General features: G+C 45.8%; 48 protein-coding genes, 1 other RNA gene and 3 pseudogenes (1 of these 52 running past the window's edge). 18 read left to right on the top strand and 34 right to left on the bottom strand.

Annotated features, from left to right (window positions below):
* Nucleotides 1-100 carry the start of a hypothetical protein gene (locus YWE_RS0112825; RefSeq protein ID WP_029094903.1) on the bottom strand. Its footprint begins 356 nt before the window's first position, so only the first 100 of its 456 coding nucleotides appear in the window; its start codon is at nucleotides 98-100; its stop codon lies off the left edge, out of view.
* 224 nt (nucleotides 101-324) lie between these two features.
* Between YWE_RS0112825 and YWE_RS0112820 the strand changes: the two genes are divergently transcribed.
* Nucleotides 325-549: a DUF2594 family protein gene (locus YWE_RS0112820; RefSeq protein WP_029094902.1), complete on the top strand. Its 225-nt coding sequence runs from the start codon at nucleotides 325-327 to the stop codon at nucleotides 547-549.
* A 128-nt stretch (nucleotides 550-677) separates the two neighbouring features.
* On the opposite strand, the gene YWE_RS0112815 is transcribed toward YWE_RS0112820, so the two are convergent.
* From YWE_RS0112815 to dps, 4 genes are all read right to left on the bottom strand, one after another.
* Nucleotides 678-1646 carry a TerC family protein gene (locus YWE_RS0112815; protein WP_029094901.1) on the bottom strand — a complete coding sequence of 323 codons (969 nt, stop codon included), beginning with the start codon at nucleotides 1644-1646 and terminating at the stop codon, nucleotides 678-680.
* Nucleotides 1647-2080: 434 nt separating this feature from the next.
* The gene (locus YWE_RS0112810) at nucleotides 2081-2809 is read right to left on the bottom strand and encodes a class I SAM-dependent methyltransferase (protein ID WP_029094900.1); all 729 of its coding nucleotides are present in this window, start codon (nucleotides 2807-2809) and stop codon (nucleotides 2081-2083) included.
* A 76-nt stretch (nucleotides 2810-2885) separates the two neighbouring features.
* Nucleotides 2886-3443, bottom strand: coding sequence for a GNAT family N-acetyltransferase (locus YWE_RS0112805; protein WP_029094899.1), 558 nt, complete (start codon nucleotides 3441-3443; stop codon nucleotides 2886-2888).
* Nucleotides 3444-3594: 151 nt separating this feature from the next.
* A complete protein-coding gene (gene dps / locus YWE_RS0112800; protein WP_029094898.1) occupies nucleotides 3595-4098 on the bottom strand; it encodes a DNA starvation/stationary phase protection protein Dps in 504 nt (167 codons plus the stop codon).
* A 595-nt stretch (nucleotides 4099-4693) separates the two neighbouring features.
* Between dps and focA the strand changes: the two are divergent.
* Nucleotides 4694-5548, top strand: a pseudogene (gene focA, locus YWE_RS27240) (formate transporter FocA); the annotation flags it as partial.
* Nucleotides 5549-5743: 195 nt separating this feature from the next.
* Here the strand turns inward: focA and lysS are convergent.
* Entirely contained in the window at nucleotides 5744-7267 is a 1524-nt protein-coding gene (lysS, locus tag YWE_RS0112790) for a lysine--tRNA ligase (protein ID WP_029094897.1), read from the bottom strand.
* Between the two features lie 15 nt (nucleotides 7268-7282).
* Nucleotides 7283-8381 (bottom strand): peptide chain release factor 2 gene (gene prfB, locus YWE_RS0112785; RefSeq protein ID WP_099044284.1). Its coding sequence is split into 2 segments (ribosomal slippage): nucleotides 7283-8305 and nucleotides 8307-8381, totalling 1098 coding nucleotides; the frame shifts between segments, so codons are not numbered across the junction.
* Between the two features lie 782 nt (nucleotides 8382-9163).
* Here prfB and YWE_RS0112780 point away from each other — a divergent pair.
* A complete protein-coding gene (locus YWE_RS0112780; RefSeq protein WP_029094895.1) occupies nucleotides 9164-11182 on the top strand; it encodes an LTA synthase family protein in 2019 nt (672 codons plus the stop codon).
* A 45-nt stretch (nucleotides 11183-11227) separates the two neighbouring features.
* On the opposite strand, the gene YWE_RS27235 is transcribed toward YWE_RS0112780, so the two are convergent.
* A complete protein-coding gene (locus YWE_RS27235) occupies nucleotides 11228-11461 on the bottom strand; it encodes a helix-turn-helix domain-containing protein (RefSeq protein WP_051323325.1) in 234 nt (77 codons plus the stop codon).
* A gap of 24 nt (nucleotides 11462-11485) precedes the next feature.
* On the opposite strand from YWE_RS27235, the pseudogene YWE_RS31920 reads away from it, so the two are divergent.
* The 3 genes and pseudogenes from YWE_RS31920 to hpaC all read left to right on the top strand — a co-directional run.
* A pseudogene (locus YWE_RS31920) lies at nucleotides 11486-11584 on the top strand (hypothetical protein); the annotation flags it as partial.
* A gap of 27 nt (nucleotides 11585-11611) precedes the next feature.
* Nucleotides 11612-11869: pseudogene (locus tag YWE_RS0112770) on the top strand (4-hydroxyphenylacetate 3-hydroxylase C-terminal domain-containing protein); the annotation flags it as partial.
* An 18-nt stretch (nucleotides 11870-11887) separates the two neighbouring features.
* Complete coding sequence (gene hpaC / locus YWE_RS0112765) at nucleotides 11888-12400, top strand: 4-hydroxyphenylacetate 3-monooxygenase, reductase component (RefSeq protein ID WP_029094893.1); 513 nt, start codon at nucleotides 11888-11890, stop codon at nucleotides 12398-12400.
* 73 nt (nucleotides 12401-12473) lie between these two features.
* On the opposite strand, the gene recJ is transcribed toward hpaC, so the two are convergent.
* The 4 genes from recJ to YWE_RS0112745 all read right to left on the bottom strand — a co-directional run bounded on the left by recJ (nucleotide 12474) and on the right by YWE_RS0112745 (nucleotide 17001).
* Nucleotides 12474-14204, bottom strand: coding sequence for a single-stranded-DNA-specific exonuclease RecJ (gene recJ / locus YWE_RS0112760; protein ID WP_029094892.1), 1731 nt, complete (start codon nucleotides 14202-14204; stop codon nucleotides 12474-12476).
* Nucleotides 14205-14296: 92 nt separating this feature from the next.
* Nucleotides 14297-15034 (bottom strand): bifunctional protein-disulfide isomerase/oxidoreductase DsbC, encoded by a 738-nt coding sequence (dsbC, locus tag YWE_RS0112755; protein ID WP_029094891.1) that lies wholly within the window; start codon nucleotides 15032-15034, stop codon nucleotides 14297-14299.
* A gap of 53 nt (nucleotides 15035-15087) precedes the next feature.
* Complete coding sequence (gene xerD, locus YWE_RS0112750; RefSeq protein WP_029094890.1) at nucleotides 15088-15987, bottom strand: site-specific tyrosine recombinase XerD; 900 nt, start codon at nucleotides 15985-15987, stop codon at nucleotides 15088-15090.
* Between the two features lie 54 nt (nucleotides 15988-16041).
* Nucleotides 16042-17001, bottom strand: coding sequence for a D-2-hydroxyacid dehydrogenase family protein (locus YWE_RS0112745; RefSeq protein WP_029094889.1), 960 nt, complete (start codon nucleotides 16999-17001; stop codon nucleotides 16042-16044).
* A 337-nt stretch (nucleotides 17002-17338) separates the two neighbouring features.
* On the opposite strand from YWE_RS0112745, the gene fldB reads away from it, so the two are divergent.
* Together fldB and YWE_RS0112735 are read left to right on the top strand one after the other, a co-directional pair.
* Nucleotides 17339-17857, top strand: a complete 519-nt coding sequence (gene fldB, locus YWE_RS0112740) for a flavodoxin FldB (protein ID WP_029094888.1) — start codon at nucleotides 17339-17341, stop codon at nucleotides 17855-17857.
* 19 nt (nucleotides 17858-17876) lie between these two features.
* On the top strand, nucleotides 17877-18149 hold the full coding sequence (locus YWE_RS0112735; protein ID WP_029094887.1) for a hypothetical protein: 273 nt from the start codon (nucleotides 17877-17879) through the stop codon (nucleotides 18147-18149).
* A gap of 39 nt (nucleotides 18150-18188) precedes the next feature.
* On the opposite strand, the gene creD is transcribed toward YWE_RS0112735, so the two are convergent.
* From creD to sdhE, 5 genes are all read right to left on the bottom strand, one after another.
* Nucleotides 18189-19871, bottom strand: a complete 1683-nt coding sequence (gene creD / locus YWE_RS27225) for a cell envelope integrity protein CreD (protein WP_029094886.1) — start codon at nucleotides 19869-19871, stop codon at nucleotides 18189-18191.
* A gap of 132 nt (nucleotides 19872-20003) precedes the next feature.
* The gene (gene creC / locus YWE_RS0112725; RefSeq protein ID WP_029094885.1) at nucleotides 20004-21428 is read right to left on the bottom strand and encodes a two-component system sensor histidine kinase CreC; all 1425 of its coding nucleotides are present in this window, start codon (nucleotides 21426-21428) and stop codon (nucleotides 20004-20006) included.
* Nucleotides 21428-22105, bottom strand: a complete 678-nt coding sequence (gene creB / locus YWE_RS0112720) for a two-component system response regulator CreB (protein WP_029094884.1) — start codon at nucleotides 22103-22105, stop codon at nucleotides 21428-21430. Before creB ends, creC begins: the two co-directional genes overlap by 1 nt.
* Nucleotides 22106-22190: 85 nt before the next feature.
* Nucleotides 22191-22607 (bottom strand): protein YgfX, encoded by a 417-nt coding sequence (locus YWE_RS0112715; RefSeq protein WP_029094883.1) that lies wholly within the window; start codon nucleotides 22605-22607, stop codon nucleotides 22191-22193.
* Nucleotides 22582-22845, bottom strand: a complete 264-nt coding sequence (gene sdhE / locus YWE_RS0112710; RefSeq protein ID WP_029094882.1) for an FAD assembly factor SdhE — start codon at nucleotides 22843-22845, stop codon at nucleotides 22582-22584. The genes YWE_RS0112715 and sdhE overlap by 26 nt, the downstream gene beginning before the upstream one ends.
* Before the next feature lie 376 nt (nucleotides 22846-23221).
* Between sdhE and ygfZ the strand changes: the two genes are divergently transcribed.
* A complete protein-coding gene (ygfZ, locus tag YWE_RS0112705; protein ID WP_029094881.1) occupies nucleotides 23222-24220 on the top strand; it encodes a tRNA-modifying protein YgfZ in 999 nt (332 codons plus the stop codon).
* Between the two features lie 101 nt (nucleotides 24221-24321).
* Here ygfZ and trhA read toward each other — a convergent pair whose 3' ends face one another.
* The 9 genes from trhA to YWE_RS0112655 all read right to left on the bottom strand — a co-directional run bounded on the left by trhA (nucleotide 24322) and on the right by YWE_RS0112655 (nucleotide 36574).
* Nucleotides 24322-24969 carry a PAQR family membrane homeostasis protein TrhA gene (gene trhA, locus YWE_RS0112700; RefSeq protein WP_029094880.1) on the bottom strand — a complete coding sequence of 216 codons (648 nt, stop codon included), beginning with the start codon at nucleotides 24967-24969 and terminating at the stop codon, nucleotides 24322-24324.
* A gap of 232 nt (nucleotides 24970-25201) precedes the next feature.
* Nucleotides 25202-26620 (bottom strand): alanine/glycine:cation symporter family protein, encoded by a 1419-nt coding sequence (locus tag YWE_RS0112695; RefSeq protein WP_029094879.1) that lies wholly within the window; start codon nucleotides 26618-26620, stop codon nucleotides 25202-25204.
* A 610-nt stretch (nucleotides 26621-27230) separates the two neighbouring features.
* Entirely contained in the window at nucleotides 27231-30110 is a 2880-nt protein-coding gene (gene gcvP / locus YWE_RS0112690; RefSeq protein WP_029094878.1) for an aminomethyl-transferring glycine dehydrogenase, read from the bottom strand.
* Between the two features lie 138 nt (nucleotides 30111-30248).
* Nucleotides 30249-30638 (bottom strand): glycine cleavage system protein GcvH, encoded by a 390-nt coding sequence (gene gcvH / locus YWE_RS0112680; RefSeq protein ID WP_029094877.1) that lies wholly within the window; start codon nucleotides 30636-30638, stop codon nucleotides 30249-30251.
* A 77-nt stretch (nucleotides 30639-30715) separates the two neighbouring features.
* A complete protein-coding gene (gene gcvT, locus YWE_RS0112675) occupies nucleotides 30716-31810 on the bottom strand; it encodes a glycine cleavage system aminomethyltransferase GcvT (protein ID WP_029094876.1) in 1095 nt (364 codons plus the stop codon).
* A 401-nt stretch (nucleotides 31811-32211) separates the two neighbouring features.
* Entirely contained in the window at nucleotides 32212-33420 is a 1209-nt protein-coding gene (gene ubiI, locus YWE_RS0112670; RefSeq protein ID WP_029094875.1) for an FAD-dependent 2-octaprenylphenol hydroxylase, read from the bottom strand.
* An 11-nt stretch (nucleotides 33421-33431) separates the two neighbouring features.
* Nucleotides 33432-34613, bottom strand: coding sequence for a 2-octaprenyl-6-methoxyphenyl hydroxylase (ubiH, locus tag YWE_RS0112665; protein ID WP_029094874.1), 1182 nt, complete (start codon nucleotides 34611-34613; stop codon nucleotides 33432-33434).
* Nucleotides 34613-35926: a Xaa-Pro aminopeptidase gene (gene pepP, locus YWE_RS0112660; RefSeq protein WP_029094873.1), complete on the bottom strand. Its 1314-nt coding sequence runs from the start codon at nucleotides 35924-35926 to the stop codon at nucleotides 34613-34615. Before pepP ends, ubiH begins: the two co-directional genes overlap by 1 nt.
* A 72-nt stretch (nucleotides 35927-35998) precedes the next feature.
* Nucleotides 35999-36574, bottom strand: a complete 576-nt coding sequence (locus tag YWE_RS0112655; RefSeq protein WP_029094872.1) for a YecA/YgfB family protein — start codon at nucleotides 36572-36574, stop codon at nucleotides 35999-36001.
* A 348-nt stretch (nucleotides 36575-36922) separates the two neighbouring features.
* Between YWE_RS0112655 and zapA the strand changes: the two genes are divergently transcribed.
* The 3 genes from zapA to YWE_RS0112645 all read left to right on the top strand — a co-directional run bounded on the left by zapA (nucleotide 36923) and on the right by YWE_RS0112645 (nucleotide 38177).
* Complete coding sequence (gene zapA / locus YWE_RS0112650) at nucleotides 36923-37252, top strand: cell division protein ZapA (RefSeq protein WP_029094871.1); 330 nt, start codon at nucleotides 36923-36925, stop codon at nucleotides 37250-37252.
* Between the two features lie 102 nt (nucleotides 37253-37354).
* Nucleotides 37355-37538: non-coding RNA, 6S RNA (ssrS, locus tag YWE_RS29605), on the top strand.
* Between the two features lie 51 nt (nucleotides 37539-37589).
* Nucleotides 37590-38177 (top strand): 5-formyltetrahydrofolate cyclo-ligase, encoded by a 588-nt coding sequence (locus YWE_RS0112645; RefSeq protein ID WP_029094870.1) that lies wholly within the window; start codon nucleotides 37590-37592, stop codon nucleotides 38175-38177.
* 279 nt (nucleotides 38178-38456) lie between these two features.
* Here the strand turns inward: YWE_RS0112645 and serA are convergent, their stop codons facing one another.
* Entirely contained in the window at nucleotides 38457-39689 is a 1233-nt protein-coding gene (gene serA, locus YWE_RS0112640) for a phosphoglycerate dehydrogenase (protein ID WP_029094869.1), read from the bottom strand.
* A gap of 345 nt (nucleotides 39690-40034) precedes the next feature.
* A complete protein-coding gene (rpiA, locus tag YWE_RS0112635) occupies nucleotides 40035-40691 on the bottom strand; it encodes a ribose-5-phosphate isomerase RpiA (RefSeq protein ID WP_029094868.1) in 657 nt (218 codons plus the stop codon).
* A 168-nt stretch (nucleotides 40692-40859) separates the two neighbouring features.
* Between rpiA and YWE_RS0112630 the strand changes: the two genes are divergently transcribed.
* Nucleotides 40860-41753 carry a LysR family transcriptional regulator ArgP gene (locus tag YWE_RS0112630; RefSeq protein WP_029094867.1) on the top strand — a complete coding sequence of 298 codons (894 nt, stop codon included), beginning with the start codon at nucleotides 40860-40862 and terminating at the stop codon, nucleotides 41751-41753.
* A 6-nt stretch (nucleotides 41754-41759) separates the two neighbouring features.
* On the opposite strand, the gene YWE_RS0112625 is transcribed toward YWE_RS0112630, so the two are convergent.
* From YWE_RS0112625 to mscS, 3 genes are all read right to left on the bottom strand, one after another.
* Nucleotides 41760-42476 (bottom strand): oxidative stress defense protein, encoded by a 717-nt coding sequence (locus tag YWE_RS0112625; protein ID WP_029094866.1) that lies wholly within the window; start codon nucleotides 42474-42476, stop codon nucleotides 41760-41762.
* Nucleotides 42477-42591: 115 nt separating this feature from the next.
* Nucleotides 42592-43212 carry an arginine exporter ArgO gene (gene argO / locus YWE_RS0112620; protein WP_029094865.1) on the bottom strand — a complete coding sequence of 207 codons (621 nt, stop codon included), beginning with the start codon at nucleotides 43210-43212 and terminating at the stop codon, nucleotides 42592-42594.
* A 167-nt stretch (nucleotides 43213-43379) separates the two neighbouring features.
* Nucleotides 43380-44249, bottom strand: a complete 870-nt coding sequence (gene mscS / locus YWE_RS0112615; protein WP_029094864.1) for a small-conductance mechanosensitive channel MscS — start codon at nucleotides 44247-44249, stop codon at nucleotides 43380-43382.
* 446 nt (nucleotides 44250-44695) lie between these two features.
* Here mscS and YWE_RS0112610 point away from each other — a divergent pair, with 446 nt between their 5' ends.
* Genes YWE_RS0112610 through YWE_RS0112600 form a run of 3 tightly spaced genes read left to right on the top strand, consistent with a single transcriptional unit; the run spans nucleotide 44696 to nucleotide 48347 of the window.
* Nucleotides 44696-45919: a hypothetical protein gene (locus YWE_RS0112610; protein ID WP_029094863.1), complete on the top strand. Its 1224-nt coding sequence runs from the start codon at nucleotides 44696-44698 to the stop codon at nucleotides 45917-45919.
* Between the two features lie 3 nt (nucleotides 45920-45922).
* Complete coding sequence (locus YWE_RS0112605; RefSeq protein ID WP_036015952.1) at nucleotides 45923-47170, top strand: Zn-dependent hydrolase; 1248 nt, start codon at nucleotides 45923-45925, stop codon at nucleotides 47168-47170.
* The gene (locus tag YWE_RS0112600; RefSeq protein ID WP_029094861.1) at nucleotides 47163-48347 is read left to right on the top strand and encodes an amidohydrolase; all 1185 of its coding nucleotides are present in this window, start codon (nucleotides 47163-47165) and stop codon (nucleotides 48345-48347) included. The genes YWE_RS0112605 and YWE_RS0112600 overlap by 8 nt, the downstream gene beginning before the upstream one ends.
* A gap of 103 nt (nucleotides 48348-48450) precedes the next feature.
* On the opposite strand, the gene fbaA is transcribed toward YWE_RS0112600, so the two are convergent.
* Together fbaA and pgk are read right to left on the bottom strand one after the other, a co-directional pair.
* The gene (gene fbaA / locus YWE_RS0112595) at nucleotides 48451-49527 is read right to left on the bottom strand and encodes a class II fructose-bisphosphate aldolase (protein WP_029094860.1); all 1077 of its coding nucleotides are present in this window, start codon (nucleotides 49525-49527) and stop codon (nucleotides 48451-48453) included.
* A 101-nt stretch (nucleotides 49528-49628) separates the two neighbouring features.
* Nucleotides 49629-50792 (bottom strand): phosphoglycerate kinase, encoded by a 1164-nt coding sequence (pgk, locus tag YWE_RS0112590; protein ID WP_029094859.1) that lies wholly within the window; start codon nucleotides 50790-50792, stop codon nucleotides 49629-49631.
* A 722-nt stretch (nucleotides 50793-51514) separates the two neighbouring features.
* Between pgk and YWE_RS27220 the strand changes: the two genes are divergently transcribed.
* Together YWE_RS27220 and YWE_RS27215 are read left to right on the top strand one after the other, a co-directional pair.
* Nucleotides 51515-54616 (top strand): DUF2339 domain-containing protein, encoded by a 3102-nt coding sequence (locus YWE_RS27220; protein WP_051323324.1) that lies wholly within the window; start codon nucleotides 51515-51517, stop codon nucleotides 54614-54616.
* Between the two features lie 1110 nt (nucleotides 54617-55726).
* Nucleotides 55727-56866 (top strand): LPS O-antigen chain length determinant protein WzzB, encoded by a 1140-nt coding sequence (locus tag YWE_RS27215; RefSeq protein WP_051323323.1) that lies wholly within the window; start codon nucleotides 55727-55729, stop codon nucleotides 56864-56866.
* 100 nt (nucleotides 56867-56966) lie between these two features.
* Here YWE_RS27215 and YWE_RS0112575 read toward each other — a convergent pair.
* On the bottom strand, nucleotides 56967-57671 hold a 705-nt coding region (locus YWE_RS0112575; protein WP_029094858.1), incomplete at its 5' end, for a transketolase-like TK C-terminal-containing protein.

Genomic DNA, 57671 nt, shown 5'->3' with positions numbered 1-57671 from the left:
GAGAAAGTTGCTGTAAAGCACGATCGCCGGTTTTATCCTTACTTGCGTGCTTAGCCGCTTTCTTACGCAGTTTCTTTAATGCCTTAAGGGCTGATGACATAAAATGGTGCGCTCACAAACAGTAATGAGAATTATTATCTCTATAATATAGGCTGTTTTCAACATTTTTAAACTAAGAGATGCTCTCTTATTGATAAATACTTTGCTAACATACTTAGCGAATTTAATCCGACATACTTAAAATCACTCGAGGTGCAGGAAGACGACAAGCTCACTGATTGGTGACTTGAAAGATGAAAAGCATCGATATCGACAGGACACACTATGAACAACATCGATTTCCCGACAGCCTCTACGCAGGAAGAAATGGCTAAAGAGATCACCTGCCTGAAAGCCATTATGACCCTAATGCTTAAAGCTATGGGCCAGGCCGATTCTGGTAAAGTTATCCTAAGAATGGAGAAGCTGATTTCTGAACACGAAAATCAGGCTGAAGCTGAAGCATTTACCAATACTATCCAACAAATCCGTCAGGCCTATCGCCAGTAATCTGCGTTGATACCAATGACAGTAAAAAGCCACTGTATTAAAAACACAGTGGCTTTTTGTATGGCGACAACGCCGGCTAGTTATCTGGGTTAAATAACATCACCGTTGATATCTTTCCTAACATTGCGTTATAGCTTACCTGCCTTTTTATCTGCCTGACGATTAACCCAAACGTTAATCCCTAAGGTGATGGCTAAAATACTCCCCACGGTACCCAAAGAGTAAGCTACCGGGATATGGTAAAAATCAACAATCAGCATTTTTATACCAATAAACACTAAAATGACGGCTAAACCATACTTAAGCATTGAGAAACGTTCAGCAACGTTTACCAATAAAAAGTACATCGCCCTAAGCCCTAAGATGGCAAACAGATTAGATGTCAGAACGATAAAAGGATCGGTGGTCACAGCAAAGATAGCCGGAATACTATCAACGGCAAAAATAACGTCACTGATTTCAACCAGAATCAATACTAAAAACAGTGGAGTGGCATACAGAAGGCCATTCTGACGAACAAAGAAACGCTCTCCGTCAATACGGTCTGTCATTCTAATGTGACCACGAATCCACTTAATTAATGGTTTTTCGCCAATATCACCACCATCATCGTTGGCAAATGCCATTTTAATACCGGTAAACAGCAAAAATGCGCCGAATACATAAAGTAACCATTCAAACTCAGTTATCAGCCAGCTACCGCCAAAAATCATAATGGCCCGCAGAACGATCGCACCTAATACGCCATAAACTAATACTCTGCGTTGTAGGGCAACCGGCACGGCAAAATAACTAAACAGCATCAACCAGACAAAAACGTTATCGACGGCCAGCGCTTTCTCAATTAAGTAACCGGTTAAAAAGGCCAGGGCCTGAGTGTCAGCCACCTGTTGTCCGGCGGTCCCTTTCAGGTACCACCATAAACCGAAGTTAAACAGTAGAGATAAACTTACCCAGACGATTGACCAGACGGCTGCCTGGCGAAATGACATTGCGCCACCCTGTTTCTTTCCCTGACCTAGCAGATCGATAAGTAGCATAATAACAACGATAACGGTAAAGCTGCCCCACAGCAGGGGATTACCAATAGAATTCATTCAGGAGTCTCCTTCAATTTTTGCTGCCTTCGCTACCTCAGTAAAAGGTGACATACCCTTCACAAATCATAGTTCAGCCAGTCAAAAACCTAATCTTCAGACATAAAAAAACGGCCAACGTCGGAAGACGCGACCGCTAATTTAGTTAGCTATAAGCGCACCTCGCCTTCCGGCAAGATCTCACTTACAACCCAAGGTTGCTCGGTAACCGGATGCATATGCGTGCATCGTACTGACGATTAGCCGACAACGAAGTTACTCCTCTTTGCAGACTGCAAAAATACGTTAAATTCGTGGAGCTCGTCAACCATAATTTTACTTATTTACAGAATAAAATGTCACAATATTCTAATGTACTAGTTTCATGCATTAATTAGAGACGTCCGAACTGATATCCGCATCATTCAGTTAACAAATATATTCCCGGCTGTTAGTTACTTTCTGGCAGAAAGTAAAAATATCATCGGCCGTTCTTTTTCTTCGTCCAACGCCGGAGTATCCACTATCTGCTGAGGCGTTGGCCCCCACTCTTCAAGATGGCTAATAGTGAACCCTTGGTCAATCAACAAATTGATATATGTACCCAGCATGCGGTGCTGCTTCACTACCCCCTCAGCTAGCCAATGAGTAATCCGTTGACCTTCAGCCTGATAGTTGTTTACCGGCCATGACTTTTGCCCCTGCGCATCAACTATCCATCCCTGATGTTTGGGCGCAGTGAAAATTGGGTGCTCGGCTGAGAATACCAAGTACCCTCCGGAAACCAATGAGTTATAAATCGTTTTTAACAGTTGTGGTAAGTTGACGATATAGTGTAATGCCAGCGAGCTGTAAGCTAAGTCATAGCTATTTTCAGCAAGTTCAAGTGACTCCAGATTGGCTAACCTATAGCTTATCGCCTCATCATGAGTCATGGATTTAGCTTTATTGAGCATCTTTTGTGACAGATCTAATCCCATAACTTCAGCGGCTCCTTGCTCTCGGGCACTACGGCAAAACCAACCATAACCACAGCCTAAGTCAATCACCCTCAAGCCTTTCAGGTCAGGAAGCATCTTTTTGATAGCCGGCCACTCAGGTGCTCCGTTTAGCCCGTCGACCGATCGACTAAGCTGGGCATAACCATCAAAAAAAGTCTGATCGTCATAAATATTCTGTGTCATTAGCAGTCCCTAAGATAAAAATTCTGCCGGGATAGTATGTGAAGAACCCGGAGTCAGGCATACAACCAAACGGATGTTACCCCGCTGATTTGTCTGACGGTGAATAATAATAGATATTCTGGTCTAAAAAACGCTGGCCGATCTTCTCACCCTGCGGTTCCAGATGGTGAAAATAAAAGCCTAATCGTTGGGCAAGGCGGTTGCTGCGGGGATTTTCTACCGAACATTTTATAATAAAGGTTTTTAGCTCACCTTCTTTTGCATACCAGTCAACCAGAGCAGAAACGGCATTATAGGCAACACTTTTGCCCTCAAAGGCGGAAGCAATCCAATAGCCAATAACCGCTTCATCACCATCAATGGTATTAAAGCCTACAATTCCTGCAATTTTACCATCCCAGCGAATGACATAAACCGCTGAAGTCCCCTGAGCGAATAGCTGGCGGTTCTGTTTAATGGTATTCAAAGTATCATTCTGGTGTCGAACTGACATCGGCCAGGGAAGCGTCTGACTTAAACGCTGCTGCTCTGACTGAACTAAGGTAAAAATATCCGGAGCATCAGCCTCATCTTGAATACGCAAATGTAAGTGCGGCGGACGATAAAGTTCAATATATTTAGACAGCTGCTTCATTATTTCACCTACAGAGTACCCATGAAGTTTTTATATTAATTGAGCTCAACTTAAAATCAATAAATATCCTTCTGATCATTCAGGTCGTTGCCATAATAAAAAAGCCCCTGGTATAAATACCAGGGGCTTTCTGTTTAGTGATAGAGAAATATTAAGCTAATTGAGCTTCCATAAACCATAGGAATTTATCTAAATCACGGGAAGCTGCGGTAAACATATCAGCAACGTCTTCATCTTGCGCCTCAACAATGGCTTTACGCAATTCGTTTGCCACCACAGCATAACGATCGGCCAACGCAACCAAATGGTCTTTAACCGTATAGATATCGGTTGGATACGCTTTTAACGTTGTGGTAACGGCTACCGCTTGTAATGTACCCATCGCGGTACCGCCAAACTGAACAACGCGTTCTGCAAAGGTATCCTGATGGTCTAACAGCGCGGTACGGAAACCATCAATCATTTCGTGCACGCTGATAAAGTTTGCACCTTTCATATTCCAGTGCGCTTGTTTAGTTATCAAAGCCAAATCGGCAAATTGAGCAACCATATAGTTTAATGCTTTAATGGAGGAAAGTTTTACGCTCTCATCTACATCATTACGTGTAAATGCTAATTTAGAATCTTTGGTTTTTAATGATTTAATTGTGCTCATTGTCCATTTCCTCATATTTATTTCACATTAACGTTATTCTTTAACTGCGTTCATTATAGCAGCCTAAAATAATATTGCAGATAGTAATAACCTATCATAGACATAGGTTATTACAACCATTGAAAATTAATTCCTTCACGATATTAAAAACCAGTCTTATTTAACCTAAAATAACAGATGAAAACGCTTATCAATATATTTAACCACAACAAATATAAATAAGAATCATTTATAATTTTGTCAGCAATGATCGTCACTTATGACAAACCGACACTAAGTCACTTTGGACTAAATATCAAAAAATAATAGTTATCAGTCAGTTAAAAATATCAAAATTATAAAAATCTCTGGCATGAAATATGCTTAGTTAACGGTAGTTATGGTGTTCTTACCCACGGAGAAAGGCTGAATATCATCAAAACCGCAGGCTTCAGCTTCTGACGTTAAGCCACCTACGCTCTGATAGATTTTCGACACTGGCGACAATACTCGTCAATACCCTATACATGCCCGTTGCCGTATAGCCTATATTTGTCTCACTGAACTCAGGTCGGCAGCAGTCAACGTAATAATCGATAACTAAGAGAGTACCATTATGGATAATAATTCGAATAGTGTTAGCTGCTTCTCAGCCCCTGAAATGGCCAAAATAGCTGAAGATGCAGGGGTGTATAAAACTAACAAACCTATAGCTCAAACCTATGTTTCATCAATACTCGCCGGCCTGTTTATATCCATTGCCTTTGTCTTCTATATTACAGCCACTACCGGCACTGCCGATGCCCCCTATGGATGGGCTAAATTTTTAGGCGGTGCCTGCTTCTCTCTGGGACTGATGCTCGTTGTCGCCTGCGGCGTAGACTTATTTACTTCAACAATTTTGACCTGCGTAGCCAAGGCCAGCGGCAGAATTACCTTAGGGCAAATGTTAGCAAACTGGTTTAACGTTTATATCGGTAATTTTATTGGCGCACTGCTGTTAGTCGCCATCATATGGTTAGCCGGACAGCATGATGCCGCTAACGGACAGTGGGGCCTGAACGTACTGAATACGGCCAATTATAAACTCCACCATACTTTTATTCAGGCTATTTTTTTGGGTCTGATGGCTAACCTGATGGTATGTCTGGCCGTTTGGATGAACTATGCAGGCAAAAGCCTGATGGACAAAATGTTTATACTTATCCTGCCGATCGCCATGTTTGTGGCCAGCGGCTTTGAGCATAGCATCGCCAATATGTACATGATTCCAATGGGATTGATGATTAAAAACTTTGCCGAACCTGAGTTCTGGTTGGCAATTAATATGACGCCGGATAACTTTGCCGATCTGACCTTTAGCAACTTTGTGGCCCACAACCTGCTGCCGGTCACTATCGGTAACATCCTTGGCGGGCTTCTGGTAGGTTTGCCTTTTTGGTTTATGCACCTAAAAAACAAAAGTGGACACAAAGCATCACCATCACCGGCAATTCTCGCCAATACGCATACTGAAGTGGTTGCTGAAAATCAATCAACGTCCAGCGCTGCATAGAAATTTTTCAGGTACCGCTGCTAGTAAAAAGGGCTAAATACCGTGTTTTTTATTCCTCATAAAAAAGGAGCCGCGATATTTATCACGACTCCTTTTTTCTACTGATTAAGATTACTTAACCGGGCGCATTGCCGGGAACAGGATCACATCACGAATAGTGTGACTGTTAGTAAACAGCATCACCATGCGGTCAATACCGATACCTAAACCAGCGGTCGGTGGTAAACCGTGTTCCAGTGCGGTGATATAGTCCTCATCATAGAACATCGCCTCATCATCACCGGCATCCTTCTGATTGACCTGCTCAGCAAAGCGCTCAGCCTGATCTTCTGCGTCATTCAACTCAGAGAAGCCGTTACCGATTTCACGCCCGCCGATAAAGAACTCAAAACGATCGGTAATAAACGGATTGTCATCATTACGGCGCGCCAGTGGGGACACTTCTGCCGGATACTCAGTAATAAAGGTAGGCTGGATCAAATGACTCTCAGCAGTCTCTTCAAATATTTCACATTGAATACGGCCTAAGCCCCAGCTCTTCTCAATTTTAATACCAATAGATTGAGCAATCGCTTTGGCTTTTTCCATATCATCCAGATCGGCAACGTTAGTTTCCGGACGATAGTGACAGATGGCTTCTTTCATCGTCATTTTGGTAAAAGGCTTACCAAAATCAAAAGTCTGATCGCCATACTCAACCGTTGATGAACCCAATACATCGGTAGTCAATGTGCGGAACAAGTCTTCAGTCAGAGCAATCAGGTCTTTATAATCGGCATAAGCCATATAAAGCTCAATCATGGTAAATTCTGGATTGTGGCGCGGAGAAACCCCTTCATTACGGAAGTTACGGTTAATCTCGAATACCCGTTCAAAACCACCGACCACCAAGCGCTTCAAATAAAGCTCCGGGGCAATACGCAGATACATATCAATATCCAGCGCATTATGATGAGTCACAAACGGGCGAGCCGTTGCGCCGCCGGGAATGACCTGCATCATTGGCGTTTCAACTTCCATAAAGTCACGTTGAACCATAAAGTTGCGGATGGCGGCCATGATTTTAGAGCGAATAACAAATGTCCGGCGAGAATCGTCGTTGGTGATCAGATCCAAATAGCGCTGGCGATAGCGGGTTTCCTGATCGGCTAAGCCGTGGAATTTGTCCGGCAGCGGACGTAATGCTTTGGTTAACAGACGTACTTCATGACAGTGAACCGAGAGTTCTCCGGTCTTAGTTCTGAACAGTCGGCCACGGGCAGCAATTACATCACCAAGATCCCATTTCTTAAACTGTTCGTTATAAATACCTTCCGGTAAATCATCACGAGAAACATAAATCTGAATGCGGCCGCCGACATCCTGCAGAGTAGCAAACGATGCTTTACCCATAATACGGCGGGTCATCATTCTACCGGCAATCGCCACTTCAATACCTAAAGCGTCAAGCTGCTCTTTATCTTTATCACCATACAGGCTGTGTAACTTGTCAGCGGTGATATCACGGCGAAAATCATTCGGGAACGGATTTCCCTGCTCACGCAGCGCTGCTAATTTTTCACGGCGGGACTGTAGTTCATTATTTAATTCCGCGGCCGATTCAGCTAAATCGTGTTCTTTCGGTTGCTCAGACATTTCTGTTCTATCCTTTTATAGCCCAGCTTTTAAGCTTGCTTCAATAAATCTATCCAGGTCGCCATCTAATACGGCCTGCGTATTACGAGTTTCAACACCGGTACGTAAGTCTTTAATTCGCGAGTCATCCAGTACATAAGAGCGAATCTGGCTACCCCAGCCGATGTCAGATTTGTTATCTTCCATCATCTGTTTATCCGCATTTTTCTTTTGCATCTCATACTCATACAGCTTGGCTTTTAGCTGACGCATAGCCTGATCTCTATTTTTATGCTGTGAGCGATCGTTCTGGCATTGAACCACAATATTGGTTGGCATATGGGTTATACGCACCGCAGATTCAGTTTTATTGACGTGCTGGCCACCGGCACCGGAAGCACGATAAACATCAATACGTAGATCCGCCGGATTGATATCAATATCAATATCATCATCGACTTCTGGGTAAATAAACGCTGAACTAAAAGAGGTGTGGCGACGGCCACCGGAATCAAACGGACTTTTACGCACCAGGCGATGAACGCCAGTTTCAGTACGTAACCAGCCGTATGCATATTCACCAATAACCCTGATAGTGGCAGACTTAGTACCGGCTACGTCACCATCAGACTCTTCAATCATCTCGGTCTTAAAGCCTTTATCTTCGGCCCAGCGTAAATACATACGAACCAGCATGCTGGCCCAATCCTGAGCCTCGGTTCCGCCGGAACCGGCTTGGATATCGATATAACAATTAGCGCTGTCATATTCACCGGAGAACATACGGCGGAACTCAAGCTGAGACAGCTTAGCCTCAAGTCCGTTTAGTTCTTCGATAGTTTCATTAAAAGTATCTTCGTCGTCTTCTTCAACGGCTAATTCCAGAAGACCAGTAACATCATCTAAACCTTGTTCCATCTGATCGATAGTTTCTACAATGGCTTCAAGGGAAGAACGTTCTTTACCAAGGGCCTGAGCGCGCTCAGGCTCATTCCAGACATCGGGCTGTTCCAGCTCCGCATTGACTTCTTCTAAACGTTCTTTCTTGGCATCATAGTCAAAGATACCCCCTCAGAACCGATGTCCGTTCAGACAGGTCCTGAATTTGATTTTTTAGCGGATTAATTTCAAACATGGTTTAGCGTTTACCGTTTTATGTCGTTATAGATTGACAGGATTTCATTATAAACCAGCAATTCTAGCGGATCCGAGCGGCAGAATATAGCTTGTTAGCCGGGTTTTTTACCTGCATTTCTCCCTAACAGCCAGATTACTTTTGGAAAAACTGATTCACTGTCCATCCGGTCAATAAAATAGGTAGTAGCTATTGTTATCAGCACAAATATTAAAGATAATTAATTACACGCTAATCTTGCATTGCATTTAGCTATTGAATATGTGGTTTATAGTGGGAAATATAACCCGTTGTTTATCCATATCGCTCAGTGAATCATTTGAAACTGTTATGGACTGGTGATGGAACCAAAAAATATCAAAAAAATCGCAATTATCCGCAGAAATGGATTTGGAGATTTCATCTGTGCAGTCCCTCTGATAAAGCATATAGAAAATAGCTACCCTGATGCAGAGATTAACTAAACTACTTGAAAGTCATCGTTGTTTATAGTGCAATTAATTCAGCTTTGGCTAACATAGCCAACAATGTTCATAAACAAAGCCGTTTAACGTTATTATCTCGCAATCAGGATAAAATAAAGGACGGATTATAGAGCTACACCAATCCCTTGATATAGGCTCTTAGATATACCTTATCAGTAATTTTCCTTTAGCTAACGATTTTTACAGAGACCTTTAAGAACCAAGTTTGCCTTGAAAACAATGCTATTCAAAAATAATAAAGTTAAAAAGTCACCTCATTTCATTAACAGTAACTCATTAGTTTTACGGAAAAATATTATGTGGTTCCCCAGATTTAAGCAGGCGTTCTGTGCGTTAACGCTCCCATGGATATTAGCCGTTATAATACAGCTCGCCGCCAGAGCATACCTCCTTTGGTATTATGGCTCCGATGAGGTATTGGCCGGATTATCTGCCGATGTAAAACGAATGTTCTGGATTGGCGGACTATTCGATATTCGCGTCGCCAGCTTACTTTTTGTCCCTTGCCTGCTGATAGCCGGAATACTCGCCATCAATAAAACCAGCTTTACCGTGTGGCAACGCTTCTGGCCGCTGTTAGCAACCATACTCAGCCTATTTATCACCACCATGGCCGTAGGTAATATTTTTTACTATGCCACCTATGAACGGGCGATCGATATCTTTGTTTTCGGTCTGATAGATGATGACACTGTCGCTGTACTGAAGACCCTGTGGAGTGACTATCCGGTCATTCGCGGCATACTTTGTCTGGTGGCGTTTGCCATTATCCTGTTTAAAATTTATCGACGCTGGCAGCATCAATTAAATGTCCGGCCATTACGCCCAGCCGGACCGTTAGTTTCCGTTATCTTAACGCTGGTTATACTGTCCGTTGGCTTTGTCGGCATGCGCGGTTCGGTCGGCACCTTCCCGCTTAGGCAGTCAGATGCTCAAATTTCGGAAGTGAAATTATTAAATATGCTGACGCCTAATGGTCCAATCGCTTTCTCTTGGGCTTACAAAGCCTATCGGGAATATGGCCACTTTCCACAAGCGCCTGATAATCAAGGTTCCGAGTTATTAAGCCGTTTTCTAGATAATCCTACGCCTGCCGGGCTGGCGCCATTTATGGCAACGACTGCCAGTAATCCAATCGCCAGAAGTCAGCCACCAAATGTCGTTTTTGCCGTTATGGAAAGCATGGGTTACTACCTTCAAAGCTACGATCGCCCGGACCGAGATCTGTTCGGTGCTTTGAGAAGCCACTGGCAAACAGACTGGCGGTTCAAGCGGTTTATTGCTGAAGGTAACGGCACAATTGACAGCCTGAGCCGGTTCTTTGTTCGCAGCCCGCATAATAACATTAGCCAGTCCACTGCCCAGTTTACTGACTTTGCCAGCAATATGTTTAAGCCTTATCTGGCTAACGGCTATAAGGTTATTTTTGTTACTTCAGGCAACGGTTCATGGCGTAATCTGAATCAGTTTTTGCCTCATTTAGGCGTCAGTGAATTCATTGAGCAAAATGGCTTAAAATCACGTTATCCGGAAGCGCAGGCAGGCACATGGGGTGTCCCCGATGAATTTATGTTCCGTTTTATCGAAGACCGTTTAGCTCAGGCAGAAAAAGAGGGGGAACATGTATTTATTATGTCAATGTCGACCACTCATCATCCGCCTTATAAAACGCCGGACAGCTATAAAAAAACGGAGATAACGCTGTCTGAAGCTGAACAAAATCGATTGAGTAATCTGGCTAACGGTGGAGAGGAACTACAGGAAGTATTCCATACGCTGCGTTATACCAACGATCAATTAGGCCAGTTTATCAGTTGGATAAAATCTCAGCCATTGGGCGAACATACCATTATTGCCGTTACCGGTGACCATAATATTAGAGGTATTGGTTACCCCAATGCTAATGAACTGGCCATCAGCCATGCGGTTCCGTTCTACCTGTACGTTCCGCAGGCTTATCGTCAGAACAGCCATTTTGATGAGCAACGAGTAGGAAGCCATAAAGACATCTGGCCAACGCTATATCAGCTTAGCCTGTCAGACACGCCGTACTACAGAATGGGATGCAATCTGTTAGCGGGAAATCTGGATGACAACTGGTGCCAGGGATATAACCCTGAAGTTGTGATTACGCCGTCAGGGGCTTATACCTTAATTGGTAAAGGAGAGTTCCATCCATGGACTGGAAAAGAAGGGCTGCTTTTGGCTAATCCTCAGCCTATGACCTCAAAACAGACCAAATTGCTTAACCGCTGGCAAGCATTTACCCCATTGCTATCTTGGCAGTTAAACCGACAGGTTCACGGTCTGAAATAACCTACAGCCGGATAATAGCGAGAAACGCCTCCCGCTATTATCCGGTTATTCATTAATACCCTCGCCGTTTATATCACCGATAGCGGTAAGCTGTTCCAGCAATATCATCAGCTCAGCCAATTTTTCACTGGATAAATGCGGTTCAATTAGCTGGTAACCAATCTCAATATGTTCTCTGGCGTGTTGATACACCTCCTTCCCTTTTTCGGTTAAAGATTCGTGGGGTTTGCGCCGATCGTTAAGAGGTTTAATACGGATAATAAGTTCATTACCGTCCATTCGGGAAACATCCGGAATGGACCAGCATGGCGTAACCTTTTCTGGTCTTTAAACGATGCTATGTCGGCTGAAGCGAAAGAGTGGCGAAATGGAGCTATACTTCCAGATTCAGCCGCGATTCAAACGGTAGTGACATATTAAATGCATCAGGTATTAAAGCTGATATGGGATGCGATTAGCCGCAAGTTTGGCGGCCGCCAAGAACTGTATGAAATTAACTATGCGGGCAGTCAGGATAAAGTGCGCTTGCAATGCCTGCAGCATGCACAAAATTCTGGCTCAATGAAACAAATGATGGAGATGGTTGATCGCGACCTCTCCGACTATGATATTAACGGCTGGACAGTTCCGCACCTGACCAACCCGGATGATATCAATGTACTCAGCCAGATATTAAAACAGCCTTAATCAAACGGGGAATCCGCTATGTCGATTGAAAACCAGCATCGCCTACGCTTTCGCGATGCTATGGCCAGCCTGTCCGCTGCCGTAAATATCGTAACCACTAACGGCGCTGCGGGTCGCTGTGGAATAACTGCGACTGCCGTTTGCTCCGTGACCGATTCACCGCCCACGTTACTGGTGTGTATTAATCAAAACAGCGCAATGAACGGCGTATTCCAGACCAACGGTAATCTGTGCGTCAACGTGCTTAATCACCAACAGGAACAGATGGCCCGCCATTTTGCCGGTATGACCGATGTTTGCATGGAAGAGCGCTTCTCGCTCGGCGGTTGGTCTGAGGGCGAGCTCAAGCAGCCGATATTAAATCAGAGCCTCGCCTGCTTGGAAGGTGAAATTCAGCAGGTACAGCAAATCGGCTCTCACAACGTCTATTTAGTTGAGATTAAAACCATCAACCTGAGCGATGACGGCCAAGGGCTTATCTACTTTAAACGCTGTTTTCATCCGGTAGCTGATATGAAAGTACCGGCATAAGGCGATTGTCCGTCAGGCAAAAATAGAGGGGCCAATTTATGGCCCCTCGGCATTCATACTCTGTCGTTATCTATTATTTAGCCCAGATATGCTGAATCATCAGTTGTACACTGCGGTTGCCGCGAAACTCGTTAATATCCAGCTTATAGGCGATGGTGGCCTCTTTTATACTGGCATCCGGCCATTGGGTTGTGTCAATATTAAACGCAATACCGTCAATCATCGCCCCGCCGCCAACCGGTTCTACCATCAGTTTAAGATGACGTTCACCGACTAACCGCTGCTGTAAAATTCTGAAGTGGCCGTCAAAAACAGGCTCAGGAAATGCCTGTCCCCACGGGCCGCCGTTGCGCAGCTGCTCTGCGGTATCCAGCGTTAGCATGGCGTTTTCCAGTTCACCGTCCGTCCAGATAATGCCTTCCAGTGCGGAAGGATCCAGCCATTCACCAATCAGATCGCCAAAACGCTGCTGAAACTCATCAAAACGCTCGGCTTCTATTGATAATCCGGCAGCCATAGCATGGCCGCCAAAACGTAAGATTAAACCGGGATTTAACGTATCCAGACGCTCCAGCGCATCACGCAGGTGTAATCCGGCAATAGACCGGCCAGAGCCTTTTAAAATCCCATCACCGGCCGGAGCAAAAGCAATCACCGGGCGATAAAAACGCTCTTTAATTCGCGAGGCCAAAATACCCACCACGCCCTGATGCCATTCGGGATGGTAAATAGCCAGACCGTAAGGCAAAGCCTCCTCGCTCTTTTCCAACTGTTCGCATAATACCAGCGCCTCGACCTGCATCCCCTGCTCTATTTCCCGGCGGGTATGATTTAGCGCGTCCAGATCGCTGGCCAAAGCACGTGCCTGAGCAATATCTTCACACAGCAATAAACCGACACCGATTGACATATCATCCAGCCGACCGGCAGCATTTAACCGAGGTCCGAGCGAAAAGCCAAGATCGTTAGCCGTTAGCTGCTTGGCATCACGGTTAGATATTTCTAACAGCGCCCGAATGCCGGCCCGACACTGCCCGGCACGAATACGGTTAAGCCCCTGATGAACCAGAATGCGATTATTGGCATCCAGAGGAACCACGTCAGCAACGGTACCCAGAGCGACTAAATCCAGATGTTCCGCCAAATTAGGCTCGACAACGCCATGCTGTTCAAACCATTTATCCTGGCGCAGTCGAGCTCTTAACGCTAACATCAGATAAAACGCGACGCCGACGCCAGCCAGTGATTTAGACGGGAAATCACAGCCGGTTAGATTCGGATTAATAATCGCTTCGGCATCCGGTAATGTATCTCCCGGTAAATGGTGGTCGGTAACCAATACCTGAATACCTTTGGCATGAGCGGTATCTACCCCGGCATGAGAAGAAATCCCGTTATCCACCGTCACGATAAGCTCAGCCCCAAGCTTAGCCGCTTGCTCAACCACTTCAGGACTCAGGCCGTAACCATCTTCAAACCGATTAGGCACCAGATAATTGACCCGAGAAAAACCCATACTGCGCAAAGACAATATGGTCAGAGCCGTACTGGTGGCGCCGTCTGCGTCAAAATCACCCACTATCACGATATTGCGGTTTTCAGCTAAAGCAGAAACCAGCAAATCAACGCCTTGAGAAATACCATCAAGCTGTTGATATCCAAGCAAGCCTTTCGCCCCTTTCTCCAACTGGCTGGCTTCGGTCACCCCGCGGGATGCGTAAAGATTGCGCAGAAGAGGGGATATGGTCTGTGGCAGATAGCTGCTGTCTACCTGAGGACGACGACGTAACTGGGTTTTATTCATAATAGTTGGAGAGAATACTAAATAGTGGGATCAGAAGAAATAAAACCTGCAAACGAGCCAAATGCCCGTTCGCAGGCCATCAAAACAGTCAGTTACTTAACCGCACCGCTGCTCTTATGCGCGGCATAAGCATCTAAAGTCGCCTTTAGATCGCTTGGTGCACTGTAACCAGACAGAACTGTTGCGCCATCGACAACGATGGCTGGCGTTCCCTGAATACCGAATAGCGTACCCAACTCATAATGGCGTCTTAAATTGATATCACAGGTGGCTGGCTTGATCGCTTTACCGGCAATCGCATCGTCAAAAGCTTCCATGCGATTAGGCGCACACCAGATAGAGGTCATTTGCTTTTCAGCATCAGAATCCGGTCCCTGACGAGGAAAAGCCAGATAGCGAACGGTAATGCCTAAATCGTTATAGCCCTTTATTTCTTTGTGCAGCTTAGTGCAATAACCACAGGTGATATCAGTGAAAACGGTCACTGAATATTTTTCCTGCGGGGCTTTATAGACAATCATTTCATCTTTCAGCGCTTCTAATCGCTTAGATAAGATCGGCCCCAACAGTTCAGAGGTAGCATTAACCGGCATAGGTCCGCTGATATCATATAGCGGCCCTTGCAAAATATGTTTACCATCGCTGGAAACATACAGCACGCCGCCTTCAGTCAGTACCGTTTGTAAACCTGCAATCGGCGACGGAAGAATATCAATTTGCGTTGCACCAATTTTTTGTTGCAGTGCTTGCTTAATCGCAGCATCGTCAGCCTGAGCAAAAGAGGTGAACGCACCTAACACCAGCGTCAACAGCATTAAACCTTTTTTCATTATTTATCCTTTGGAGTGTGAGTCCGTTCTATCGTAGATCTGAACACCACCGGTCAAGCTCGCGGATGATGTTGTTGATGTAATTGTTTCAGTCGTTCTGTCGCCACGTGAGTATAAATCTGGGTGGTAGACAAATCACTATGGCCTAATAGCATTTGTACGACACGCAAATCGGCCCCATGGTTCAATAAATGAGTCGCAAACGCGTGACGTAACACGTGAGGCGAGAGCGCTTCGCTATCAATCCCCGCCAGTAAAGCATAATGTTTGATACGGTGCCAGAAAGTCTGACGAGTCATTTTTTGGCTGCGTTTACTCGGGAACAGGATGTCCAGTGTAACACCATTGAGCAACCACGGGCGGCCGTGTTCAATATATTGCTCCAGCCAGTAAACCGCTTCTTCACCTAAGGGAACCAAACGCTCTTTATCCCCCTTACCAATAGCTCTGACCACGCCCTGACGCAGGCTAACGTCGCTCATGGTCAGGCCGATAAGTTCTGAAACCCGCAGGCCGGTGGCATACAAAACTTCCAGCATAGCCTTATCTCTGAGCTCTAACGGGTCTTCAACTAATGGCGTTTGCAGCAAATTCTCAACCTGTTTTTCAGTCAAGTCTTTAGGCAGCCGTTGAGGCAGTTTAGGTGATGACAGCAATGCAGAGGGATCGTCCGTGCGGATTTTTTCCCGATAAAGATATTGAAACAGGCGGCGCATGGCGCTGAGTAACCGGGCTGAGCTGGCGGCTTTATAGCCGCCGTCAATCCGTTCGCCCAAAAAGGACTGTAAATCGATAGCCTGTGCATTTTCAAGATTCAGATCGTGAGCCGTTAACCACTCGACTAACGCTTTCAAATCTAACCGATAGGAAGCCAGCGTATTTTCCGCCAGATTTCTCTCCAGCCAAAGCGCATCGAGAAATTGTTCAATCACCGCCAGATTATCTTGTGACACAGGGCCCCCACAGGCTACAGACAATATTTACAGATTCCCCTTAATGATACCCGTTTAACCTAGTCGACGCACAGGTGAACCGGAAATAAACGCCTCGATATCTTCCACCGCTTCACGGAAGTATCCCTGATAGTTCTTATCGGCGACATACCCCAAGTGAGGAGTGGCCAGCACATTAGGTAACGTCCGAAAGATATCATTCTCAGGCAGCGGTTCAACATCAAACACATCAATACCGGCACCGGCAATACGGCCATGCACAAGAGCATCAATCAAAGCGCTACGATCGATAATAGCGGCTCTGGATGTATTAATCAGATAGGCGCTAGGCTTCATTTGCTCAAACTCAGCCGCACCGATTAAGCCTCTGGAGCGATCGCCCAGCACTAAATGTATAGAGACAAAATCACTGCTTTCTAATAATGCTTGCTTAGAGCTGGCCAGCGTAACCCCGACTTCATCCGCCGTTTCCTGAGTCAGATTTTGGCTCCATGCCGTAACCTCCATACCAAATGCCTGAGCAACGCGGGCAACTTTACGGCCTATCTTACCCAAGCCCAACAGCCCAAGTCGTTTGCCGTGAAGCGTCACGCCAACGCTGCTCTGCCAAGGGCCATTAGCCCGTAACGCATTATTTTCTGGCACAATATGACGCGCTAAGCCAAGCAGTAATGCCCAGGTGAGTTCCATCGGCGCTTCAGAGCCACTGGCCGTTCCACAAACGGTTACGCCCTGAGCCGTCGCGGCTTTTAAATCAATCGACGCATTTCTCATACCGGACGTAATAAGCAGTTTTAATTTTGGTAGTTTTGCTAACAGTTCGGCAGTAAATGGCGTGCGTTCACGCATAATAATCACGATTTCGCTGTCTTTTATTTCATCTACAAGCTGATTTTGATCGCTGAAATAGCGGGAAAGCGTGCGGACTTCAACCCGGTCCTGAAGAACCGACCAGTCTGCCATAGATAGGGCTGCGTTCTGGTAATCATCGAGAATGACACATTTCAACTTCATATAAGGGATCCCTTTAATATCAAGAACAAATATTCAGAAATGAGCGAGCTCAAAAGAGCTTACTGTAAGCAGCTTAAAAAACATATACCCAAAATAATTCAAGTTGCATCGCGGCGGCAAGGCAACGAGCCCCGATGAGCTTATTCAAGTAAGTGATTCGGGTGAGCGAGTGCAGCCAACAAAGATGCAGCATGAAGTATGACGGTATAACGCTGTTCTTATTTTAAGTGAGCAATATCAGTAAAAACAGCGTCAGATAATGTGCGCATTGCCACCATTTATCTTTACTCTGATATACTTGCCACACTTAACTATCAGCAATAAAGCGACATACACCATGAAAATCGGCCTATTTTATGGTTCCAGCACCTGCTATACCGAAATGGCAGCAGAAAAAATCCGCGATACCCTCGGTGAAGAATTAGTGGTTTTACACAATATCAAAGACGACTCAGTCAGCTTAATGGAAGAGTATCCGATACTTATTCTAGGCATCCCGACGTGGGATTTTGGTGAGCTGCAAGAAGACTGGGAGAACGTTTGGGATTCATTGCTCACTCTGGATCTGAAAGATAAGATTGTCGCGCTATATGGTATGGGTGACCAGGATGGTTATAGTGAATGGTTTCTTGATGCGTTAGGCATGCTGCACGACCATATTAAGCCTCTTGGCGTAAAGTTTGTCGGCTTCTGGCCAACCGAAGGTTATACCTTCACCAGTCCTAAAGCCGTCAGCGCCGACGGTATGCAGTTTGTCGGTTTAGCGCTAGATGAAGTTGTCCAGTATGACCTTAGTGAACAGCGGATTGAAACCTGGTGTGAACAGATTTTATTAGAGATGCAGGATTTGTTGTGAATTTTGGACATAGCCTGAGATGAAGATAACTTTACCTGACTGGTACGATGATTTATTTGAATTCGAGTGTGAATCTAAAGGCTGTGTATTGAATCTTACAGTGACTGTTTATGGTCAGGAACTGCAGTTTGATTTTTATGATATCACCCGGTTTATTCAAACAGCTAAAGATGAGGTAGAGAGATCGGATTACTACAATACCAATAACCTCGTTATTCTAGATAAAGTAACCAGAGAAAATATCATCGGCTACTTAAATTCCCTCAATGTTAAACCGGAAGCTCAATGCTAGAGCCTCCGGTTGATTAATTAGCCTACAAATTTAGGCTCACTACTTCCAAAGACGGTACTTACGGCGCTCCAGACTATCATCATCGCCATCGTTTATAGATTCATCAATCGAGTTTTCACCTTCAGAGTCAGAACGCTGGCTTGCTTCTTTTTCCGTTACAGAATCGGTGCCAGTGGATGATAAATTTGTCGAACTATCGGATACCGGTGCAGTTGGTGCAGTTGGTACAGTTGGTGCAGTTGGTGCAGTTGGTGCAGTTGGTGCAGTTGGTGCAGTTGGTGCAGTTGGTGCAGTTGGTGCAGTTGGTGCAGTTGGTGCAGTTGGTGCAGTTGGTGCAGTTGGTGCAGTTGGTGCAGTTGGTGCAGTTGGTGCAGTTGGTGCAGTTGGTGCAGTAACTTTGTACCAGTCTAAACGGCGAGTCAATGTCATCACCACCGCCAGTACGACAAACAGCAGAACAGAGCCTAACAACAAAGCATTATCATCCGATTGCAGCAATATATATAACACGCCATACAATGCCAGTAGCCCTGCGGCAAAGGCAACTCCGCGTAAAACGCCTTTCAAGACCGCAGTTAAATAGAAACCGATTAACCCGCTACAGCTGAGGGCCGCAATACCATAAGCCCAGGCAAATCCGATACGTTCAGAGAAAGCCAGTAAAATAATGTAGAACACCATCAGCGCCGCCGCCACCAGCAGATATTGCATCGGGTGGATAGACAGTGACTTCAACATTTCAAACAGGAAGAAAGCAACAAAAGTCAGGCTGATAAATAACACCGCATACTTTACAGTGCGGGTATTCAACTGGTAATGATCAACGGTTTCAATAAAGCTGGTACTGAACGTCGGTATCTCTGAAGAAACCGATGTGTATTCCGAATATCTCGACCGGCTTTCGTTCATATCCCTGAAGCTATACTGATTAAAATTATTATTAATATTGTTAGAGAGCCAACTGCTTTTCCAGCTTGCGGTAAACCCCTTCTCATTAACGCTGCGCTTTTGCGGCAGGAACTTACCTAAGAAATTAGGATCGGCCCAGTTGCTGGTCATGGTTAATTCAGAGGTTCGCCCTACCGGCATAAAGTTTAGCTTAGCGGTGCCCTGCAAAGAGAGGTCAAACTCAATGATCACCGGCTGGTTTAACCCCAATAAACTATCAGGAATTTCTGCGTGCATGCCTTGAGGAAAACTATCAGAGCCGGTGCCTGCTTCGAAAGCAACTTTCTGCTGATTGATATTTAGCTCAGGCGTACTCGTGATACCTCGGGAATCCGATAACGCCAAAATAAGATAAGGCTTACCGTAGATCTTAGCACCATTATTACCATAGCCAACCGCATCAAAAACGGCTTTAAAATGGCTATCACCCTGATAGACCTGAGTCTGATAAATACCTATTTTTCTTGGTTCAACGTTTACATTGGCATCAATAACTAAGCTTTCAGGTAAAATATGCAACTTACCTTCAACGAGTTTAGTGGTAGAAATGCCTTGTCCGTCAGTCTGGACAACGGTTTCTGTATATGGCAGTACCAGAACAGGACCAACAATAGTTTGCGCACCGCTGGTACCATCCTCGACCCGCTGAATAACGCTTTGTTGATATTCATTACGTGAATCAATCAGATCCAACACCATACTAATAGGAATCAGCATCAATATGGTGAGCCCTAACAGGATGAATACTTTCCAAAACAGCGTTGATTTGAACATCGCTTAACACTCCATTTCCATGATTGGCGATAGAGTAGTCAGGCTAAGTGAACGGATGATGTTGTTGTGTGAAGGCTATGTGAAGTTAGATAATTAGCCGGTGATTATGTGAGGTCATCCCCAAAAGCTTGGCTAGCCCTTTACCGGTAGAATGAAAATTGCTTTAGCACCGCCCTGCTCACCGTTTAATAAGCTGATCGATCCCTGATGGATCAGAGCCACTTCCCGAACAAAACTAAGACCAAGCCCGGTACTTTTCGCTTTACTGGGGCGAGGAAGCGAGTAAAAACGGTCAAATACTTTATCCAGCGCATAGTCCGGTAACCCGGGGCCGGTATCGGCAACAATAATCCGATAGTGGTTATCAATAAACTCACCGACAACAGAGATTTCCCCCTGCTCCGGCGTAAAATCTAATGCGTTATCCAACAGATTACCAAACGCCTGCTCAAGCAACAGCTTATCGCCACGAACCATGGCAGGCGCATCAATCTTACTGGTCAGTGTGATTTTACACTGGGTAAGCTGAGCCTCTTTGGCTTCAATAACGCTATTCAACACTTCAGATAAATCAACCGGAGAAAGCTCCTGACGAACTCGGCTTTCAACCTGAGCCTGCTGTAACATGCGATCGACTAATAGCTGTAAACGTTCATTTTGCTGTTTGATGTTATTAATAAAGCGTAAAGCAACCGGCCGGGGGGGCATTTCCTGCAATATTTCCGCAGCCCCGCGAATTGCAGCCAGCGGGCTTTTTAACTCATGGGTCAGGGTATGAACATAGTTTTCAATATAGTCTTTGCCTTCCAGCTTAATGCGCATGCTCTCAAGCGCATTCGCCAGGCTGACCAGCTCAGGGCTATCCATTTTAGGTAACGCCACATTTTTGCCATCTGCTACTTCACTGGCATAGCGAACCAGACGGGAGATAGAGCGGTTAATCCACCACAGGAACACGGCACCAATTAATAGCGTAATGCCCAATAGAATCACGGCGGCAATTTCGATTCGTCGCTCACCCCGGCTGATAACCGGCTGCATCGTCTGATTGGGCTTAGATACCGTCAAAGAGCCGATGATTTTACCGTTAGACTTGATCGGCGCCGCCACATACATAACGGAGCTACTTTCATCATCCGGGTTAGTCCGGGTGCTTCGGGCGCCATATTTACCCCTGAGCGTCAAATAAACATCATTCCAGCGGGAATAGTCCTGCCCTACGGCCTCGCCGCTGGAATCAAAAATAACGATGCCTTTACTGTTAGTGATATAAACCCGATATTCCATCCGGTTCTTAACAATATTGTCTATTTTTGCCCCCAAAGGAGCACTGTTGATATCGGAGAACGCCCGCGAGATATAGCCGCGGGATAAGTTATTATTACGCAGGTCTTGTTCAGCTATCTGGGCCAAAATGTGCGCGGTATCAACCAGCATGCCTTCTGTTGCACGACGAACGCCCGGCTTCACTTCCTGAACAAAGATATTCATGATGAAGTAGGCTGCCACACCGACAATCAAACAAAAGCCAAGTAATAACCTGAAACCGATCTTCATCAGCTAAGGCTCAAACTATAACCAAGGCCGCGATGGGTCTGAATCGGATTGGTTTCACCAGAGATAGCTCTGAGTTTGGCGCGGACCGTTTTAATATGGGTATCTACAGTTCGGTCGAGGCTCTCTTCTGCATATTGCCAGACCAAATCCATAAGCTGCTGTCGGGAAAAGACCCGGCCCGGTGATTTAATCAGGGTTTTTAGCAATAGGAATTCGTAGCGGGTAAGCAGTAGATTTTGCCCGTGAAAAGTAATAGTCGCGCCTTCTTCATCAAGACCAAATACGCCAAAGGTAGGAGTCAACCGTTGCTGTTTTTCTAAACGGCGTAAAATAGTACGCACTCTGGCGCTTACTTCACGTGGAGAGAACGGCTTCGCAATATAGTCATCGGCCCCAATTTCCAGCCCGACGATTCTATCCAGCTCTTCACTGCGGGCGGTTAAAAAAATCAAAGGTAAATCGGCGGCCTGAGCCAACATTCTGCGGCACAGCTCAAAACCATTAATATCCGGAAGACCTACATCAAGAATAGCCAAGGCCGGGCGAGTCTGATTCAGAGCGGCTAATGCGGGTTCGCCACGTTCGAACCAAGTGACGTCGAAGCCGTCAGTTTCTAACGTATAAATAAGCGTATCGGCAATGCTCGCCTCATCTTCTACCAGCCAAATTAATGACATATTCTTACCTGTCTCTCCATAAAGTAGGTGCCGTCCCATAAAACAGGCCGCGTCTCATAGCTAGAACCTGATTCCACTGTTGATATTACGTCTTATTTCGTTGCAGTAAATGAAAACGTAAACTTCTCCATGCCTCAGCATCCATACTGTCAATCGCCAGCCACATACGCTGCCGACGTTTAGTCGAGGTTGAAATTAGATTGAGCAGAATACCGCGTTTGAAAATCATGGGATTACCTTTAATTGCCCATTCATCACGGCGCCACTGAATATTAAAGCTATTAAGCAGCACTATTTCACCCTGCATGCGCCTGATTTGCCGCTGGCTGCGTAAGCTGTCAAAAATAACTAAGGTGACTAAAAATAGCCAAAGCGGCCAATATCCCTGAGACCATGGCGACAGTAAAATGAGCAAGATTAAAGCGCCATGTATCAATAATGAAAGGCACTGAGTTTTCCATGAAACCCTAAGGTGGCTATGCCAGAGAACTACGTTCTGCATTTCGTTTCTGTATCATTTTAATCATTTTGTGTAGGCCTTCATCTTCAGGCGTTGCCTGATTCATCAGCCAGTTATAAAGCTGAGGATCATCACACTCCAACAGACGAACAAACAATTGCTTATCTTCATCAGATAATTCGTCATAGTCGGTTTCGAAAAATGGCATGAAAGCAATGTCTAGCTCACGCATTCCGCGACGACATGCCCAGTGGACACGGTTTTTATTCTTAATATCCATTACGGTACATACCCATATCACTTATCAAGATGTGTAGAGTAACAATTTGACACAGTTTTTGAAAAGGCAATAGCTAAAACTTAGCTCAATTTTTTCAGAAAGCTCAATATTGTTCACTAAAATATGTCAAATATGCGATTTATCATTAAATAAGTTGCGCAATATACCCCAGTTTTCACAGAATTATTCTGTTATGCCCTAAATATAGTGGAGCACACTCACTTTCCGGCTAAAACTCGATGAATATTGTATTGCAGTCCGTTATTGTTAAGTAAACTATGTATTATGTAATGGTCCCGGTAAACCGCACCTGGCTATTGATTGTTCACAGAGTCATAACTGAACTGTGTATTATCCCATTTATGTTGGAGTACTCATGGCTTATATATCCCCGTTACCCTCTCAGTTAGCAAGCCCTTCATCTGACTTACCGGTCACGCTGATATCCCTCGATGATTGGGCCTTAGTAACGCTGAGCGGAGAAGACAAGAGTAAGTATTTACAGGGGCAGTTGAGTTGCGATATGAATGCCCTTCAACCAGAACACCATCAAATGGCGGCTCATTGTGAAGCCAAAGGCAAAATGTGGAGCGCAGTGCGCCTGTTCCACTACGGTGATGACTTAGCTTATATACAGCGGGCCAGCCTGTGCGATAACCAGCTGACTGAAATAAAGAAATATGCTGTTTTTTCTAAAATCACTTTCCAACGCCAGAATACTGCCCTGTTGTTAGGCGTTGCCGGTCGTAACGCCCGGGCCGCACTGGCGTCACTGTTTCCGTCACTACCGGATGCAGAGACTACCGTCGTTCAGCATGGACAAACCTGCATTCTTCACCTGTCGCTGCCGACTGAACGATTTTTACTGGTAACCGTTCAGGATGAAGCCAACCGTATCTATTCGGCTTTATTAGGTAAAGCCGCACTCAATGACAGCCGTCAGTGGCTGGCGCTGGATATTGAAGCAGGAATTCCGGTTATTGATGCAGCAACCAGCGGTCAGTTAATTCCACAGGCGACTAACCTTCAGGCACTGGATGCCATCAGCTTTACCAAGGGCTGCTATAGCGGCCAGGAAATGATTGCCCGAGCCAAATATCGCGGAGCTAATAAACGTGCGATGTACTGGTTAGCTGGAAAAGCTCTCAGCTTACCGGCTGCGGGTGATGAACTGGAACTTCAGCTAGGGGAAAACTGGCGCCGTACCGGCAGCGTATTAGCCGCAGTGCAGTTAACAGAGAATACTATTTGGGTTCAGGCCGTGCTAAATAATGATCTTGAGGCGGATACGGTTTTACGAGTCAGAGATGACGCAACCAGTCGCCTGACTATTCAAAAGCTACCATACTCACTGGATGACTCAAGTAAAGACTAACTAAGAATCAATATACTGTGTAGGTTTCGTCCGCCAAAATCAGCGGACGAAACGGCTATTTATCAACAATACCTTCATGACTTTTCTACTAGTGCTACCAATTACCCAACGTATAAGTAGATAGCCAAAAAGTGGCATATGCTGCCCCCCAGAACGAAACCGTGCCAAATAGCATGGTTATAGGGAATGCGCTTATTGACGTAAAAAATAACCCCAAGGCTATAGATGATCCCACCGACAGCCAGCAGCCAGACGGCGCCAAGGGATAACTTTATAGCCATCTGATAAACCACGATCAACGATAGCCAGCCCATACCCAGATAGGTCACCAGCGAAACCACTTTAAAACGGTGGGTAAAGGCCAGCTTAAAGATGACCCCCATCAATGCCAGACTCCAGATCACAATCATCAGCCCTTTGGCTAATGGCGATCCTAACCCGACCAGCAGGAATGGCGTATAGGTACCGGCAATCAATAAATAGATTGCACAGTGGTCAAACACCTTCAATCGGCGTTTGGCGCTTTGATTAGGAATGGCGTGATACAGCGTGGAGGCTAGAAACAGTAAAATAATGCTACCGCCATACAGACTATAGCTGGTAATAGCCAAAGAACCCGCCTCTTTACTGACAGCCTGAGTTAACAGTAATACCAGGCCAACAATACCCAGAATAAATCCGATACCATGACTGATACTATTCGCAATCTCTTCTGCTACAGAGTAGCCCTGTTTTGGTGATGCTGACATGCGCTCAACCTTTCTATATCAGATAACTCTCAGGTAACAACAACGTCCGTCGTTTAAATGCGGACTGACGAGAATAGATTAACTGAGATTTTTTTCAGTGTACACATGTAAGCTGAAATTTTTATATCATCGGTAGACAATCTTTCGCCAATAAATACCTGCGGGAAAGGTCGATACAAAAAAGCCCCGATATTCGGGGCTTTTCAGAATAGCTAACATCCAATTTTTTTGCTTAACGTCCGGCCTCTAACTCCGAATCCGGCACGCCGGTACCATAACCGGCCATTTTCCCGACATTAATAACAATCGGTGCAAGCAGCAGCAGTGCCGCCAGATTAGGCAATACCATCAGACCATTAAACATATCCGCCATTTTCCATACCAGCTCCACCTTAAACAGCGAAGCGGCAAAAATAAAGCAAATAGCCATTGCCTGATAAATCCGCACCACCGAAGTCGAATTAAACAGATAGCGGACATTGGTCTCGGCATAGTAATACCAGCCAATAATGGTGGTAAACGCAAAGAAGAACAGGGATGCTGAAATAAATATGCTACCAAAATGGCCAAATACATAGGTATAAGCCTGCTGAGTAACGGTAATTCCCTGACCGGTAAAAATACTCAGGAAAGATTCACCGACCCGACCGGTAGCATCCCACTCTTTCATACCTGAAGTTATAATAACCAGCGCAGTCACTGTGACGATCACGCACACAACAAATACGCCCATCATGGCAATAAAGCCCTGTTGCTCAGGTCTGGCAACCCGGGCAACCGCGTGAGCATGAGGCGTTGACCCCATACCGGCTTCATTAGCAAATAGGCCCCGGGCAATACCAAAACGCATCGCCTGCTGAATACCGATACCAACACCGCCACCGACCACGGCCTGAGGGTTAAATGCAGCGATGAAGATTGACTCGAAAGCCGGCCAAACATAGCTGTAATTCATCACCAGAATAGTAAAGGCGCCGATTAAATAGCAAATAGCCATAATCGGTACCACTTTCTCACTAAATGAGGCAATGCTGCGAATACCGCCAACAATAACGATGCCGGTAACGATAGCCAGAACAATGCCCATCACCCAGTTAGGTACGCCCAGTGAACTGTTGAAGGCAGAGGCAATGGCGTTAGACTGAACCATATTACCGATAAATCCTAAGGCAAAAATGATCAGCACTGCAAATACGCAGGCCAGCCATTTGCACTTCAGACCTTGTTCGATGTAATAAGCCGGCCCACCTACGGACTGACCATTTTTATCTTTAGTTCTGAACTTCTGAGCCAGAATGGCTTCAGCATAGATAGTCGACATGCCAAGAAAGGAAGAGACCCACATCCAGAAGATCGCCCCCGGTCCGCCGGCAAGAATTGCCGTGGCAGGTCCGGCAAGATTACCTGTACCTACCTGCCCTGCAATTGCAGTCGCCACGGCCTGAAACGAGCTCATACCGCTTTTATCTGCTTTATCACCTTTCAATGACATACCGCCAAACAGCGCTTTTAAACCGCTACCAAAATGGCGAACCTGTATAAATCCCAGACGAACAGTAAAATAAATTCCCGTACCACATAGTAAAAAAATTAATACATGGTCCCACAACAGGCTATTAACCTGATCGACCAATCCTTCAAATATTTCCATACCCAGTTCTCTTGATTATGTTGTGTGTTTGCTTGTTGTTTGCTTTAGTGCGTGCGTTATCGCACGTCATTTTTTATATATAAGAACAGTACCCTTCAGGCTTTACTGAATTGACCGCATAGCTGTCAAAATCGGAAACGAAGGAAATCCCTAAGTGACACAAACAGTGACATCTACGCCAAAAGCACAGTAAATAAGAAGATAACGACTTATATGGCGGGAATATAACATTAACCTTAAAGCCTTGGGTATGGTTATTCCGTTCAAGAGCGCTAAACAGGGCGCTATTGCCATATTTTCAGGCTTATGCAGAGATTAAATCGGGTTAAAAGCGTTGTATTTATACCCAAAATAATTCGAGTTGCATCGCGGCGGCAAGAGAGCAACAAATCTGTCTGGAACAGATTTGAACGCTGCTCGCAGCGGCCTCACTGAGGTGAGGCCCATGGATGGGCCGAGTAGTCCCGATGAGCTTACTCAGGTAAGTGATTCGGGTAAGTGAGCCCAGCCAACAAAGATGCAGCTTGATGTATGACAAATATAGAATATTAATCAGTCATAAAAAAAGCCCCCGTAAACGAGGGCCTGATAACATCAACACATGATACAGCTATTGATAAGACGCCATCGGCACACAGGAACAGAATAGATTTCTATCGCCATAAACGTCATCTAATCGTTTAACCGTCGGCCAGTATTTATTATTCAACACTGCCTGAGACGGAAACACCGCTAAATCCCGGCTGTAAGGATGTAGCCATTCCTGAACCAGTTCGGTCTGAATATGTGGCGCATTGACCAATGGATTATCATCCAAAGGCCACTCCCCGGCCTGTACTCGACGGATTTCATTGCGAATGGCCAACATTGCTTCAATAAAGCGATCCAACTCAGCCTTACTTTCCGACTCGGTCGGCTCAACCATCAAGGTTCCCGCTACCGGGAATGACATCGTCGGCGCATGGAATCCATAGTCAATCAGACGCTTGGCAATATCCATCTCGGTAATACCACACTCTTCTTTCAGCGGGCGAATATCCAGAATACATTCATGGGCAACTAAACCGTCATGGCCGGAGTACAGCACGGGATAAGAAGGAGATAAACGCTTGGCAATATAGTTAGCATTCAGAATCGCTACCTGACTGGCCATTTTCAGCCCTTCCGCCCCCATCATATGAATGTACATCCAACTGATAGGCAGAATAGATGCGCTGCCAAAAGGTGCGGCAGAAACGGCACCTAAGCGGTTAGTCACACCATCAATTTGAACCACGCTGTGCCCCGGTACAAACGGAGCCAGGTGCATTTTCACACCGATAGGTCCCATGCCCGGCCCACCGCCGCCGTGAGGAATACTGAAAGTTTTATGCAGATTCAGGTGAGATACATCAGCGCCAATATAGCCCGGAGTAGTAATGCCAACCTGCGCATTCATATTGGCACCATCCAGATAAACCTGGCCGCCAAACTGATGTACAATAGTGCAGACTTCACGGATAGTCTCTTCGTAAACACCGTGGGTGGAAGGATAAGTCACCATAATGCAGGACAGTTTATCACCTGCCTGTTGGGCTTTTTCACGCAGATCGGTTAAATCGATATTTCCCTGCTTATCACAGGCGACTACCACCACGGCCATGCCTGCCATTTGAGCAGATGCCGGATTAGTACCGTGCGCTGAACTTGGGATCAGGCAAATATACCGATCGCCCTGACCACGGCTTTCATGATAACGGCGAATGGTCAGCAATCCGGCATATTCCCCCTGAGCACCAGAGTTAGGCTGCATACATACTGCATCATAACCGGTAATTTGAGCCAGCCACTGAGAGAGTTGGGCAATAAGAATCTGATAGCCTGCCGCCTGCTCCGGTGGACAAAACGGATGAAGTTCAGCAAATTCAGGCCAGGTAATCGGAATCATTTCAGCCGCCGCATTGAGCTTCATGGTGCAAGAGCCCAGCGGGATCATCGCCTGATTCAGGGCCAGATCTTTACGCTCCAGCCGGTGCATATAACGCATCATCTCAGTTTCACTGTGATAACTGTTAAACACCGGATGCGTTAATATAGCGCTCTTACGCAATAGGCTGGCCGGAATACTATGGCTTTGAGCCATGCACTGGCGATCCAGCGCATCGATATCCATTGCAGTCTCTTTCGCTAACAAAATATCAAACAGCGTATTCAGATCGTCAACGGTTGTTGCCTCATCCAGCGTAATACCAACCGCACCATCAAGATCGGCCCGCAGGTTAACGCCAAAGCTTAGAGCTCGGGTTAATACCGCCGGCTTATCAGCGACTTCAACACATAGCGTATCAAACCAGGTCGCGTGCCGCAGAGTAATACCCTGCAGTTGTAAACCGGCAGCCAGAATATCTGTCAGGCGGTGAATACGCTGGGCAATGCGAGTAAGACCAACCGGCCCGTGATAAACCGCATAAAAACCGGCGATATTAGCCAGCAAAACCTGAGAAGTACAAATATTGGAGTTAGCTTTTTCACGGCGAATATGTTGCTCACGGGTTTGCATCGCCATACGCAATGCCGTATTACCGGCGGCATCCTTAGACACGCCGATAATCCGCCCCGGCATAGAACGTTTAAATTCATCTTTACAGGCAAAAAATGCAGCATGAGGACCACCATAGCCCATAGGAACACCGAAGCGCTGGGAAGAACCAAATACCACGTCGGCCCCCATAGCAGCCGGTGATTCTAATAACACCAGCGACATAATATCGGCAGCCACGCTGGTAATCACACCGCGAGATTTCAGCTGGTTTAATAAATCAGTGTAATCGTGTAACTCACCGGTAGTACCCGACAGTTGCACCAAAATGCCGAACAGATCGCTATTATCTAATGCCTGCTTTGCCTTACCGACAATGACATTAAAACCAAAGGTTTCAGCACGCGTTTTTATCACATCAATGGTCTGAGGATGGACATCATCAGCAACAAAGAAGCTATTAGCCTGCTTTAGCTTACTGGCTCTTTTGGCCATCGCCATCGCTTCTGCACCGGCCGTTGCTTCATCTAGTAATGAGGCAGAGGCTAAGTCCAGCCCGGTCAAATCCTGTGTCATTTGTTGGAAATTAAGCAGGGCTTCTAAACGCCCTTGTGAAACCTCCGGCTGGTAAGGCGTATAAGCGGTGTACCAACCCGGATTTTCCAACATATTGCGTAAAATCACCGGCGGCGTTAATACTGCGTTATAGCCCATGCCGATATAAGATTTATAGCGCTGATTTTGTGAGGCTATCGACTTTAACTCCGCCAGAGCCTGATGTTCAGTTTGTGCGTCACCGGTCGCTGGAGGATAAGGTAATTGAATATCAGCAGGGACAATAAGCTCAGTCAGTTGATTTAGCGTTTTGGCGCCGACAATCTCCAGCATCTGTTGGCGTTCTTCTGCCGAAGGGCCTATATGGCGCTCAATAAAGGATTCGCCATGTTCGAGTTGTTTAATGGTTTGGGTCATCGGGGAGTTCCTGAATTCGTTCTATAAAACCGCCGCGTCTGAAACACATCATCCTGATACAAATAATACTGCCACCGCGGATAAAAAGTTCTAAAGCAAAACGCCCTGTAAATCGGTTTTACAGGGCGCTAAGGTAAATTAATCGTCTTCTAAGGTTGCGGTGTAAGCTGCAGCATCGAGCAGCGCAGCTAACTCACTTTCATCGCTGGCTTTAACCCGGAACAGCCAACCGTCATCATAAGGAGAGCTATTGACCAGTTCAGGCGAGTCGGATAAAGGTTCATTAACCGCCACGATCTCACCGCTGATAGGGGCATAAATATCTGAAGCGGCTTTTACTGATTCAGCAACCGCGCACTCTTCACCAACAGAAACCTGCGAGCCAAGCTCCGGCAATTCGACAAACACCATATCGCCTAACAGGTGTTGCGCATGGTCAGTAATACCTACGCTGTATATTCCATCGCCTTCAAGACGAACCCATTCGTGAGATGTCGCAAATTTCAAATCGGTAGGTACATTACTCATTTCGTTCTCCATTTTTCTTATGGCTATTTAATACCAACTAAATATATTGACCCTGATAACTCAGGGCTGTGACATATCTATATCAGTGACTTACCAAAGCGTACAAATCCGGGCTTAACCACCTGTACCGGAACTTCACGGTTACGGATAGGTACAATAGCGTGATCAACGACTTCGGCAGGTACTCGGGCAAGCGCAATGCTAAACCCTAGCGTAGGTGAAAAAGATCCGCTGGTAATCACGCCTTCATAGCTATTACCGGCCGCATCTCTGAACTTAACCGGTAATTCATTACGCAGCACGCCCTTTTCAGTCATAACCAGACCAACCAGTTTTTCAGTACCGGACTTGCGCTGTACTTCCAGCTTTTCACGACCGATAAAATGACGATCGGCAGGCTCCCAGGCAATGGTCCATTCCATATTGGCAGCCAGGGGAGAGACGCCTTCGTCCATCTCCTGACCGTATAAATTCATACCGGCTTCCAAGCGCAGAGTATCCCTCGCCCCCAATCCGCAAGGCTTAACGCCTTGAGCCATAAGTTTTTGCCAATAATCATCCAGCTGTTCAGCCGACATCATAATTTCATAGCCGGCTTCACCGGTATAACCGGTAGTCGCAATAAACAGATCGCCGGCCTGAACGCCAAAGAATGGCTTCATACCGCTAATCGTGCTGCGCTGGTTATCATCTAATAAGGCGGCAACTTTATCTTTAGCTTCCGGCCCTTGAACCGCTATTAAACCAAGATCGTCCCGTACATGCAGTTCAACGGAGAAAGGTCTGGCATGCTCAACGATCCAGGCTAAATCTTTTTCACGGGTCGCTGAATTAACAATGACGCGAAAATAGTCTTCTGCCAGAAAGTAGACAATCAGGTCATCAATCACCCCGGCAGATGCATTAAGCATTGCGCTATACAGCGCTTTGCCCGGCTGAGTTAATTTAGCCACATCGTTAGCCAGTAAATAGCGCAAGAACTCGCGGGTTCTGGCACCATGCAAATCAACAATGGTCATATGAGAAACATCGAACATCCCGGCATGCTGGCGCACCGCATGATGTTCATCGATTTGCGAACCGTAATTGAGCGGCATCATCCAACCGTGGAAATCCACCATTCGGGCACCGCAGGCAACATGTCGATGGTATAGAGGTGTCTGTTTAGTCATTATTTCCTCTTAAAATACGCTAATGTCGTGAAAGGCATCTTCAGCTCTGGCAAATGTCAGCCTGACAGGCGTCGATAACATTCAACGATTCATGTAATCATAAGTTAACGAAATTGTTAATTATTATCGTAATATGTGAATAATTCCTATCATGCAGCAGTTTTAATTTTTAAACTGCGTTTTTCTGCACAGAAATGGGTATTGGTTTTGAATTGATTAGATGAAGGTGGTCAGAGAATGATAGTAAAGCAATTAATAAATAAGGATTTTTCACTAAAAATGGATTAGAAAAACTAATGAATCAACCGGGGAGTTATTAGAATATTTCATATGTAACTGAAACTATTAACCAGTCGACGTTGACCGCAGCCTTTGCTGCGGTCAACGTTTATCGTTCAGGCTTAAACCTTCGCCCTTAGCCACTCTGGTAAATCTCCTAGCCCCATCGCCTGATGCACCAAATGCGGCTTAACGCCCGGCAGGGTATCAGCAAGCTTAAGGCCGATATCACGCAGCAATTTCTTCGCCGGATTATCCCCGTCAAACATCTGTTTAAAGCCCTGCATGGCGGCCAGCATCATGGCTGCGCTTTGTTTACGGCTGCGCTCATAGCGGCGAAGATAAAGGTAGTTGCCAATGTCTTTACCCTCTTTCTGTAGTCGCTTAATTTCAGAAATCAAACCGGCTGCATCCATAAAGCCTAAATTAACGCCCTGCCCGGCTAAAGGATGGATAGTGTGGGCCGCATCGCCCACCAAAGCCAAGCGATGAGCAGCAAAGCTACGGGCATAGCGCGCAGTCAGCGGAAAGACCTCGCGCTCACTTTCAACGTTACAGCGGCCAAGGCGACTGTCAAAAGCGATCGCCAATTGATAATTAAACTGAGCCTCGTCCAAATATTTCATTTGTTCGGCTTTTTCCGGTGCAAGTGACCAAACGATAGAACATAAATCAGGCTGCCAAAGTGGTAAAAAGGCCAGAATACCATCGCTATGGAAAACCTGTCTGGCGCAGTCATTATGAGGTTCGTCAGTACGAATAGTCGCGACCAATGCATGGTGACCGTAGTCACGGAAGGTCAACGGAATATCCGCATGATGGCGTAGCCATGAATGAGCACCATCGGCCCCGACAAGTAAACGTCCGCTCAGCATCCGGTCATCATCAAGCGTAACAAAGGCTTCATTTTCACCTCTGACCGCCTGTTTGAGTTTTGCCGGAGCCAGTAGGGTAATATCCGGACTGGCCGCGGCTTTTTGCCATAGGGCTTTCTGAATAACGACATTCTCAATAATGTGGCCTAAGTGAGTATGACCGTAATCATCAGCGCGAAAGGCGATATTGCCAAAGCTATCGCGATCCCAAACGTCCATTGAGGAATAAGGGCTGGCACGCAGCCCGGTGATGCCTTTCCACACACCGAGGTAATCCAAAAAGCGCTCGCTGGCGGCATTAATGGCAGATACCCTCAAACTCGGATGTGCAGGCAACTCATCATCCGGTTGGTGATTTTCAACCACCGCAATACGCAGGCCATTTCCCTGAAGTCCACAGGCTAATGCCAGTCCGACCATTCCACCGCCGGCAATAATTACATCATAAGAGTGCATAAACGATTACCCTATCGTTTAACCCAACCAAGGGTTCGGTGTGCAAATGGCAGCCGAAGTAACTCACAGCTGTCCATGGCGATTAATCCAAGATTTCGAGCGACAATCAACGGACCGTAGCGATTAGCAAACAGATGAATCAAGCCATCCGTTAAGCCTATAGTGGCTTTGTGATCGGGCTGACGGCGTTGACTAAAACGGTGCAATACCGCGTAGCTGCCTAAATCTTCCTGTTGTTTAGCCGCACTGGCTAAGGTTTCAGCCAGAGACATAACGTCACGCAGGCCAAGGTTAAATCCCTGACCGGCTATCGGATGTAAAGTTTGTGAAGCGTTGCCCACCAGCGCCAGGCGGTGGCTGACAGGCTGTCTGGCCGTGCGCAATCCTAATGGATAACTGTGTCGTTCCCCGACGGACTCAATCGCGCCTAAACGCCAGCCAAATACCTGCTGTAACTCTTTGGCAAAGGTTTTTTCATCCCATGCCATCGCTTCACTTTGACGATCCTGATTCATACACCATACCAGCGACATGCGGCCTTTAGACATCGGCAACAGTGCAACCGGCCCTTCTGGCGTAAAACGTTCAAAGGCTTTACCCTGGTGAGGTAGCTGAGTGCTAACGTTAGCGATAACAGCAATCTGCTGATATTCATCCTGTGTCCACGTCATTCCTAATGCAGAAGCAACGCAAGAGTAAGAACCATCGGCAGCAACTAGCACAGATGCAGATAAACGTTCACCGTTGTCCAAAACGACGCTTGCGCTGTCAATATCGCGGCTAACATCAATCACTTTGGCAGGGCAATGAACCCTGACATTCGCTGCCTGTTTAAGCAGTGAGAACAGGCGGCTTCCTGCATGGTGTAATTCAACTACCTGCCCTAGCGCCGGCAGTTGGTAATCAGATGCTTTCAGAGTCACCATGCCGGTATGACCGCGTTCACTCACCAGAACGGTATTAATGGCTGTGGCACAGTCAGCAAGCGCCGGCCAGATGCCAATTCGATCAAGCTGTTGGCAGGTTCCCTGAGCTAAAGCGATCGCCCGGGCGTCGAAGCCCGGATGCTGGCTCGACTCTGATGAGATAGCTTCAATCAGGTCAATGTTAACGGTTCCGCCGCTCAGTTTCGATAAGGCCAGAGCCAGCGTTGCGCCGGCCATTCCTCCGCCGACAATAATGACCGAATTCATTAGCGAGCCCCGGCCATCAAGGCTTCAATATCATCCGGATCTTTGATGACATCGGCGGTAAAGATCTCACTGCCGTGCTCGGTAATCAAAATATCGTCTTCGATACGAATACCAATACCCCGGAACTCAGCCGGTACATTAGCATCGGGGGCAATATATAACCCCGGTTCGACGGTTAAAACCATACCCGGCTCTAACTTACGATCTCTGGTTGAGGAACCATAGTCACCCACATCATGTACATCCAGCCCCAGCCAGTGGCTTAAGCCATGCATATAGAAACGCTGATGCGCCTTCTCGGCGATAAGTTGATCAACATCCCCTTCCAGCACGCCGGCATCAACCAGTCCATGTAACATGATCCGAATAACCTGTTCATTGGCATCGCGAATGCTGTTACCAGCAGTCAGTAAAGAAATAGCTTTGTATTGAGAGGCTAAAACAATGTCGTAAATCGTACGCTGAGCCGGACTAAACTTGCCGTTGACCGGGAATGTACGGGTGATATCACCCGCATAGCCCAGATATTCACATCCGGCATCAATCAGCACTAAGTCGCCGTCTCTGAGCTCTGACTCATTCTCGGTATAATGCAGAATACAGCCGTTCTCACCGCCACCGACGATCGTGTTATAAGCCGGATAACGCGCCCCGTGGCGGGTAAATTCATGATGTATTTCAGCTTCCAGATGATACTCAAACATGCCCGGGCGACATTTTTCCATCGCCCTTGTATGGGCCTGAGCGGTAATCTGGCCCGCTTTGCGCATTACCGCTATCTCTTCTACTGACTTAAATAAGCGCATTTCATGCAGCCACGGACGCCAGTCGGTCATGGTTACCGGAGCCCGTAAATTTTGACGGGAGCCATTACGCAACTTATCCATAGCAGCAAATACGATGCTATCAGCATAGTCATATTGTCCCTGAGCGTGGTACACCACGTCCAGACCGTTCAATAACAAATGAAGCTGTTGGCGAATGTCGTCATAAGGCAGTGCCCGATCGATCCCCAACTTCTGCGGAGCGGCATCTTGGCCTAATCGACGACCAAACCATGTTTCAGCGGTTAAATCACGAACTCGGTTAAATAAAACGCTGTGATTGTGCGTTTCATCGCTCTTAATCAGTATCAGAGCCGCTTCCGGCTCGTTGAATCCGGTGAGATACCAAAAATCGCTGCTCTGACGGAAAGGATATTCTGAATCCGCACTACGGGTTTGTTCCGGCGATGCAAAGATAATTAATGCACTGCCCGCAGCCATTTTAGCCAACAGGGCCTGACGGCGACGTTGATACTCTTGTAATGTCATCATAACTCCATCCTTCCGGCATTTTTATTGTTGTGATACAAAAACAGCAATATCGGTAGATTACGCGGTAAATCAGTGCAGCGTTGGCCTAACGTTTTCAGGAACCACGGTGTTCAGTGGTGAAAACTCACTGTGACACAGCATTGCCGCCATACGCACATATTCACTGACTTCTTCAAGAGACTGTTCTAGCTCCTCCTGATCTTCATCTTCGTCATAGCCCAGTTGACCTATATTGCGCAGATCGTCAATAGCTTCGCCAACTTCATCTTTTACCCGATCTAATTTCGGCTGCATAACGCCAAGCCCGAGCAAGAAATGGTTAACCCAACCGGACAGTGCATCAACGCGTTCAAATAACGGAGCTTCATCGTCAGGCAACAGCATCTTAAAGCTGAAACCATCGTCTTCCAGCGCCTGCTTTGCCTGATCGTATAACTGCTTCACCGGAGCGGCGAGAGTCTGACTAAACGCAATCCCTTCATTAGTTAAATCATGGAGTAAAACTATCCAGCCGCTATCATTACTGCCGCCGCATACCATGCCGCTAATCAATCCATGCATTTCAGCGGCAGTCATGCCAACATTGCTTTGCTTTAACGCTGTATTCAAAGATAAATAAGAAGGAAGCGCGTTCTCGGTCATCATGCGTGATTCACCATCGTTGATAAGATAAGTTCATGCTATGCTACCACCAAGAGCAGATCTGATGCCATAAGAGGCACACATCTTAAGCCAGTTTCAGGATTTTTAACTTTCGGTATCTGAGAGCCATTATGGCGGTCTGTGGTTCGATTAAACAGGCGCCGGTAAACAGTTGACCGATAGTTTGATATAATGCCCGCGTTTAGAGGTCGGTTTATCCGACTTACGGGCGCGAAAAAGATACTTAGGATATCGACTCGTCTCTCATATTGATTGGATCCCTCTGGGTTTACCATGACGAGTGTCATAAGTGAGTGTAACAATGCAGTCGGAATTCGGCAGGAAGGTGACATGTCAGCACAACCGGTAGATATACAAATTTTCGGCAGATCTTTACGTGTAAACTGTCCGCCAGAGCAGCAAGAAGCGCTAAATAAAGCCGCTGAAGAGCTAAGCGAACGGTTGCAAGATCTAAAAGTTAGGACTAGAGTCACTAATACAGAACAGTTAGTATTTATTGCCGCCCTCAATATTTGTTATGAGCTGGCACAAGAAAAAACCAAAACTAACGACTATGCTGAGAATATGGAACAGCGAATTCGTATGCTACAAGAGACAATTGAGCAAGCATTAGTCGAACAGAGTTTGATATCACAACGTCAGGGTGCAAAGTTCGAATAATTTTCCTATAATCCCTGACAAGATGTTATATAGTGACAACAAGTAGTAAGTTGTAGAGCTTTAAGAATTCTGGAAATCGTACCGGTTACGGTTTCTGAACCAAATTCTCTGAGGTGTGCGTTATCGGGCCAGTCCCCTGAGCCGATATTTCATACCAAACGAATGTGGAGCCCTACCGCCTGTGAGCATGCCCGGTCCGTCCGGGAAGCCTGATGGCAGTAGATTCGCGTTCACCTTGAACCAAGGGTTCAAGGGTTACAGCCCGCGACGGCACCTCGGAGATCTCCCTTCTATTTTTCATAACGTCTAATTTTCATGGCATATCCGGTTACCCGACATGACATCTGAAATTCCTTCACGAAAAAAAATTCGACAAAAAATCCGCCAGTTACGTCATAATCTAACGCCACAACAACAGCAATCAGCCGCAGAACAAGTTCTTAATAGGCTCACTCAACACCCCAAAATTCAGGCCGCCCGTCATATTTCGCTGTTTATTTCCTTCGATGGAGAAATCAATACACGTCCGATCGTTGAGGCATTCTGGCAACAAAAAAAATATGTCTACCTGCCGGTATTACACCCTTTCAGCCGTGGAAACTTATTATTCCTGCATTACACGCCACAAACGACCATGGTCGCCCATCCGTTTGGCTTAGTCGAACCTAAACTCGATGTGCGTCATGTGCTTCCGGTCGCCGAACTGGATGTGATTATTACGCCGATGGTGGCGTTTGATACCCGAGGGCATAGGTTGGGTATGGGAGGCGGCTACTATGACCGTACCCTAGAGCACTGGCAGCGTAATCAAACCTACCCGATTGGCATTGCTCATGACTGCCAACGGGTTGATTTACTGCCGAGTGAAGATTGGGATATACCGCTGCCGGAAATCATTACCCCGTCGCAAAGTTGGAAGTGGTAAGCCATAGCGGAATTGAGTCAAAGTAAAGGCGGCCATCAGGCCGCCTCAGACTGCTGACAAACGCCCGGACATCAGCGTTTTGCTCTTAAAAAGCTTAAACGTAGGGAAAGAAGCCCGGAGCCCACAGTACTCAAAAACATCGCCCTTCGGCCGCTAGGAAAAATCAATATTCCGATGCTAACTATGCGGACGAAATTCGCGCTGAAATCAAATTAAACCACTTTGTCATCACTCTAAGGCGGCCATCAGGCCGCCTTATTACAACACCATCTGACACGATCAGAATAATAGTCTGGCGCGGATGGTTCCCTGAATCGACTTCATATGATCCAGCGCTTCATCTGCACGATCGGTTTCCACATCAATAACCACATAGCCAATATCAATATTGGTTTGCAGGAACTGCGCAGCGATATTGATACCTTCTTCGGCAAAAATCTGGTTAATCTGATTCATCACACCCGGGCGATTTTCATGAATGTGCAGCAGACGACTGACATTTTCAGACGGCGCAGGCAGTGAAACCTCCGGGAAGTTAACCGCTGACAGCGTTGAACCGTTATCAGAATACTTAGCCAGTTTACCGGCAACTTCAGTACCGATATTCGCCTGAGCTTCTTGGGTTGAACCGCCAATATGTGGCGTCAGCAAGACGTTATCAAAAGCACTTAACGGAGAAATAAACGGATCCTGATTAGATGCCGGCTCAGTCGGGAACACGTCAATTGCCGCACCGGCTAAGTGATTACTTTCCAGTACTTCGCACAGCGCCGGGATATCAACAACGGTCCCGCGGGAAGCATTGATCAAAATCGCTCCCGGCTTCATCAGAGCCAGCTCTTTTTGACCCATCATGTTTTTGGTACTGCCGGTTTCCGGTACGTGTAACGTCACGACATCACTCATATTGAGCAAATCAGACAGATGACGAACCTGATTGGCATTACCTAGCGGCAGCTTATTTTCGATATCATAAAACATCACGTTCATACCGATAGATTCGGCCAGAATACCCAGCTGAGTTCCGATATGCCCGTAACCGATAATACCTAAATTTTTACCCCGAGCTTCGTATGAACCGACGGCAATTTTACTCCACTCACCGCGATGAGCCTTAGCGTTAGCCTCAGGAATACGACGCAGCAGCAGTAAAATTTCACCTAACACCATCTCAGCCACTGAACGGGTATTTGAGAAGGGAGCGTTAAATACCGGAATACCGCGTTTAGCCGCTGCGTGCAGGTCTACCTGATTGGTACCGATACAGAAACAACCGATAGCCACCAGCTTTTCGGCCGCAGCCAGTATATCGGCAGATAAATGGGTGCGGGAACGAATCCCGACAAAATGCGCGTCACGAATAGCTTCTTTTAGCGCTGCATCATCCAGAGCGCCTTTATGATATTCAATATTGCTATAGCCCGCAGCCTTCAGGTTGTCTACCGTACTTTGATGAACACCTTCAACAAGCAAAAACTTAATTCTCTCTTTTTCTAATGATACCTTTACCATTTCCGGAACCTTGCCTTATGATTATTTTTTAAACCCTGTCCAGCCAACATAGCAAATATAGAAGTTACGGCAATACAACCGATTGCTTATTCATCAGCAGAAGAAATATGGGAATGTTTTAAATTAGGTGGTTTATTCTGGTTTAGCCAGAGAAGAGTAGAAGCTTTCTGATGCAGTCGCGCTAAATGTGACATATATCACTAAATTAAAAATATTTTAAATAGATGTAATTTATTTTAAATAACGATAGAAACAGGCTAATAACGTTAGCCTTCCAGCCGCCACGTCGACAGCGGCTGAAAAACCAATCGACTATGTTAAAACCACTTATCTTATTGCAACCTGTTACTCAATGACTTTCACACCGTCAGGCGTACCAATCAGGGCAACATCAGCACCGCGGTTAGCAAATAGACCAACGGTAACGACACCAGCGATATTGTTAATCTTATTTTCCATCTCAATGGCATTCATAATATTCAGATTACGCACGTCCAGAATAATATTGCCATTATCGGTAACAACGCCCTGGCGATATTCAGGTAAGCCGCCAAGCTTCACCAGCTCCCGGGCAACGTAAGAACGGGCCATCGGAATCACTTCTACCGGCAGAGGGAATGCGCCCAAAATATCAACTTGCTTAGAGCTATCAGCAATACAGATAAATTTACGCGCAATAGCGGCAATAATCTTCTCGCGAGTTAACGCCGCCCCACCGCCTTTGATCATTTGCATATGACCGTTGATTTCATCTGCACCATCAACGTAAATATCCAGAGAATCTACATCGTTACAGTCAAAAACTTGAATGCCGAGTTGCTTAAGCTTAGCCGTTGATTCATTCGAGCTGGACACAGCGCCTTCAATTTGGTGCTTGATCGAACCTAAGGCATCAATAAAATGGGCTGCCGTTGAGCCAGTACCCACACCTACTATGGTGCCGGGACGCACATATTCTAATGCTGCCCAACCTACTGCCTTTTTAAGTTCATCCTGAGTCATGGGGTATTTACCTATGCTGTCAAAAGTGAGCCTATTATAGAGCAAGCCAACACCGGATACAGTTAAACCGATCAGAAAGATACGACATCAATAAAAATATGGCATAGTGTAAATAACTGCTGAGTAAAAGAATAAATACGGTCGGACCTAAACGGAGAATACATAGGAATGAAACGCCCAGATTATCGCGTGCTTCAGGCGCTGGATGCCGTCATCCGTGAGCGCGGTTTTGAACGAGCAGCACAAAAGCTTTGCATCACCCAATCGGCCGTATCTCAACGTATTAAACAGCTAGAGTACCTTTATGGTCAGCCGTTGCTAATTCGAACAGTGCCGCCAAGGCCGACCGAGCAAGGGCAGAAACTACTAGCCCTGTTACACCAGGTTGAATTATTAGAAGACGAGTGGCTCAGTGATGAAGGCAGCGTTGAGTCCCCGTTACAGCTCTCTTTGGCCGTCAATGCGGATAGTCTGGCAACCTGGCTGTTACCGGCATTAAAACCTGTGCTATCAGATTCACCGATTCGTCTTAATCTACAGGTTGAAGATGAAACTCGCACTCAGGAACGTTTACGCCTGGGTGAAGTTGTTGGCGCGGTGAGTATCCAACCTCAGGCCCTACCTCGCTGTCTGGTCGATCAACTCGGCGCTCTGGACTACATTTTTGTCGCATCACCGGATTTTGCCGCGCGTTATTTTCCTCATGGCGTCACTCGCCCTGCGTTATTAAAAGCACCGGCAGTGGCATTTGACCATCTGGACGATATGCATCAGGCCTTTTTACAGCAAAACTTTGACTTACCGCCGGGCAGCGTGCCCTGCCATATAGTCAGTTCATCAGAGGCTTTTGTGCAGTTAGCTAAGCAAGGAACCACTTGCTGTATGATTCCGCACTTACAAATTGAGAAAGAACTGGCTAACGGAGAGTTAATGGACTTAACGCCGGGATTATGTCAGCGCAGGATGCTTTACTGGCACCGATTCTCGCCGGAAAGTAAGATTATGCGGGGAGTCACTGACGCCCTGTTAAGCTACGGGCGTCAGGTATTAAGACAGATTTAGATCGGATTACGGTTTAATATCAAATACCACATCAACCTGATCGTTAAAGCTGATGCTTTCCTGCTGGTAAGTCTCTTTAGCGCTGGTTGATGACACTGAATCAGCCTTATAGCTACGCAGCATCGGAGCTGGCGATGAGCTCGGTGCACGATAGCGAATACTGAAAACCGGTCCTAACGTCACACCAAAATCTTTAGCTAAGTCTTTAGCCTGAGTCACAGCACTATCTACCGCTTTCTTTCTGGCCTCGGCACGGAATGCCTCATCTTTGGCAACGCCAAGGGTGATATCTCTGATTTCATTCAGTCCGGAGGAAAGTGCACCGTCTAATAACGTATTCAGTTTATCTAAATCACGAACGGTCACCTTAACCTGGCGTATCGCAACGTACTCTTTATCTGCTTTGCTGCTACTGACACCGCTATTATAGCTGTAGTCCAAACGGGTTTGAATATTCGCCGCAGCAATATCAGCCTTGGCTATACCATTCTTCTCAAGAAAATCCATATACTTAGCAACGCGCTCATCATTTTTCTTCTTAGCAACTGACGCTTCTTTGTTGGTGACTGAAACTTCAATTAACAGCGTTGCCATATCAGGAGCAACATCAATTGAGCCGGTTCCGGTCGTCACAATATGCGGACCTTCTGGCAGTTCAGCTGCCTGTACCGCCAGTGGTAACATAGCAACCATTGCCGCCATGGCTAACGTTTTTAATTTCATTACTTCCCCTTAGGATCGACTCATACAGTGCGCAATGCTACGCAATCCACTTAAGACAACGCCAATCGTAAAAAAATTCCAAATAAAAAAGCGAATGCGCTATTAAATGATGAAGTTACTGCACAAATAACGCGTGCTTCGCCAGTTGAAAAGCAATAAACCACATCACTGAACCTATGGCAAAATTAATTCCACGTTGGGCCTGGCTTTTCTGTAGCCACGGCGCCATCCATGATGAAAGCAGTGCTAATGAGAAAAACCAAATAATAGATGCAGAAACGGCCCCCAGCGCAAACCATAGCCGTAAATCGCCAAATTGCTCTCCCAAACTGCCTAAAACAACAACGGTATCGAGATAGACATGCGGATTAAGCCAGGTCACTGCCAGTACGGTAATCATAATCCGATAACGACTGTGAGAGGTTGTGGTATCCAGGTTAAGCTGAGCGTCGCCCGGGCCAAAAGCGGCTCTAAATGCTCCCCAACCATACCACGTTAAAAAAGCGACGCCGCCCCATGTAACCATTTGCAGCAGTAAGGGAGACTGCGCGAGTAAAGCACCACCACCAAATACGCCAAGGGAGATAAGTATTGCGTCACTGATAGCACAGAGTGCGGCCACCATCACTGCATACTGGCGTCGGATCCCCTGCGATAATACGAATGCATTTTGCGGTCCGATTGGCAAAATCATCGCCATTCCCATCACGATCCCCTGAAAATACGTCAGCAGCACTTTATTCCTCACTTTCATTAACTTATCGGTTTAATTGCCGCATAGACTACCGTGAGTTCAAAACGCTGAGAAATGGATAATTCTTATTGGTCATTAGGCTAAGCTAATAATGTTAAGCAGAGTTTTATCAAGAGACTCCCATTACAGAAGTCTCTCGTTATCACTATTTAGCGAGGTGATGGTGAAGATGGCTCGGCACTGCGGTACAAATGCACATCCATTTGCGGGTAGGGTAAGTTAATTTTGTTGGCATCCAAAGCCCGCTTAAAATTCTCCAGCAGGTCAAAATTGACGTCGCCAAAATCACCATTTTTAACCCAAACCCGAACCACAAAGTTCAGAGATGATGCCGCCATTTCATTCAGGCGTACCGTAATGCCTAAATTTTTAAGAATACGGGGATCTTTATCAATAACTTCAGTCAATACCGCTTTAACACGGTCAATATCAGAGTCATAGCCAACGCTAACGGTCATATCCAGCCGGCGATTTGGCTCACGTGAAAAGTTGATAATCTCACCGGCAATCACCTTACCGTTAGGAACTACCACCATTTTCCCGTCGGCCGTTGACATGGTTGTTGAGAAGATATGTATGCTGGTAATCGTACCGCTAACAGCGCCAAAAGTAATAAACTCCCCCACCCGGAACGGACGGAAAGTCACTAAAATCACCCCGGCAGCAAAGTTAGCCAGCGATCCTTGCAATGCCAAACCTACGGCTAAACCGGCAGCACCCAATACCGCAATCACTGATGCGGTCTGAACGCCAATATGCCCCAGAGCAGCAATAAGAGTAAAAGTAATAATGGCATAGCGAGCCAATGTAGAAACAAACTGACTGACGGTAGAATCAATAGCCCGGGCATCCATCAGACGAATGACTATTTTGGCGGCAATGCGCGCAATAATAAAACCAATGATGATGATGACAAATGCAAAGGCTAAATTTATTGCAGAATCAATTAAAAAAGTCTGGTTCGCCGCCAGCCAGGTTTCAAACTGCGTCAGATGTTCATCAATGCTGGTATTAACCATAAAAAAATCCTCTTCTATTTGGTGAGAGAATAGAAAACAAAACGCCAGTTGAAATGTAATACACAACTGATTGTCTTAATAAAGATCATCATTATAGGAAATAATATTAATTCTCGCCAAAATAATCCTCTGATAAAACTATTCAAAATATTTCTACCATAGAAAATAACGATTCATATACAACGCATTATTATTAGAAAAAATTGAATACCCCTATATATAACATCCTTATTATTGATTATTTATTATTCTATTTTCATGTCATCGAGTGAGATTCAAATTACAGCGGCTATTGACAGCAATAAAGGATTCAACGTAGTTTAACTCTCTATTAAATTAGCATTCCTTACGCAAACCAAAATACTATTAACCAACATCAGACTTATCATTAGAATTAAACACCAAATCAATCGATAATCTGGCATAGATAAAAATGGATGTACCCAATGTCACAGATGTTAGCTCTGCTATTAATTGTAGCAATTTTATATATTGGAGATGCTATCTCCGTTAGAACTAAAGCGTGGATCCCATCCGTTTTCGTTTGCGCCGTATTATTTCTTATTGGGTATTGGACATTCTTTCCAAAAGATATTGTCAGCGTTGCCGGAATTGGCACCCCGGTTGCAGTCATGATGATGTATTTGCTCATTACGAATATGGGCACATTGCTTTCTCTCAAAGAATTAGTTAATCAATGGAAAACCATCGTCATTTCTCTGGCGGGCATTGCCGGGATTACAGCGGCAGTATTTGTCGTATGTATGATTATGTTCGACCTTAATACGGCGATTGTGACTATTCCTCCGTTGGTCGGCGGTATTGTTTCATCGATTATCATGTCGAAAGGTGCGGCTGATGCCGGGCTGGTAGACCTGTCCGTTTTTGCTATCCTGATTTATGTTATGCAAGGATTTGCCGGCTATCCGCTAACCGCCATCATGCTACAGCGGGAAGGTAAGCGCGTATTGAAGAAATATCGGGCCGGCCAGTGGAAAGACGATAGCGTAGCGCCGCCCAGTGATAAACATGAGCCAACCACAATAGTCGCTGAAGACAAAATGCCGCGTTTATTCAGCGCCATTCCTACTCACTACAACACCAGCTACTTTAAATTCTTCCGGCTGGCAGCGGTGGCTTATCTTGCCTATTTGGCTTCATCGGCAGTATCCCCTTTCGTCAGCATTAGTCCGTTCGTACTTTGTCTGTTGTTTGGTGTTATTGCCGCTTCATTCGGTTTTCTGGAAAAGCAGCCGTTACAAAAAGCCAATGGTTTTGGCTTTGCCGTCATGGTTCTGATGCTGTTCATTTTTGATACGCTGAATAAAGCTACGCCGGAGATGTTATTACGCCTGCTATTCCCGATGGTTATTCTGATTGCGACCGCCATTATTGGTATGTTTATCGTTTCATGGATTGTCGGCAAAATATTAGGTGTCAGTATGGAAATGGCTTTTGCTATCTCTTTGACTGCGCTGTACGGATTCCCTGCGGACTACATCATTACCAATGAGGCTATCACGGCCCTGACTAAAGATGAAAAAGAGCGCCAAGTGTTAACTAATCACATGTTAGGGCCTATGCTTGTTGGAGGATTTATTTCGGTTACCATGGTGTCAGTAGTGATGGCGGGCATTATGGTGGGATACATTACGCCGGTTGCAGGATAAAAAATGATACACGCAAACACAGACAGAATTCAGCAGCATATCGAACATATAGCCGCGTTTACGGCAACCCCAGGTCAAGGTACCACGCGAATGAGTTATAGCCCTCAGGGCAAGCAGGCGCGTGAATATATCAAGGCACAGATGCAGGCTGCCGGACTGACGGTACGAGAAGACGCTATTGGTAATATTTTTGGCAAACTGGCCGGAAAAGACGCCTCTTTACCTTGCGTAATGATTGGTTCACATTTTGACTCAGTTCCTAACGGCGGCGCATTTGACGGACCTGCTGGCGTAGTGATGGGATTAGAGATTGCTACACTATTCCACGAGCATAAGCTAACGCCACATTACCCGCTAGAAATAGTGGCACTGGTTGAAGAAGAAGGCGCCAGCTTTGGCCGCGGATTACTTGCATCCTGCGCCATCGCAGGAAAAGTCACTCTCGATGAGCTGAATACATTATGTGACAGTCAAGGCGTATCAGCGGCAACGCGTATGACTGAAGCTGGCTTTAACCCAGAAGCGGTTAACAGCGTGATTCGTACACCACAGTCTATTAAAGCATTTATTGAGCTCCATATAGAACAGGGACCGGTATTAGAGCAGTCTGGTACTGACATTGGCTTGGTCGATACTATCGTCGGAATTACCCAACTGGTCGTCACTGTCACAGGAAAAGCCGGGCACGCCGGTACTACGCCAATGGATAGCCGCCAAGATGCTTTGGTTGCCACCAGTAAAATGATTGCCCAGATTGGTGATTTTGCCCGTCAGGCCGGAGAAGCAACGGTAGCCACCGTCGGTAAACTTCAAGTTTTCCCCAACGGAGCCAATGTTATTCCCAATAAAGTGGTGTTTACGGTAGATATTCGCTCAAAAAGCGGTGACAAACTCAATCAGGTCATCGAACAAACGAAGCAATGTATTCAACAAAATTCAGTTGAAGGCATCATATGCCATATAGAGCAGCCGCTTTACGTACAGCCAACGCCGCTCAATGCAGCAATCCACCAGAAATTACAAAAACACAGCGATCAATTAGGGCTAAGCAGCCAGACGATGGTCAGCGGGGCCGGGCATGATGCAATGATCTTTGCTGGCATCTGCGACGTCGGCCTGGTGTTTGTGCCCAGCCGCGACGGACTCAGCCATCATCCAGATGAGTGGACTGACTATGAACAAATTCAAAAAGGCGTAGACGTCATTTTTCATACGGTAAAAGAAATAACAGAGGCAACTCAGCATGACTAATCAGAATATCGCGGCATCAGTAAAAACTCATCAGCAAGAGATGATTGCGTTTCGCCGTGATTTACACGCTCACCCGGAGCTCCCGTGGGAGGAAGTCCGCACAACCCAGAAAGTGGCGCAGGCTCTGGAAGCTATTGGTATTCCGTTTAGACTCACTAAACCGACCGGTGTCATTGCCGATATTAAAGGCGGTAAGCCGGGCAAGACCGTTGCCTTACGCGCCGATATGGACGCTTTGCCGGTACTCGAACTCAATGAAGACCTAAGCTATAAATCTCAGACTGCGGGTAAAATGCATGCCTGCGGCCACGATGCCCATACCGCAATGTTACTGACGGCAGCAAAAGCACTGTATGAGAACAGAGCCGAAATGCGCGGCAACGTACGCCTGATTTTCCAACCGGCTGAAGAGATTGCTCAGGGAGCCATTGAAATGGTTAAGCAAGGAGCCATTGAAGGCGTAGATAATGTGTTTGGTATGCATATCTGGTCAACGTCTCCGACGGGAAAAGTGTCTTGCAACGTCGGCTCAACCTTTGCCTCCGCTGACTTACTCAAGGTTACCTTTAAAGGCCGCGGTGGTCATGGTTCAATGCCAGAAGCCTGCGTTGATGCCGCCGTGGTTGCCTCTTCATTTGTTGTCAATCTGCAATCAATTGTTTCGCGTGAAACTTCACCGTTGGAACCGGCCGTTGTCAGCATCGGCAAAATGGATATCGGTACCCGGTTTAACGTCATTGCAGAGAATGCGGTACTGGACGGCACCGTTCGTTGCTTCAATGTGGAAAATCGTGAACGTATTAAAGCCGCTATCGAACGTTACGCTGAGCATACTGCCGCCATGTACGGTGCAACGGCTAAAGTGGAATATATTTACGGCACCTTGCCGGTGATTAACGAAGAGCGCAGTGCTCTGCTGGCGCAGTCAGTTATCCGCTCAGCCTTTGGCGATGAGTGCCTGTTTGCAGAAAAACCCACTACCGGCGGTGAAGACTTCAGCTTCTATATTGAAAATATTCCCGGCTGCTTTGCCCTGTTAGGATCGCGTAACGTAGAGAAAGGGACCGATTGGGCCCATCATCACGGCTGCTTTAATATTGACGAAGATGCCATGGTTAAAGGTGCTGAACTTTACGCTCAATACGCTTGGAGCTATTTGCAGCAGGATAAATTTTAATCATTACCTCATCCTGACTTAGTCAGCATAAGTTAAGAAAGTAAAACCCCCAGCAGTTTCCTGCCGGGGGTTTTTATTTAAAACGAAGCTATAACCAAAAAAATTACAGTACGTTTTCGCAGTTCAGTTCTTTAAATGCTTTCTCCAAACGAGCAATCATAGTGACCTGAGCTGCACGTAACCATGCACGCGGATCATAGTATTTCTTGTTTGGCTTATCGGCACCTTCAGGGTTACCTAACTGGCCCTGCAGATAATCTTTATTCTTGTTGTAGTAGCCAAGAACACCTTCCCACGTCGCCCATTGGGTGTCGGTATCGATATTCATTTTAATTACGCCATAGCTAACGGCTTCTTTAATCTCTTCTGCGCTTGAACCTGAACCACCGTGAAACACAAAGTTCAGAGCGTTATGCGGCAGGTTATGTTTTTTACACACAAATTCCTGAGAGTTATGCAGAATTTTTGGCGTCAGTTGAACGTTGCCAGGCTTATACACACCATGAACGTTACCGAAAGAAGCAGCGATAGTGAAACGAGGGCTGATCGCATTCAGTTTTTCGTAAGCATAATCAACGTCTTCTGGTTGAGTATACAGCGCAGAGTTATCAAGATGGCTGTTGTCTACGCCATCTTCTTCACCGCCGGTACAGCCCAGTTCAATTTCTAACGTCATGCCAATTTTAGACATACGCTTCAGATACTTACTACAAATTTCAATATTCTCTTCCAGAGACTCTTCGGACAGGTCAATCATATGAGAAGAGAACAGTGGTTTACCGGTTTCCGCAAAGTGCTTTTCACCCGCATCCAGTAAGCCGTCTAGCCATGGCAGTAATTTCTTCGCGCAGTGGTCAGTATGCAGAATAACCGGCACGCCATAGTGTTCAGCCACTAAATGAACGTGTTTAGCGCCAGAAATGGCACCAACAATGGCACTTCCCTGCCCTTCCAGCTTCATGCCTTTACCGGCAATAAACTGAGCACCGCCGTTAGAGAACTGAATAATTACCGGTGCACGGACTTTTGCAGCAGCTTCAATTACAGCATTAATAGAATCAGTACCTACGCAGTTTACCGCAGGTAATGCGAAGTTATTCTCTTTAGCAATCTGGAATACTTTCTGAACATCATCACCAGTAATAACGCCTGGTTTTACGAAATCAAAAATTTTAGACATGCGACTAGTCCTATTTTCATTAGCTATTGATGGAAAAGAATAGTAATTATTCTATTAATCATAGAAGAAACGGGAGGCAAAGCCTCCCGTCTTTATGACTTTTAACCTTTAGCACGCTCTTCGAGCATCACAACGGCTGGTAATTTCTTCCCTTCAACGAACTCAAGGAATGCACCACCGCCGGTTGAGATATAAGAAATTTTATCTGCAATACCGAATAAATCGATAGCAGCCAAGGTGTCACCACCGCCTGCAATCGAGAATGCATCGCTATCAGCGATAGCTTGAGCAATCACTTCGGTCCCTTTACGGAAATTAGGGAATTCAAAAACGCCTACCGGGCCATTCCACAGAATAGTTTTCGCGTTTCTTAAAATAACGGCCAACTCTTCTGCAGAAGCGTCACCTAAATCCAGAACCTGCTCATCATCTTTGATATCAGCAACAGACTTCATCGTCGCTGCGGCAGTTTCAGAAAACTCAGTTGCCACACGAACATCAGTAGGAACCGGGATATGACAGGTCGTCATTAATCGTTTGGCTTCATCAATCAGGTCAGCTTCATATAAAGATTTGCCCACATTGTGGCCCTGTGCCGCAATAAAGGTATTCGCGATACCACCACCAACAACCAGTTGGTCAGCGATTTTAGACAGCGATGCCAGCACGGTCAGCTTAGTTGAAACTTTAGAGCCACCAACGATTGCCACCATAGGACGAGCGGGATTACCTAACGCTTTACCTAATGCTTCTAATTCGCCAGACAGCAACGGACCGGCACAAGCGATTGGAGCAAATTTACCTACGCCATGGGTTGAAGCCTGTGCGCGGTGAGCAGTACCGAATGCATCCATAACGAACACATCACATAAAGCAGCATATTTCTTAGATAACGTCTCTTCGTCTTTTTTCTCGCCTTTATTGAAGCGCACGTTTTCTAAAACAACTAATTCACCTTCGGCAACGTCAACGCCATCCAGATAATCTTTAGCTAAGCGAACCGGTGCCTTAATGGCATCTTTCAAATAGTTAACAACCGGTAATAAAGAGAACTCTTCGTTATACTCACCTTCGGTCGGGCGACCTAAGTGTGAAGTAACCATAACGCGAGCGCCTTGCTTTAAGGCTAATTCGATAGTTGGCAGTGATGCACGGATACGCGCATCAGATGTTACTTTGCCATCTTTAACTGGCACGTTAAGATCCGCACGGATAAGAACACGTTTACCCGCCAAATCTAAATCAGACATCTTAATTACAGACATTGTGAATCCTCTTGTTAATTCTCTCAAAATTACCTGAGCAGCGGTAATACACGAGGCTAGTAACATGAGTTGTACTGCCTACGTCTTCCAGCTAAACCCGGCTAAATCTCATAAAATGCGGCTACTACTTAACAAAAATCACTTTCTGCGCACGGTGTCGGCGAGTCTACAGCCGGAACTAACACCATCGTTTAAAATATTTAACATACCGGATAAAACTATGCGATGAATGATAACACGAAAAGTATAGTTGGGATTAACCCGTCTATTCTAATCATTATCCATCCGCCGGTCTGTGATATCCCTATCGATTCACCCGTTTTACCCGTTCGTTCCTGTGCCAGCCTGATATGGCGAGCTGCGATAGGATAGAAACTGAAACGCTTCAGCACAGAGATAAAGATTACGGAAATATTCAGAATATTACTACTGATAAAATGTCGTTAAGCTAAAAAAATACAGAATTCAACTGGCTACTTAGCAGATAGGCTTCTAGCCTGCGGTTTGTATCCTTCGCGTTCTCGGCTCATAAATAGCCATCACTTGAAGAACTTAAGCTTTTCTTACCGCTTAGTTACAACTATTTATAATAAATACAAATAATTACACTTAACCGCTCAGATTATCAGCGTAAATACTCTATATTAGTTAGCTATAACCTGAGCCTATAATATTTATTATTTTATATTCAATGGATTAGTGCTTTAAAACAGGGAACATAAATGGAAGATCTCATTGTTATACTAGGGATTGTCGCTATTGTTGTGCTGGCTTCTATATTAACAAACCAGCTCTCCGCTATTCGCGGGCTATTAGCAGAACAGCTTGAAGTACTAAAAACACTACGTTCCTCATCCGTTGATACCTCATCGGTTTATCATCTATCAGCGGACACCACCACGGAATCTGTAGTAACCACACCGCAACAATCGCTCAGCGACACTGACGCTCTTGAGCCTGTTCAACCCGAAACCGATATTCCTCTTGCTGCGGCTGTTGATACCTATACCGGGCAGCAGTCGACAGAGTCTTCCCCTTATGCTTATGCATTCCGCAACTATCATGAAGCATTAGGCCATCGTTATACCGAACCGGAAACGCCAGCCAATACGATCGAAAGCATCGAAAACACCACGGGCGAAATCCCGACTGAGGCAGCCGTCGGAGTACCATTACCACAGCCTGTTATGGAAATGCAGGATGAGCAATTACTGCCACTGGCCGAAGTCATGGAAACCGAGACAGAAACTGATGTTGCGGCCGCCCTTGAATCAATAGCCATAGAGAATCAAGAACAAACTTCAGATATTCAGCTATCAGAGGCATCAGAAAATACTGACATCATTGAAGCAGAGCAACGCCATGACGATGCTATGTCGGAGTCCCCTTGGATATCGGATAAACCTGCTAGTGGGCCAGCCATCGACAACGCTGAACCTCAAGGAATTGTCGCCGTCTGGAAGTATCTTGAACAGCAATTTGCATCCCGCTGGATGGTATGGATTGGCGGCATAATTATGGCTTTGGGCGTTATCTTCCTGGTGAAAATTGGTAATGATAATGGTCTGTTCGGCCCTAAAATCCGTATTGGTATAGCAACATTGTTCGGCGTAATGATGACTGCCGGCGGTGAACTGCTACGCCGTTCTCGCTTCCATCTTTCATTACCCAGCGGACAATATATTCCGGCAGCGCTAAGCGGAGCAGGTGTCATTTCGCTGTATGCCAGCATGCTGGCGGCCAACTATATCTACGGTATGTTCTCGCTCTCTGTGATGTTTATCATACTGGCGATTATCTCTGCCGTCGCGATGTTCTTAGCCCTGACTCAGGGGCCATTTATGGCGGCCTTAGGCATCCTTGGCGCCTATATGGTACCGATGTTTATCTCAACCGGCAGCGGCAACGTCAGCGGATTATTAGGCTATGTATTCTTAGTTACAGCAGGTTCCCTTGGATTATTAAGTAAGATCTATCGCCGTTGGTTATGGTGGGGAGCCATGGCAGGTAATTACCTGTGGCTGACCGTTGCTATCTTTATCAATCCGGCCGAACATCAGATTGCTCGCGGGCTGTTTATTCTGCTCACTACCTATGGTTTTCTGGCTCTCCCTCATTTTGGCTGGCGGTTATCTGCCACAGCGCGAGATCTTAAGGCGCAATATACTAACATCCGCTGGCAAGACGGTATGCTGACCGGTAGCGTTGCTGCTCTGTTGTTAGCCTTAATGCCGGTATTTGGCCAGTTAGGGCTCTTTACTTGGATCACGCTATGGATTGGCTGTATCGCTCTGCTACTGCTGGGCAAACGTATTCCGTCATTAAACTGGTTGTCCGTTATCAGCAGCCTAGTCGCCGGGCTGGTACTGCTTTCTCTGCCGTCAGCTCGAATGGAACGCCCGTCATTTTTAAGTGAACTAACTTCCGCTGATTATCTATCAGCCCTGATTTGCCTTGGTTCACTGGCAATTATTTATGCGGCATATGGTTTTTATCAGGCCAGACAAAAAGGCCTGCAAAGAGAATTATGGGCAACGCTGTCAACCGCGGCGCCAATGCTGTTAGTGATTGGCCTATATTACTGGCAGCCGGCAAGCTGGTATCAGGATTACCTGAATATTAGCCACGCTGTCATTGTGTCTGTCGCTCTGACTTTTGGCGCCTGTTGGTATTATCTGGCAGATATTCACCGCAAAATGGATAACACCCTGCGTGCTATCTACTTTATTTTTGCCAACCTACTGATTGTTTGGAGCCTGTTCGAAGTCTTCTCTCAGGCGACGTTAACGCTGTTACTGGCAATACAGCTACTGGTTTCGGCCGTATGGATTTCTCGTCGCCGTATTCCGGTTCCTAACCAGATACTGCAGTTATTAATGGCGCTGATTCTGATTCGGCTTACCTTTAATATGGCCGTTCTAAGCTATCAACCAACGTTATGGGGGATGCCATGGACCCTACTGGGTTATGGTATTCCGGTGATTTGTTTATGGCTAACGGCCTATCTGCTACCAAATAAACATTATGAAGCCTCAGCCCGATGGGCGCAGGCAAACGGTATTTATCTGCTTGCCCTGTGGATCAATATTGAGCTTCGCCACCTGCTACACGGTAGTTATCAAATATCTCTCGATTTCAGTAGTCTGAAGGACGTGGCACTGCATGCTTCAACCTTTGGTATTATGGCACTGGCATACGGATATAAATCCCTTCACGCCCGCTTTGGGCTGGTTTACCGAGTTGGTGCATCAGCGGCCGGAGCCATTACTTTATTCCTCACGCTACTAGGGTCGCTGATGGTATTTAACCCGGCTATCACCGCTCAGTCGGTCGGCGCACTGCCTTTACTCAATATTGTCACCGTTGCCTATGCCTTACCGGTATTGATGCTATTTGTTACACTGCGCTACTGGCCGAACTGGTTACCGGAGCATCTGAAGCCATTAGGCTGGGGATTATTCTCACTGCTGGGAATGGTGTTTATCTCAATGACTGTCCGTCAACTGTGGCACGGAGATATACTCAGTCAACGTCAAATCTATGTGGGTGAACAATACTGTTATTCACTGGCATGGATGATAACTGCGATAGGATTAATGACTCTGGGCATTACCCGTAATCACCTGCTACTCCGCCGCGCCGCGTTAGCCCTATTGGCAGTCACTATACTTAAACTATTCCTATGGGATATGTCCGGTTTGACCGGATTCTACCGCCCGGTTTCCTTTATCGGTTTAGGCCTGTGTTTAGTCGGTATGGGCTGGTTCTATCAGCGGTTTGTTATTATGGAAAAACCGCAGGCAGAAGTAGAAGTCATAGCGTAATCCGTCGCTATTTTACCGTTAAAAAAGCCCCGGCAGAAATGCCGGGGCTTTGATATTTATCCAGTTTATTCAGCCAGACCTTTTACTCAATGACGTAAATTAACCGTGTTCCAAGATATTTCTTCTTGTTCATTTGGTAATGCTTATATCCCAATATCGCACTCAAGGGCAAAATTGGGCTTAGGCTAAATTACAATGCTATATATGTCAGTTTGCGCTGGGTGAAATTTCTCTGATAGCGTCACGTGCATATATCATAAACGTCAGCAGGATTGTTTCTTATGGTAGCAATAGCTGTGTAAGCAATTTAGTCCATGGTGCAATTTGAATCGATAGCCCATATGACTTACGGGATCGCTAAGATTACCTTTTTATGATTTTTAACCTAATTAGGCGCTTATCACTACAATATACTGTACCTGATAATGCTTTGTGCTCGAAAAACCAGCTCTCACAATCTTCTGCAACTATTCATACAGCCAATGCGTTTGTTTTTAGATTAATAGACTGTCAAATTAGTTTTGATTCTCATAATAGATCTCAAATATGATATTTAGCGATATTTATATTTATCATTAAGAGGTAGGTTTAATTTAAGTTAAATAAAATAGGTTGTTATCCTATTTTGGTTTTATATATTAAAATATTATTGCCTGTGATTCATTGATATTACATTGCTTAGATTTTGTTAAATTGATATTTTAAAGAGTCTCGATCTATTTATTGATATCATTTAGGATTAACTCTCTACTTTACCTATGTTAAATAGCATTAATTGCCACATTATGATCATTGCTCGGATTGTTTGATCGTGTTTAAATTAAATGATGACATGAAGTGTTGTTTTTATTGTCTTTTTTGTAATTTTTAAATCTCAGAACTTAGATTGGCACTTTATATCATTAATTAATAAAAACATGATGTTACAGAAATGATGTAACTAAGGAGCTGGCAGGATGACTTCATTTTATTATAACAATATAAATTATATTCTTTAGTTGACAGGAGCTTAAGTATTCCCATATCCGCATTATCTGAAATGATTGACATTTTGATTTCAATAAGAGTGGTCAGATTCAGATATTGGTTTAAGTACAAATAGGTGCTGTCATGAGTGAAAATGTCCATAATCCTATAATGAATAATACCGGTTACTATTATGTAAACGGTGGAAATAATAATGATGAAATTGACCTGTTTGATTTACTGTATAAATTGTGGAGCAGGAAGCTCATTATCTTAGCAGTTAGCCTGATTGCTACATTATTTGCCGGTATCTATGCTTTCACTGCCAAAGAACAATGGACAGCAAAAGTCTATATTTGCATGCCAAGAATAGCCCAGATAAACGACTATTTAGAGCTACGTCGGGCCTTTTCTTTAGTCAGCGGTACCGATGCTAATGTTCAAAATATCGCCAATAGTCTGTTTGCCGATTTTATTTCAATGGCTTCCAGTCCAGATGAAAAGCTCGCCTTTTTATCGCATTCTGATTACTTTTTCGAACAGACCAAGAATATGGACGAGATATCTCAACGACGTTGGCTCAGTGAGATGGCTGAAAAGGGGCTGACGATTTCTCCTCCGGATGAAAAAAGGAATCTTCCGTATTTTGCTATTTCGCTTACTGCTGATAATCCACGGGTTGCTCAGGCGATGTTAGAGAGCTACGTTCAAAGAATTAATGACAAAGTGATAGAACAAGATGACAGCGAATTTCGTAATAAGCTGGCTGCAATGATACAAGCTCGAAAAAAAGAGAAACAGGATATTGATTTTAACCTGAAGGCTAATCGAAATAATCAACTGGCAAATTTAGAACGATCGTTGAATACCGCTCAGAAAGCCGGCATAAAAAATTACTACACCAATACTTCAGAAAAAGGCAGTACTAAGATCGAACTGACGAATACGGTTCATCAGTATATGTTAGGGGAAAACTTTCTTAGTGCTGAAATTCAAAGTCTGAGTGATAGCCCGATTATCTATCCTGTTCGTTATTACGAAATAGAGCGTGAATTAGAGATGCTGGAGCCTTTGCTTAAGCAGCAAGCTGGCGCATTGTCATATCGTTATCAGCTTTCTCCCGGAGAATATCTTAAAAAAGACCGACCTAAACGCGCTCTGATTTTGGCTTTAGGTGGAATATTAGGCGTAATGGTTGGCGTGGGCTTTGTTTTAATACATTGCAGCATCAAAGATTTCCGCCGAAACAGACAAAGAAGATCTATCGCTGAGAATATTAGTTAGATAACTAAAAAGCCCCGATCGGGATGTGTTAGTCCAGACCGGGGCTTTGGTGTTTATCTGGCCTATTCAACCAGATGGTTTAATCAATAACGCCAATAAGCTACTTCAACAACGCACGAGCATGGGTCAGTACGTTATCGACCGTAAAGCCAAACTCTTCAAACAGCTGCTCGGCCGGGGCAGATTCACCAAAGCTGTGCATACCGATGATGCTGCCGTTCAGACCCACATACTTAAACCAGAAGTCCGCAATGCCGGCTTCAATCGCCACGCGCTTCGTAACGCCTGACGGCAATACTGATTCACGATAGTTTTGGTCCTGACGGTCAAAGGTTTCGGTTGACGGGATAGAGACTACCCGCACTTTACGCCCTTCTGCCGTCAGTTTGTCTGCGGCATCAACCGCTAAGCTGACTTCAGAGCCGGTGGCAATCAGAATCAGCTCAGGTACCCCGGCGCAGTCTTTCAGGATATAACCACCGCGGGCCACGTTGGCCAGTTGCTCCGGCGTACGCGGCTGCTGGGTCAGGTTCTGACGCGAGAAAATCAGGGCGCAAGGGCCGTCGTTGCGTTCAATGGCATGCTTCCACGCTACCGCGGACTCAACCTGGTCGCACGGGCGCCATGTGCTCATATTTGGCGTCAGGCGCAGGCTGGCAATTTGTTCAACCGGCTGGTGCGTCGGGCCATCTTCTCCCAGACCGATAGAGTCATGGGTATACACAAACACGTTGCGAATTTTCATCAGTGCCGCCATGCGCACCGCATTACGGGCATATTCCATAAACATCAGGAAGGTCGCGCC

Source organism: Budvicia aquatica DSM 5075 = ATCC 35567 (genome assembly GCF_000427805.1).
Classification (GTDB): domain Bacteria; phylum Pseudomonadota; class Gammaproteobacteria; order Enterobacterales; family Enterobacteriaceae; genus Budvicia; species Budvicia aquatica.
Note: the sequence above shows the minus strand (reverse complement) of the source record. Positions and strands in the feature narration are given on the sequence as shown.

Bases quoted from the DNA above. Each gene is read 5' to 3' on its own strand.
- YWE_RS0112820 (WP_029094902.1), top strand. From the start codon at position 325: ATGAACAACATCGATTTCCCGACAGCCTCTACGCAGGAAGAAATGGCT.
- YWE_RS0112815 (WP_029094901.1), bottom strand. From the start codon at position 1,646: ATGAATTCTATTGGTAATCCCCTGCTGTGGGGCAGCTTTACCGTTATC.
- YWE_RS0112810 (WP_029094900.1), bottom strand. From the start codon at position 2,809: ATGACACAGAATATTTATGACGATCAGACTTTTTTTGATGGTTATGCC.
- YWE_RS0112805 (WP_029094899.1), bottom strand. From the start codon at position 3,443: ATGAAGCAGCTGTCTAAATATATTGAACTTTATCGTCCGCCGCACTTA.
- dps (WP_029094898.1), bottom strand. From the start codon at position 4,098: ATGAGCACAATTAAATCATTAAAAACCAAAGATTCTAAATTAGCATTT.
- lysS (WP_029094897.1), bottom strand. From the start codon at position 7,267: ATGTCTGAGCAACCGAAAGAACACGATTTAGCTGAATCGGCCGCGGAA.
- YWE_RS0112780 (WP_029094895.1), top strand. From the start codon at position 9,164: ATGTGGTTCCCCAGATTTAAGCAGGCGTTCTGTGCGTTAACGCTCCCA.
- YWE_RS27235 (WP_051323325.1), bottom strand. From the start codon at position 11,461: ATGGACGGTAATGAACTTATTATCCGTATTAAACCTCTTAACGATCGG.
- hpaC (WP_029094893.1), top strand. From the start codon at position 11,888: ATGTCGATTGAAAACCAGCATCGCCTACGCTTTCGCGATGCTATGGCC.
- recJ (WP_029094892.1), bottom strand. From the start codon at position 14,204: ATGAATAAAACCCAGTTACGTCGTCGTCCTCAGGTAGACAGCAGCTAT.
- dsbC (WP_029094891.1), bottom strand. From the start codon at position 15,034: ATGAAAAAAGGTTTAATGCTGTTGACGCTGGTGTTAGGTGCGTTCACC.
- YWE_RS0112745 (WP_029094889.1), bottom strand. From the start codon at position 17,001: ATGAAGTTGAAATGTGTCATTCTCGATGATTACCAGAACGCAGCCCTA.
- fldB (WP_029094888.1), top strand. From the start codon at position 17,339: ATGAAAATCGGCCTATTTTATGGTTCCAGCACCTGCTATACCGAAATG.
- YWE_RS0112735 (WP_029094887.1), top strand. From the start codon at position 17,877: ATGAAGATAACTTTACCTGACTGGTACGATGATTTATTTGAATTCGAG.
- creD (WP_029094886.1), bottom strand. From the start codon at position 19,871: ATGTTCAAATCAACGCTGTTTTGGAAAGTATTCATCCTGTTAGGGCTC.
- creC (WP_029094885.1), bottom strand. From the start codon at position 21,428: ATGAAGATCGGTTTCAGGTTATTACTTGGCTTTTGTTTGATTGTCGGT.
- creB (WP_029094884.1), bottom strand. From the start codon at position 22,105: ATGTCATTAATTTGGCTGGTAGAAGATGAGGCGAGCATTGCCGATACG.
- YWE_RS0112715 (WP_029094883.1), bottom strand. From the start codon at position 22,607: ATGCAGAACGTAGTTCTCTGGCATAGCCACCTTAGGGTTTCATGGAAA.
- sdhE (WP_029094882.1), bottom strand. From the start codon at position 22,845: ATGGATATTAAGAATAAAAACCGTGTCCACTGGGCATGTCGTCGCGGA.
- ygfZ (WP_029094881.1), top strand. From the start codon at position 23,222: ATGGCTTATATATCCCCGTTACCCTCTCAGTTAGCAAGCCCTTCATCT.
- trhA (WP_029094880.1), bottom strand. From the start codon at position 24,969: ATGTCAGCATCACCAAAACAGGGCTACTCTGTAGCAGAAGAGATTGCG.
- YWE_RS0112695 (WP_029094879.1), bottom strand. From the start codon at position 26,620: ATGGAAATATTTGAAGGATTGGTCGATCAGGTTAATAGCCTGTTGTGG.
- gcvP (WP_029094878.1), bottom strand. From the start codon at position 30,110: ATGACCCAAACCATTAAACAACTCGAACATGGCGAATCCTTTATTGAG.
- gcvH (WP_029094877.1), bottom strand. From the start codon at position 30,638: ATGAGTAATGTACCTACCGATTTGAAATTTGCGACATCTCACGAATGG.
- gcvT (WP_029094876.1), bottom strand. From the start codon at position 31,810: ATGACTAAACAGACACCTCTATACCATCGACATGTTGCCTGCGGTGCC.
- ubiI (WP_029094875.1), bottom strand. From the start codon at position 33,420: ATGCACTCTTATGATGTAATTATTGCCGGCGGTGGAATGGTCGGACTG.
- ubiH (WP_029094874.1), bottom strand. From the start codon at position 34,613: ATGAATTCGGTCATTATTGTCGGCGGAGGAATGGCCGGCGCAACGCTG.
- pepP (WP_029094873.1), bottom strand. From the start codon at position 35,926: ATGACATTACAAGAGTATCAACGTCGCCGTCAGGCCCTGTTGGCTAAA.
- YWE_RS0112655 (WP_029094872.1), bottom strand. From the start codon at position 36,574: ATGATGACCGAGAACGCGCTTCCTTCTTATTTATCTTTGAATACAGCG.
- zapA (WP_029094871.1), top strand. From the start codon at position 36,923: ATGTCAGCACAACCGGTAGATATACAAATTTTCGGCAGATCTTTACGT.
- YWE_RS0112645 (WP_029094870.1), top strand. From the start codon at position 37,590: ATGACATCTGAAATTCCTTCACGAAAAAAAATTCGACAAAAAATCCGC.
- serA (WP_029094869.1), bottom strand. From the start codon at position 39,689: ATGGTAAAGGTATCATTAGAAAAAGAGAGAATTAAGTTTTTGCTTGTT.
- rpiA (WP_029094868.1), bottom strand. From the start codon at position 40,691: ATGACTCAGGATGAACTTAAAAAGGCAGTAGGTTGGGCAGCATTAGAA.
- YWE_RS0112630 (WP_029094867.1), top strand. From the start codon at position 40,860: ATGAAACGCCCAGATTATCGCGTGCTTCAGGCGCTGGATGCCGTCATC.
- YWE_RS0112625 (WP_029094866.1), bottom strand. From the start codon at position 42,476: ATGAAATTAAAAACGTTAGCCATGGCGGCAATGGTTGCTATGTTACCA.
- mscS (WP_029094864.1), bottom strand. From the start codon at position 44,249: ATGGTTAATACCAGCATTGATGAACATCTGACGCAGTTTGAAACCTGG.
- YWE_RS0112610 (WP_029094863.1), top strand. From the start codon at position 44,696: ATGTCACAGATGTTAGCTCTGCTATTAATTGTAGCAATTTTATATATT.
- YWE_RS0112605 (WP_036015952.1), top strand. From the start codon at position 45,923: ATGATACACGCAAACACAGACAGAATTCAGCAGCATATCGAACATATA.
- YWE_RS0112600 (WP_029094861.1), top strand. From the start codon at position 47,163: ATGACTAATCAGAATATCGCGGCATCAGTAAAAACTCATCAGCAAGAG.
- fbaA (WP_029094860.1), bottom strand. From the start codon at position 49,527: ATGTCTAAAATTTTTGATTTCGTAAAACCAGGCGTTATTACTGGTGAT.
- pgk (WP_029094859.1), bottom strand. From the start codon at position 50,792: ATGTCTGTAATTAAGATGTCTGATTTAGATTTGGCGGGTAAACGTGTT.
- YWE_RS27220 (WP_051323324.1), top strand. From the start codon at position 51,515: ATGGAAGATCTCATTGTTATACTAGGGATTGTCGCTATTGTTGTGCTG.
- YWE_RS27215 (WP_051323323.1), top strand. From the start codon at position 55,727: ATGAGTGAAAATGTCCATAATCCTATAATGAATAATACCGGTTACTAT.